39 protein-coding genes (1 of these 39 running past the window's edge) are annotated in these 57671 nt (G+C 48.0%); 3 read left to right on the forward strand and 36 right to left on the reverse strand.

Annotation, left to right across the window (positions count from 1 at the left end; genetic code table 11):
- Positions 1–382: 382 nt before the first annotated feature.
- The 12 genes from VIM72_RS07565 to VIM72_RS07620 form a co-directional block, all read right to left on the reverse strand.
- Complete coding sequence (locus VIM72_RS07565; protein WP_332002230.1) at positions 383–838, reverse strand: hypothetical protein; 456 nt, start codon at positions 836–838, stop codon at positions 383–385.
- Positions 839–957: 119 nt separating this feature from the next.
- Positions 958–2187, reverse strand: a complete 1230-nt coding sequence (locus VIM72_RS07570) for a DUF4998 domain-containing protein (RefSeq protein ID WP_332002231.1) — start codon at positions 2185–2187, stop codon at positions 958–960.
- A gap of 53 nt (positions 2188–2240) precedes the next feature.
- Positions 2241–3494: a DUF4959 domain-containing protein gene (locus tag VIM72_RS07575; protein WP_332002232.1), complete on the reverse strand. Its 1254-nt coding sequence runs from the start codon at positions 3492–3494 to the stop codon at positions 2241–2243.
- 50 nt (positions 3495–3544) lie between these two features.
- On the reverse strand, positions 3545–5455 hold the full coding sequence (locus VIM72_RS07580; protein ID WP_332002233.1) for a RagB/SusD family nutrient uptake outer membrane protein: 1911 nt from the start codon (positions 5453–5455) through the stop codon (positions 3545–3547).
- A 19-nt stretch (positions 5456–5474) separates the two neighbouring features.
- Positions 5475–8699 (reverse strand): TonB-dependent receptor, encoded by a 3225-nt coding sequence (locus VIM72_RS07585; RefSeq protein ID WP_332002234.1) that lies wholly within the window; start codon positions 8697–8699, stop codon positions 5475–5477.
- Positions 8700–9111: 412 nt separating this feature from the next.
- On the reverse strand, positions 9112–10128 hold the full coding sequence (locus VIM72_RS07590; RefSeq protein ID WP_332002235.1) for a GntR family transcriptional regulator: 1017 nt from the start codon (positions 10126–10128) through the stop codon (positions 9112–9114).
- A 167-nt stretch (positions 10129–10295) separates the two neighbouring features.
- The gene (locus VIM72_RS07595) at positions 10296–11873 is read right to left on the reverse strand and encodes a RagB/SusD family nutrient uptake outer membrane protein (protein WP_332002236.1); all 1578 of its coding nucleotides are present in this window, start codon (positions 11871–11873) and stop codon (positions 10296–10298) included.
- 20 nt (positions 11874–11893) lie between these two features.
- Positions 11894–14962 (reverse strand): TonB-dependent receptor, encoded by a 3069-nt coding sequence (locus VIM72_RS07600; protein ID WP_332002237.1) that lies wholly within the window; start codon positions 14960–14962, stop codon positions 11894–11896.
- A 43-nt stretch (positions 14963–15005) separates the two neighbouring features.
- Positions 15006–15944, reverse strand: coding sequence for a glycerophosphodiester phosphodiesterase family protein (locus tag VIM72_RS07605; protein WP_332002238.1), 939 nt, complete (start codon positions 15942–15944; stop codon positions 15006–15008).
- 49 nt (positions 15945–15993) lie between these two features.
- On the reverse strand, positions 15994–16722 hold the full coding sequence (locus VIM72_RS07610) for an MIP/aquaporin family protein (RefSeq protein WP_332002239.1): 729 nt from the start codon (positions 16720–16722) through the stop codon (positions 15994–15996).
- An 11-nt stretch (positions 16723–16733) separates the two neighbouring features.
- A complete protein-coding gene (gene glpK / locus VIM72_RS07615; protein ID WP_332002240.1) occupies positions 16734–18227 on the reverse strand; it encodes a glycerol kinase GlpK in 1494 nt (497 codons plus the stop codon).
- A gap of 51 nt (positions 18228–18278) precedes the next feature.
- Entirely contained in the window at positions 18279–19883 is a 1605-nt protein-coding gene (locus VIM72_RS07620; RefSeq protein ID WP_332002241.1) for a glycerol-3-phosphate dehydrogenase/oxidase, read from the reverse strand.
- Positions 19884–20251: 368 nt separating this feature from the next.
- Between VIM72_RS07620 and VIM72_RS07625 the strand changes: the two genes are divergently transcribed.
- On the forward strand, positions 20252–21022 hold the full coding sequence (locus VIM72_RS07625; protein WP_332002242.1) for a DeoR/GlpR family DNA-binding transcription regulator: 771 nt from the start codon (positions 20252–20254) through the stop codon (positions 21020–21022).
- A 32-nt stretch (positions 21023–21054) separates the two neighbouring features.
- Here the strand turns inward: VIM72_RS07625 and VIM72_RS07630 are convergent, their stop codons facing one another.
- The 21 genes from VIM72_RS07630 to VIM72_RS07730 form a co-directional block, all read right to left on the reverse strand.
- Entirely contained in the window at positions 21055–21318 is a 264-nt protein-coding gene (locus VIM72_RS07630) for a UBP-type zinc finger domain-containing protein (RefSeq protein WP_332002243.1), read from the reverse strand.
- A gap of 11 nt (positions 21319–21329) precedes the next feature.
- On the reverse strand, positions 21330–22988 hold the full coding sequence (locus tag VIM72_RS07635) for an FAD-dependent oxidoreductase (protein WP_332002244.1): 1659 nt from the start codon (positions 22986–22988) through the stop codon (positions 21330–21332).
- A gap of 10 nt (positions 22989–22998) precedes the next feature.
- Positions 22999–24399 carry an ATP-binding protein gene (locus VIM72_RS07640; protein WP_332002245.1) on the reverse strand — a complete coding sequence of 467 codons (1401 nt, stop codon included), beginning with the start codon at positions 24397–24399 and terminating at the stop codon, positions 22999–23001.
- Positions 24400–24529: 130 nt separating this feature from the next.
- Positions 24530–26827, reverse strand: coding sequence for a beta-glucosidase BglX (gene bglX / locus VIM72_RS07645; protein ID WP_332002246.1), 2298 nt, complete (start codon positions 26825–26827; stop codon positions 24530–24532).
- A 10-nt stretch (positions 26828–26837) separates the two neighbouring features.
- Positions 26838–28577 (reverse strand): family 43 glycosylhydrolase, encoded by a 1740-nt coding sequence (locus VIM72_RS07650; protein WP_332002247.1) that lies wholly within the window; start codon positions 28575–28577, stop codon positions 26838–26840.
- 5 nt (positions 28578–28582) lie between these two features.
- Entirely contained in the window at positions 28583–29899 is a 1317-nt protein-coding gene (locus VIM72_RS07655; protein ID WP_332002248.1) for a glucoamylase family protein, read from the reverse strand.
- 14 nt (positions 29900–29913) lie between these two features.
- On the reverse strand, positions 29914–31569 hold the full coding sequence (locus VIM72_RS07660) for a glucoamylase family protein (RefSeq protein ID WP_332002249.1): 1656 nt from the start codon (positions 31567–31569) through the stop codon (positions 29914–29916).
- Between the two features lie 7 nt (positions 31570–31576).
- On the reverse strand, positions 31577–32404 hold the full coding sequence (locus VIM72_RS07665; protein ID WP_332002250.1) for a LamG-like jellyroll fold domain-containing protein: 828 nt from the start codon (positions 32402–32404) through the stop codon (positions 31577–31579).
- A gap of 17 nt (positions 32405–32421) precedes the next feature.
- On the reverse strand, positions 32422–33906 hold the full coding sequence (locus tag VIM72_RS07670) for a RagB/SusD family nutrient uptake outer membrane protein (RefSeq protein ID WP_332002251.1): 1485 nt from the start codon (positions 33904–33906) through the stop codon (positions 32422–32424).
- A 17-nt stretch (positions 33907–33923) separates the two neighbouring features.
- Complete coding sequence (locus VIM72_RS07675) at positions 33924–37187, reverse strand: TonB-dependent receptor (RefSeq protein WP_332002252.1); 3264 nt, start codon at positions 37185–37187, stop codon at positions 33924–33926.
- A 221-nt stretch (positions 37188–37408) separates the two neighbouring features.
- Complete coding sequence (locus VIM72_RS07680) at positions 37409–38494, reverse strand: FecR family protein (protein ID WP_332002253.1); 1086 nt, start codon at positions 38492–38494, stop codon at positions 37409–37411.
- 85 nt (positions 38495–38579) lie between these two features.
- Entirely contained in the window at positions 38580–39149 is a 570-nt protein-coding gene (locus VIM72_RS07685; protein ID WP_332002254.1) for an RNA polymerase sigma-70 factor, read from the reverse strand.
- 95 nt (positions 39150–39244) lie between these two features.
- Positions 39245–39646: a hypothetical protein gene (locus VIM72_RS07690; RefSeq protein WP_332002255.1), complete on the reverse strand. Its 402-nt coding sequence runs from the start codon at positions 39644–39646 to the stop codon at positions 39245–39247.
- The gene (locus VIM72_RS07695) at positions 39630–40376 is read right to left on the reverse strand and encodes a class I SAM-dependent methyltransferase (protein ID WP_332002256.1); all 747 of its coding nucleotides are present in this window, start codon (positions 40374–40376) and stop codon (positions 39630–39632) included. The genes VIM72_RS07690 and VIM72_RS07695 overlap by 17 nt, the downstream gene beginning before the upstream one ends.
- Entirely contained in the window at positions 40364–41104 is a 741-nt protein-coding gene (locus VIM72_RS07700) for a DUF2071 domain-containing protein (protein ID WP_332002257.1), read from the reverse strand. Before VIM72_RS07700 ends, VIM72_RS07695 begins: the two co-directional genes overlap by 13 nt.
- Complete coding sequence (locus VIM72_RS07705) at positions 41088–41465, reverse strand: DoxX-like family protein (RefSeq protein ID WP_332002258.1); 378 nt, start codon at positions 41463–41465, stop codon at positions 41088–41090. The genes VIM72_RS07700 and VIM72_RS07705 overlap by 17 nt, the downstream gene beginning before the upstream one ends.
- A gap of 82 nt (positions 41466–41547) precedes the next feature.
- The gene (locus tag VIM72_RS07710) at positions 41548–43032 is read right to left on the reverse strand and encodes a glycoside hydrolase family 32 protein (protein WP_332002259.1); all 1485 of its coding nucleotides are present in this window, start codon (positions 43030–43032) and stop codon (positions 41548–41550) included.
- 18 nt (positions 43033–43050) lie between these two features.
- Complete coding sequence (locus VIM72_RS07715; RefSeq protein WP_332002260.1) at positions 43051–44769, reverse strand: RagB/SusD family nutrient uptake outer membrane protein; 1719 nt, start codon at positions 44767–44769, stop codon at positions 43051–43053.
- Between the two features lie 18 nt (positions 44770–44787).
- Positions 44788–47862 carry a TonB-dependent receptor gene (locus tag VIM72_RS07720; RefSeq protein WP_332002261.1) on the reverse strand — a complete coding sequence of 1025 codons (3075 nt, stop codon included), beginning with the start codon at positions 47860–47862 and terminating at the stop codon, positions 44788–44790.
- Positions 47863–47905: 43 nt separating this feature from the next.
- Complete coding sequence (locus tag VIM72_RS07725) at positions 47906–48811, reverse strand: carbohydrate kinase (protein ID WP_332002262.1); 906 nt, start codon at positions 48809–48811, stop codon at positions 47906–47908.
- An 11-nt stretch (positions 48812–48822) separates the two neighbouring features.
- Complete coding sequence (locus VIM72_RS07730) at positions 48823–50151, reverse strand: sugar porter family MFS transporter (protein WP_332002263.1); 1329 nt, start codon at positions 50149–50151, stop codon at positions 48823–48825.
- Between the two features lie 208 nt (positions 50152–50359).
- Between VIM72_RS07730 and VIM72_RS07735 the strand changes: the two genes are divergently transcribed.
- Together VIM72_RS07735 and VIM72_RS07740 are read left to right on the forward strand one after the other, a co-directional pair.
- Positions 50360–53119, forward strand: coding sequence for a hybrid sensor histidine kinase/response regulator transcription factor (locus VIM72_RS07735; protein ID WP_332002264.1), 2760 nt, complete (start codon positions 50360–50362; stop codon positions 53117–53119).
- A 185-nt stretch (positions 53120–53304) separates the two neighbouring features.
- On the forward strand, positions 53305–53502 hold the full coding sequence (locus VIM72_RS07740; protein WP_332002265.1) for a KTSC domain-containing protein: 198 nt from the start codon (positions 53305–53307) through the stop codon (positions 53500–53502).
- 118 nt (positions 53503–53620) lie between these two features.
- Here the strand turns inward: VIM72_RS07740 and VIM72_RS07745 are convergent, their stop codons facing one another.
- From VIM72_RS07745 to VIM72_RS07755, 3 genes are all read right to left on the reverse strand, one after another.
- Positions 53621–54757 (reverse strand): TlpA disulfide reductase family protein, encoded by a 1137-nt coding sequence (locus tag VIM72_RS07745; RefSeq protein ID WP_332002266.1) that lies wholly within the window; start codon positions 54755–54757, stop codon positions 53621–53623.
- A 19-nt stretch (positions 54758–54776) separates the two neighbouring features.
- Positions 54777–56291, reverse strand: coding sequence for a RagB/SusD family nutrient uptake outer membrane protein (locus VIM72_RS07750; RefSeq protein WP_332002267.1), 1515 nt, complete (start codon positions 56289–56291; stop codon positions 54777–54779).
- Positions 56292–56308: 17 nt separating this feature from the next.
- The coding region annotated (locus tag VIM72_RS07755) for a hypothetical protein (protein WP_332002268.1) crosses the window boundary (this coding region is incomplete at its 5' end): on the reverse strand, positions 56309–57671 show 1363 of its 2150 nt. Its footprint extends 787 nt past the window's final position.

Raw genomic sequence — 57671 nt, forward strand, 5'->3', positions numbered from 1 at the left:
AAAAAAGAAAGAATATTGTTGTAAACCTGGTACAGGATTTACAACCCACAACGTAAACCTTTGGCAGGACTAAAAATTTTTATTGTAAACTTCAAACAGGATTATCTAATAACTGTGTAAACCTATATCAGGACAAGACCCGGCCATATGACAGAGATAGTGTATGGGGAGTGTATTGAAAGTGTATGGTGAGTGTATGGGAAGTGTATGGGAAGTGTATGGTAACTATATCGGGAGTACTACGCATACACTACTCCTAAGTACCGGAGATGTATACGAAAGGCCACCGTAACATAACTAACCGCCTCCTGGCTGTAACAATATTATCAATCACGGGTACTTATTTTCAACGGTTCAGCCTACCCGGGGCTACTGATTCCTCCTACCTCATCTCCCCTACCATTCTTCTTCTTTTCAATTCTTTTCCACAGGCACGGGCAAGAAAGAAAAAGAAAAACATCAGGCCGGTTAGTGTAATGGGCACTGCTATTGGCAGATCACCCGGTTTGGTAAAGGTAACGACCCATATACCTATTACAAATGGAACCATCAAGCCACCAATAGCGTAACTGAGGAAGCGCGCTACTTTATGCTCCCAGTCCTTTGCATTCCTGAATCCACTGGATTTGCGGGTAGAGGTACTACTGTAGGTATAGGTGGCGGAATAAGTGTTGATAGTGGTATGCACTACAGGCTCCGGGTGATAGAAGGGATTTCTGACATTAAACTGGGATCCGCAGTATTCGCAGTTTATCGTTACCTGCAACAGGTTATTATCGGCTATAGGTTGCGAAAACACGGTGGCTCCGCAATTGGGACATTTGTTATTGGACTGCATACTCAGGCCCGGGACTTTATAGGCCGCTGCTAAATTATAAATTTTTCCCAATTGTAAGAGTGGCCACTTTCTGATGGCAGCAGGGGGAGATCCACTCCCCTGCCGCCTTATCATTATTTTTATTGTTTGCTGAACATGGTTATTTCACTCATATTGATGGAGTTGGAATTATTTACCGTGTGCAAAACCCTGATACGGATATAGCGTACAGGCGGCGCCTTGGGGATGAAGTTAAATTTCATAGGGTCGTTGCCGTTATCTCCCCTGACAGCCGTGGTTAAAAGTGTCCATCCCTTACTGCTCATTTCAGCGGCCCAGCCGGGATCGGTGCTTTTCAGCGAGGTAGCGGCGTTGGTGATGTCTGCAATTCCCCATACTTCAAACTCGGAAGGGTTATTACAGCAATCCCTGCCTGTTTCTTCTATCTGGCCAACGTTGTATGCTTTCCCCATATCGAAAGTAAGGGTGCGAGGCAGCGGGGAATTGGAACCGTTATCATCGCTATGGAAAATGTTGGGATATCCCTGCGGCCCTACACTCCCATCCCACAATTTACTGACACGGGTATCCGATTGATAGATGCCCATATCATTGGGCAGATCATGTTCCTGGAACAGGCTTTTATCGCAGGCTACCAGTTTGTAGATGTCAGGGAAAGTATCGTAACTGTTGGTATAAAAGGTATCCAGGGCGCCTTTGGACGGGATATAGGACGATTGATAAGTTACCGGTTGCCCCGCTTTATAGCCCGGTATGTTAACGGAATCCTGGTTACCTGCAATAGTGGCTATAGCAGCTACGCCTGCGGCATTGGTATACCTGATGGTGGTGCTGATATTAATCGTATCAGGCGTGGTGAAGAACAGCGTTACGGAACCATCGTCACGTATTTTATATGGTGTGGCGGCATCAGGCAAACGGTTGTGCAACGTGCTTTTATAGATATTGCCATACACATGCGCATTATCTATTTCCGTTACAATAGAGCGGTTACCGGCGGCATCATACGAATACAGGAAAAACGTATAGGCGTATTCGTTTAGACCAGTGATGAGACATTTTACAGTGTCTGAAGGATTATGTGAAGTAGCATTGATGGTAACAGAATCCTGGCGGTTGTTCCAGAACAGCACATATTTACTGATACTGGGATCCGGGCTGGGCTTCCAGGCAATTACAAGGCGGCCATTGCCGGGAAATAAGGCAATACCTGATACAGTACCCGGGTACTGCACTTCTGTATTACCCAGGAAGTCGCGGAAATCAGTGGCCTTCCGCGTACAGGCTATGAAGAAAAATAAGCCGCAAATCAGTAAGAGGAGCTTTGCAGTAAAAGGATACTTTCTCATCTCTTTATATTTTTAATAAAATAACTTTAAACAATACCGGTAAAGGAAATACGCTACCTGTTATCGCCCCATATACTGAGCTCCATGATGTGAAAAAATTCATTACTGTGCGCTGCATTGGTTACACATTCAAACCGCATGTATCTCACCTTCGGCAGGTTCAGGGAAAAATTGTAGCCAAAGCCCGCGTTCCAGAAAGCCAGGTCGGCATTGTTATAAGCCGGCGATACCAGTCCGGATGGCTGCGGGGGCAAATGATAAATGCCCATGTTGATCCAGCCGCCCGGTGTTGCCTGTCCTACTGCCGGCAGGTGCATCGTATCAGGTAATATTTCATCCACCGGTTCATCTGCACGGCCCCACATTACCCAGGTATCCGGGTTACCATATCCCCACAGGTAATTGCCATCATCCAGGCCCCGGCCCCAGAGTGTAAACCGGCTTAGCTTTGCGGCCTGGCCCATATCAAACGTTACCCATTTAGGCAGTGGCGCTGTAGTTGGATAGGTGGAATGATACCCCGGCCTGCCCAGGTTGTTATCCCACATGTAACGCAGCTCCCATCCAAAGCTGGATCCATCGTCGGAGTTGAGCTTATACACATTGAACTTCGATTTATCCATGATGGTTTCATAGATCGGTTTTATAGTGGCATAAACGGTGTCAGAAATATTCCCGAACTCATCAGCCAGGTATACGCCAAATTTTCTTGAAATGGTATCATACCCCCTGATACTATAGTTGATGTTCTCCAGGTTGGTATAGTTCTGGTTTTTGATCTCCATTTTTTTTGTGGTGGCATCTTCCGTAATGGTGATCACTCCTATATTATCTTTTGCTGTATTGGTAACACTGATATTAATACCGCCAAAATCTGGGCGCAGCACCACGGTAGGCAATGCCTGCAGGTAAGTGGGCGTGCCGGGATGTACGGTTACCTGCACGGGATCGGACTTCACATCTGCACGTGTAACGGTATACAGTGTTACCGTATAATCCTGGCTTTTGGCAAATCCGCCAACTGCAATAGTGTCTGAATAAAAAGAGGATTTGGTTTGCCTGCTTTTGGTATCGTTGATCATATACTCTGCCTGTACATACAATACATTTTTTGATGAAGGCAATGTATAAGTGATGTATGCGCCGCCATTTTTATTGATCACCCTGATGTTGGTAACCGGTTGTGGTTTTGTTTTATCATCAGAGATGACATCGTTGTATCCATCATTCTTTTTACAGGAGAACTGGATCATCAGTATGGTAACAACCGGTATTAACACGCGGCCTATTTTATATATAGCATCCATATAAAAAATTAAAACTGGTTTGAAATGATTTTGTCCTTACCTGCCGGTTATCACCAATAGGGTGTTTGTACCAGGTTGGGATTAGTCAGCATGTCATAATCCTGGATGGGAAACAGGTAATCCCTCAGCCCGAATACCGGTTGATATACGTTGGTGAGCTGGTAGAATCCCTGTATGGTCCGCTGTTTTGCGCTCCACCCCTGGAAAGGCCCGTTCAGTACTGCCTGTAGTTCCTTCCATCTCCGGAGATCCCATCCTGCCTGTCCTTCAAAAGCCAGTTCTATTCTTCTTTCCTGGTGAATGATGGCTCTTAATCCTTCTTTGGAACTGTATTTGGTGGGATTACGGGAGAAGTTGGACCATGCCTGAACTACTCCCGGTAAACCGGCTCTTTCCCTTACTTTATCGATATAGTTATATACCTCTGTACCGGGACCGCTCACTTCATTCAGGCATTCTGCATACAACAGCCACAGGGCCGGTAAGCGCATGAAAGGCCAGGAGTAATTGGTCTGCACAGTGGTTTGGCCAAAAGCTGTTTGCCAGGGCACCAGTTTCTTTGGCCAATAGCCGGTAACGTTATAACGGGTAGGGGTATACGCAGCGAAACCATTCACGGCGTTTACATAGTTGGCGTTGTTATCGTCGGTGTTGGCAGAGCCAAACCAGATACTGCCATCGAAAGCTACATCTGCATAGTAACGGGCTTCCCGGTAGAAGTTACCACGGGCAGTGATATAACCCTTGCGGATATAGTACCTGTGCGCATCATCACCGGCCTGTGTTTTATAGCGGTTGGCGTAATCCCAGGTCCTGTCTTCATTAATAGGCACGCCGTTTTGTGTATAGAACAGTTCGGATTGCGCCATTGGCACTGAGAAGTTGGAGTACACGGCAAAACCGTTGGAGGCTGCATCCGCAGTTACCCTTGGCGAAGCCATATACTGCCAGCCGAATTGCGGGTTGAGGGTCCATACCTGTTCGGTGTTCCATGGGTCGGTAACAGCGCCCTGCAGTGTTACCAGTTGTTTGGTGCTGTCGGACATATGTACAATCCCCCCGCTGGCCCTGAACTGGTAAACAGCGGCGCCGGAGGCCACGGCGGCATCAATGGCTGCTTTACAGGCGGTAGCGGCACGTTGCCATTTTGAAGCATCGTAGGCTACAGGGAAAAGGCTTTGCCCTTCTTTTCCTTTGATGGCTGCGTAATCGGGGTTACCGTTAAACAGCGGGCTGGCCTGTGTAGCCAGCACTTCTGCTTTCACGGCTTTTGCAATAACGGAGGTAATACGGCCGGCTTCTGCGCCTGCGTTCTGGATTACATCGGGCAGGTCGGGAATGGCCTGGTCCAGCAGGCTTACTACATAGCCAAAGCAGGAATCGACCGGTTGTTGTTTCAACCGGGTTTCTTCTGTGGGCGTATTCACCGGTAATGCCACATCAGAAATAGGAATAGGCCCATACATCCTGATGAGCCAGTAATGATAGTATGCCTTCAGGAACTTTGCTTCCGCCACCCACCTGTTGCGTTGAAACTGTGGCAGATCCAGCGGCTGATCTACGTTGTCGAGAAAGGTATTGCACATGCGGATGGATTGCCACAGGTTTAATCCCATGTTGTAACCATCCCAGAAGTTTAATATAGGATTTGGACTGTTCTGCAGGCCGCGCATCACGTTAAAACCGTTATCGCCTCCTGCGCCGCCAAGTGTGTTCTTATCCAGCAGGTCTATCGGGAAAATCACTTCACCCGAACTGGTGAAACCCGCGTTACGCCTTACATCCGCCAGGCCCTGCATGTTGGAATAACAGCCAAACAGGTAAGCCTGTGTTTCATTTGCATTGGCAAATGAGCTGTTCAGCGTAGCCACATTATCCGGTGTTACATCTAAGTATTTTTTACAGGATACTGATAAGATGACCGGCAATACTACCAACAATGTTCTTTTAAAGAATCTCATTGTTTTATATTTTTTATTCTTAGAAATTAAGATTTACACCCAGGTTGAATACTTTCTGGATAGGATAGGCAAAGCCATTCCCTGCCTGCTCCGGATCCCACAGTTTGAATTTGCTGAAGGTGAGCAGGTTCAGGCCACTGAAGTACACCCGGAAGTTGGTTAGCTTCAGTGGTGCGATCCATCTTTTTGGTAATGAATATCCCATTTCAACAGACTTCAACCGCATAAAGCTGCCATCGCGCAACCACCAGGTGCTGCTTTGTTCGTTGTTGGCAATATGGGTGGTAGACAAGCGTGGCCACAGGGCGTACAGGTTCTGGTTCTCTTCAGACCAGTGATTGTCTGCATACACCTGCAGCAGCTGGGCATTGTCTGCAAATGGGGCTGTAGCCTTAGGATCAATGAAGAAAGATTCCCTTGCCAGTCCCTGGAAAAATGCGCTTACGTCGAAGCTCTTGTACCCGAATGAAAAACCGAAACCATAAATGATCTGCGGCGTGGTAGGCAAACCTATGGGCACCTGGTCGTCCTGGTTAATTACGCCATCGCCGTTAATATCCCTGTACTTGATATCACCACCTTTGGGAAACTCGCTGCCAAAGTTTTGCACAGGGGAATTGGCTGCTTCTTTATCATCTACAAAAAGTCTTTCTGCCACATATCCAAACTGCTGGTTCACCGGGTTACCGGTGGAGAAGCGATAAGCGTATTTATACTCGGGCTCTTCATAATAGCGCACCTTATTATCTGTTACTGTGAGGTTGGCCATTACAGATAACCACATATCTTTTGAAAAATTCTGTTTGTAATCCAGATGAAGATCAAATCCTTTTGAATCCACTTTGCCGAGGTTGGCCTGGAGGTTGTTGGAGGCAGAGCCTTCTATACCTGCAGTAACAGGGATGTAGCCACGCCTGATCAGGATATTGTAACGGTTCTCGTTGTATACTTCTGCTGTTACATTCAGTTTATCGGCAATGGTCATTTCTACCGCAAGGTTGCTTTTCTTAGAAGTTTCCCAGGTTACATCCGGGTTAGGATATGCCTGTATGGTAGTGCCTTTGAGGGTAAAGCTGTTGTTGGTGCCAAAAGTGGCTCCCGGGCCATTGGGATCATCCGGCGTTACGCTGGAGAGATAGAAGAAGCGCTGGTTGCCGATATTGTCGTTGCCCACCAGGCCATAGCTTCCGCGGATCTTCAGACGGGAAATAATTTTAGCGATACCGCCTTCCCAGAATGACTCGTTGGATACCACCCAGGCGCCGCCGATAGTGGGAAAGAAGCCCCATCGGTGCTGTGGTGCAAATCTTTCTGATCCATTATAACCGAAATTAAATTCGAGGAAATATTTTTTATCGAATGAGTAGGTAGCGCGACCGGAAAATCCCAGGTTCCTGTAAGGAAGGGATCCTAACAAACTACCTGCATTACCGTAAAGTGTTTGCTGACGGGTGCCTATCAATGTACCGCTCAGGTTACTTTTTCCGAAGTCGCGGTTATAATCCAATGCGCCCTGCAAATAGATATAGCTATAGATATTCTTGGCGCCTTCGGAATAACCGAGGAACTCCTGGGCCTGGCCCGGTGAGCTGTTCAGCCAGTTGAGCACATAAGTATTGGCATCCGGGTCGTAGCTGCCTACACCATAATAAAATGGTTTATAGGAGCGGCTCAGGTCAAAATAAGAATAACGGTTGGTACTGAAAATCCCCCTGAAAGTAAGGCCTTCTGTGAGGAAGTTAAAGTCCTGGTTAAGTTCAAACTGCGCCGACATCCTGGATTCTGAAAAGTTCTTATACCCGTACATAAGGCTGGCGTAAGGGTTATTCAGCAGGGAACCGTCGTTGCCATAAGCGCTGCCAAACAGGATATGTTTGGTGTTGATATTATTGGCATCCGGTGCATAATAGGCGGGAAATGCTACGGGGCTGGTATGCAGCGCTCTTGAATACAGGTCGGTAGCTAAACCCGAAGCATCACCGGTAATAGGTCCCGTATAGTCGTTGAAGTTACCCCAGAGGCGTACTACTGCTTCTGTTGTTTTGGTGATCTTTACGTTTACGTTGGAGCGCAGCTGGTAGTTTTCGAACTTCATCCCGGAGTTAAAATTATTCACCGGGTTTACCTGTAAGATGCCATTATCGCGGGAATAAGATCCGGCCATATAATATTTGGTAACATCCGATCCGCCCTGTACGCTGAAGTTAGCGCGTTTGGTGGTGGTCTGGTCTTTGAACAATGTTTTCATCCAGTCAACCGCCGGGTATACATACGGATTGCTGCCCGGCGCTTTATCAATAGTGGCCTGGGTAGCAAGTATGGTATTGGGGGTGAAATAAGGTGTTGCCAGTGGATTCCTGGTAGTTACCGCTTCATTGTATTGTTTCATGAAGGTAATAGGATCTGCCAGCTTCAGGTTTTGTGTGGGTGTGGAGATGGCATCTTCCAGGCGGACGCTCACCCGTGCTTTACCCGGTTTACCTTCCTTGGTAGTGACGAGGATCACGCCGTTGGCGCCCCTGGCGCCGTAGAGGGCTGCTGCGCTGGCATCTTTCAGGATAGAAAAACTGGCAATATCATCTACCTGTAAACGGGCCAGGTCGTTAGCGCTCAGTTCCACGTTATCCACCAGGATAAGAGGGCTGGCGCTGTATCCGAGGGTAGTTACCCCGCGTATAAAGAACTGGGAGTTATCGGCTCCCGGCTGGCCACCGCGCTGGAAGGCGATTACGCCCGCCATCTGGCCGGCCAGTGCATTGGTTAGGTTACTGGTAGGGATCTTCAGATCACCGGGATTGATACTGGTAACAGATCCCACCACCGCTTCTTTTCTTTGTTTACGGCCGAATGCGGTGACCACCACTTCATCTACCGAAGCGATCACACTTCTCAGGCGGATGTGATAATCTTTTTGCGTGGCGTTCACCACGAAGCGTTGTTCAATAAAGCCTACGAAAGTTACCTGGATGGTAGCGCCTATTGCTACATCCAGGATAAATTTACCATTCCTGTCGGTAGCCGTTCCGGCGGAACTTCTGCCGTCTACAGCAATGGTGGCGCCTTCCAGCGACCTCCCGGCCGTATCAGACACCGACCCGGTAATAGTTACCCGGGCGGGCGTTTGCGCATGGGCGCTGCCTGCCATTATCATAAACAGCAGGATCAAAAAGTAGCAGGGAGTGGATAATGCCGTTGGCAATGCGGCAGTAAATCTCTTCTTGCAGCAAGTAAATTTCCTGAACATATTAAGAGCAATTATTGGAAGTATAAAAAAACATAACGTGCGTTCATGTGCATGACGGTGTTTTCCGGCGCCTGGCGGGCAAACGGCCATCATGAGTGTACGTGGCATTCAGCAATAAAAGGGAGAAAAAAGTTTTATTTCATAACGTTTACTTCATTCATTCCATCTTAACCTGGAAACTGATTCTAAGTAATTAATGATTGATTCTGGTATCACGTGAAATAGGAATTCTATTCTGTACTATCCTATACTATCCTATAGCAAATATATATTTTTTTCATAACCGCCAAAAGAAATGCGCGATTATTTTTTGCGTATACGTAAAAAATAACCGCGCAGGTTAAACGGCAATCAGGTTAGGCTAAAACAATACCAGAACAGGCGCAGGGGGCCTTTTATACAAGGCAGGGAGTTATAACGACTTCCTCCTGATAAGTACAGTAGGAATGATTTCCTGGATCTTCTCCCGGTTTAATACAAAAGCAGCGGCCTTTTCCGCCATCAGCTTGAAATCGGTAGTATAGGTGGTAATACCGTCGAAGATCAGTTCTTTTACTATATCGTCGTTGTGCGAGAGGATACCGATGTCTTTACCCGGCTTTAGTTTCATTTGTTTGCAGTCTTTGAGCATGGTCCACAGCTCAGCATTGTTAATGGTGAAATATACTTTTCCTTTTTCAAGCGTACCGGGAATATATTCAGGTTTTATCTCGCTTTTAATATTAAAATCTTTTACAAACTTCTTAAATGCCTGGAGGATCTCTATGGGGGTATCCGCCACCGGGCGGTGATAATAGATCATGCCTTTATATTGCTTGATCACTCCTGCCAGTGCAGAAAAGGCTTTATAGGAAGCATGCTTAAACTCCTGCGCCACATAGGAATAATCGCCGGGAATAGGCTCATAACGGTCAATCATCAGGAACTTATCCATCGGGAGCGCGCCCAGGATACCGGCGGTTTTGTTATGCGGGATAGGCGCTATCACGTACATGCCGTATTTACCTTTTACGCTGTTTACAATACTTTGCAGTACTTCTATATTATTGTGATGAAAGAAGATATCTATATGCACATCTTTTCCCAAACCTGCGCGAAAGGTTTTATAGAACATTTCCTGGAAGGCATCGAATGCAAATAATACCAGCGCAATGCGCAGGTGTTGTTTGATATTCACATTGGCCACGAAAAAGCCCACCCGGTTCCTGGGCTCTACAATGCCACGGCTTACCAGTTCCTTATAGGCTTTGGCAATCGTTTCCCGGGCGAACCCGAACTCATTGATCAGCTCATTCACAGAAGGCAGCATATCGCCCTGCGCCAGCCCTTTATTTTGTATGGCGTTTAAAATACCATTTACCAGTTGTTCATGTTTGGATAATCCGCTCACTGCCTCCATCTCGTAAATCTGCTCAAATACGTGGTTCATAAGGGTTAATTAAGTAGTCACTGTTAACGGTGTTTTTCCCCGGAAAGCAAATAGCTGCTGTCCTATGCTATTCCAGCAAAAATAATATTCCCTTTTTATATCTCCGAAATAAAAATGCCGCTATGCAGTTACCGGGTAACTGCATAGCGGCCTGATATATCCATCACTCAATACCCCGGGTTCTGTTCCAGGTTAGGGTTCAGATCTTTTTCCCCCACCGGGATAGGCCACCAGTAATCGCGCAGCTTATCAAACGTACGGGTTTCTATCTTTTTACCAGCGTAATTTTCAATAGGTGCATTCATCACTGTTTCCGCTGTTTTCCAGCGGCGGATATCGTTATAATACAATCCTTCTCCGGCAAACTCCACGCGCCTTTCATGACGGATCTCTGCACGCAGTGCCTCTTTAGATAAAGTATTGGAAATATGCGGCATTTTCACCCTGTCGCGGATCTTGTCGAGCGCCGCAAAGATGGTGGCATCGGGGCCGCTTACTTCGTTCTGCGCCTCTGCATACATCATCAGGATATCGGCGTACCTCAGTACAATAAAGTTGATATCAGACTGGCCGTCTTTCAGGTCCGACTTATCTTTTGGCGGTGCAATGCTGTCGTAGAGGCTATATTTCTTCATACCATAACCGGTAATAGCAAAACGTGTAGCCGGGATAATAGCGCCGCGGTACATATCGCCGGGATAGGTGAAAGTACCATATAAACGCGGGTCACGGCGCAGGTAAGGGCTATCTGCCTTATACCCGGAAGCCGGATCGGTGATAGGCAATCCATTGTTCATGTAATAGGTTTTGGCCAGATCCAGCAAAGGTGCGTTGGTGTTGTACTGTGTGCAGATCAGGTCGAAGGAGCTACCCTGCTGCGGGAAAATGTATTGCACATCAAAAATAACTTCCTTGTTATTTTCATTGGGCTGTAAAAACAATCCGCGGTAGTCTGCAAAAAGCCCGTAGCCGGTGCCTCCCAGGTCCATTACCGCCCTGGCTGCATCCGCCGCGGCTTTCCATTTAGCCACATCGTTGGTGGTATTCAGCAACGGGCTGGCCTCATACAGCAACACTCTTGCTTTCAAGGCCATGGCAGCGCCTTTGGTAGCGCGACCAACATCTGCCCCTGTGAATTTCACCGGCAGCAGCGAAGCAGCCATATCCAGGTCTTTCAACACATTAGCCACTACTTCCGCACGCGGTGTGCGCGGAAGTTTGGCCTGTGCGTTTCTGTCCGGCGGATCCAGGATCAAAGGTACTGCACCATAGTAGTTCTCCAGTATAAAGTAATAAAGTCCGCGCAGGAAATAAGCCTCCCCTTTCATCCTTTTGCGTGTATCTGCATCAATGGCAGTTACCTCATCTACTTTCACAAGAAAGGTATTACAACGACCGATACCGCTGTAGCAATCAGAGTAACGGGAGGTAACAATGCCACCGGTGCTTGACATCTGTGTACCACGGGCAATAGAGTTAAAGCTCATGGCATCCGTTTGATTATAGGCATTCGGAGAAATGGTTTCTTCCCAAAGGGCTGTGGCATTGTTGGATGTTTTGCCACCAAATATGCCCTGGTTGCGCAATACAGAGTAACAGCCTACCAGGCCGGCGTTAGCGGCTTCCGGGGTTTGCCAGAAAGTGGATTCCGGGTAACGGTCGTGCGGGGAAGTGTTCAGCAAATCTTTATTGCAACCTGCCGCCAGGAGACCTGTACAGGTTAGTAAGAGATATATCTTTTTCATACTATTCATGATTTGGATGTTTAGAAGGTAACGTTAATACCACCGTTAAAGGTTTTCAGCATAGGATAAGTATACAACGTTGTTTGATCCAATATGGATTCCGGATCGAAATCTTTATAACGGGAGAAGGTAAGCAGGTTTTCCGCGTTGATAAACACGTTTACTTTCTGGATCCTGGCTTTTGATAGCCATTGCTGTGGCAGCGCATATCCCAGTTGAATATTCTTCATTCTGAGGTAAGAGTTATCCCTTAACCAGAAAGTAGAGCGCTGGAAGTTATCGATACCGCCGGTGCTGGTGGTTACGATAGGCAAACGGGCATTGGGTTTTTCCGGCGTCCAGGCATCCCTTGTCCATTCCCAGGTAGCATTGGCGCCATTATTAAACGGATACGCCAGGTTGGCGGTAGGCAACACCTTTACACCACCGATTCCCTGGAAGGAGGCGCTGAGGGTAATTCCTTTATAACCTACATTAAATCCAAAGCCATAAGTGTACTTCGGTACAGAAGCAGAACTGTTCACCACTACACGATCATCGCCATTAATAATACCATCGTTATTAACATCCCTGAATTTGATGTAACCTGGTTTGGTATTGGCAGATTGTTTGGCGCTGGCAGCTACTTCTGCCTGCGTCTGGAAAATGCCTTCGGCCTGTAATACATAAAACGACTCTATAGGCGCTCCTGCCTGTGTGATGGTACCTGAACCATAAATAATTTCACCATGCAGGTCTACGACCTCATTTTTATTATACGCAACACTTCCATAAACATTTACATCTACTTCTCCTATATGATCGCGGTACTGGGCCGTTACTTCCAAACCGGTGTTATCCACTACGCCCACATTCTGCTTTGCCCCGGCCAGGTTTCCAACCTGCGAAGGCATACCCACTTCGCGCAGGATACCATCAGTACGTTTCTTATACGCATCAACCGTAAGCCCTATGCGGTTATTCCAGAAGTTAAGATCCACGCCAACATTGTATGCCGTAGTGATTTCCCATTTAAGCGTGGAATCTGCATCCGCTGTTTTAGCTGCACCGGAATTCAATACGCCGCCAAAACTATAGTCTTCACCAAGGTTTACCATTGGCTCTGTAGTATACAATGCAATGGCCTGGTTACCTAACTGGCCAACGGAAGCCCGCAATTTCAATACGTTTATGAAATCAGAATGAAAAAAGGCTTCCTTATCAATACGCCAGCCGGCGGATACAGAAGGAAAAAATGCCCAACGGCTGTGTTTTCCGAGGCGACTGGAACCATCATAACGGAAAGTAGCCTCCAGCAGGTATTTGCCATCGTAATCGTAATTGAAGCGGCCAAAATAAGACTCCAGTACATCACGGGTAAGATTTCCTGAAGTAGCATTCCAGGTGGTACCTACACTTAACGCATCCAGTCGTCCATCCAGGTAACCATACATACTGGCAGCCCAGGAATCGGTATCGAAGTTATCATAACTGGCGCCCAGCATAGCAGCAACATTGTGCTTTTCTTTGAACTGGTGCTTCCAGTCGAGCGTATTATAGAAGTGGATATTCATATCGTTATAATCCGTTTTGGCCGACCGTGGCGCAGTAGCGGGACTGTTCCAGTTGATGGCGTCGCCTGTTTTCGGATTAAAAGTTTGCATACGTGGGGTAAAGCCGCTCAGCATACCATCGTATTTATCCACACCAAACTTGATATTGTAATTGATATCAAAAGGCAGTTTGTATTCTGCAAAAACAGTGGTCAGAAAGCGTTGGATCTGTTTGGTCTGTAATCCGTTGTATGCCAGCATACGTGGATTTTCCCAGTTGTTACGGCCGGCGGTTCTGAGCCAGGAGTTACCATAGCGGCCATCCGGCAGCGTATCTGTAAGGATAGGCAGGGTACGGGCAAGATAATTCCAGGTGTCGGTATAAAACGGTGTGGTGTAGGTCCTGTAATACCCGTCCATGGTGATACCGGCGCGCAAACGTTTGGTTACATCCATAGAAGCATTCAGTCCTACGGAATATTTCTTCTCATGGTTACCCGGCCCGAAAAGGATACCGTTCCTGTCGAGATAACCGAGGGATAAGCGGTAGTTATATTTTTCGCCGCTACCGGAAATGCTCAGGTCATGTTTTTGAATAACGCCGTTCTTCAGCGCAATATCGTACCAGTTGTTGGCGGGGTAAGTGAAAGGATCTGTAGCCATTCCTTTCTGGTATTCCTCGATATCGGCTTCTTTATACTCAATAGCTTTTCCTTCGTTGATCAGCGCCTGGTTTTTAAGTTTCATGTAAACGATGGGATCACTGATCACATCCGGCAGGTAAGTAGCTTTCTGCTGACCGTAGTAATAGCTATAGTTAACACGCGAAGTACCTCTACCCTTCTTAGTGGTAACAAGGATTACGCCGTTGGAACCGCGGGAACCATAAATAGCGGCAGCAGCATCTTTCAGTACAGTAACAGTTTCAATATCATTTGGATTGAGCTCATCCATAGAATATTCGATACCATCTACCAGCACCAGCGGATCATTGGCCCTGGGATCGGTGCTGCCAAAGGTATTCACGCCTCTTATACGGATGGTACTGCGATCCACACCGGGCTGGCTGTTGCTCAGGTTGGCGAATACGCCGGGCACACCATGCAGGGCGTTACTCACGTTGGTAAGGGGCTGCCCTTCCTTGTCCACCATATTCATAGTGGTGATAGCGCCGGTGAGCGTAGCCTTCTTTTGTGTGCCATAACCTACCACCACCACATCGTTTAGTTTCTGGATATCTTCCTGTAATACTACCTGTATGGTGGAAGATTTTACTTTTACTTCTTTGGGCAGGTAGCCAATGAAGGTAAATTTCAGGGTAGCTTCTTTTGGTGCATTGAGTTTAAAAGCGCCGTTTACATCAGTAGCGGCGCCGCGGCTGGTACCTGCCACCTGTACATTCACTCCTATCAGTGGCGTACCATTGGCGGCAGTTACCTTACCGGTAACGGGAATGTCCTGTGCCTGCAGGGAAAGGCCGCCAATGCCTGTGATCCCGATACACAGCAACAGAAAAGTCGCCGGTTTTAACCGGCGGAGTCGTGAAAACAATTTCATAAGTGCGTGTTTTTTTAAAGTGTTTTGGTAGATAAAATAATGGTCAGAGCCCTGCTTCGCGTAACCTGTTTGGGTAATCGGTAATAATACCATCAACGCCCAGTCCTTTTAGTTTCTTCATTTCGTTCACATCGTCTACTGTCCATGGAACAATCCGGATATGCTTAGCGTGGCATTTGCTCACCAGTTCGGGTGTTACCAGCTTATAGTTAGGATTGTAGAAAAACGGGGTAAAGCCCAGTTGTTCGATATGCTGATCGAACCCATTCTTTTTATCATCTGTCAGAAATCCAAGTACCATATCCGGGTAACGGCGGTGCAGTACCTGTAAAGGGCGCATATCGAACGACTGCACCAGCAGGCGTTTTCCCAATGGTTGCAATTGTTTTACCGCCATCAGTTTATCCATATATTCTTCCGGCGCGGGTTGTTCTTTACCATCTGTTTTTTCGGAAGATTTTATCTCCAGCAGGTAATAAGGCGCCGGCAGGTGATGCGCTTTCGTATAGGCTTCCACGGAGTCTATCAATTCAGACAGCAACGGTGCATAGGAACGCATACGCTGTTGTTCCGGGTAAGCTGGATATGGTTTTTCGCCGATAATAAACGGGCGGATATCCGCGTAATTCATCTGGTAAAAAATATAGTCCTTACGTTTCTCTGCCGGGATATCTTTTCCATCAGGCGTGGTGGTGTAGGAAGGCGTAAACGACGCATCATGGTATACCATTACCTGTCCGTCTTTCGTGATATGCACATCAAACTCGATGGTATTGGCGCCTTCTTCCAGTCCGCGGTACATAGCGGGAATAGTATTTTCCGGCATCAGTCCTCTTGTACCGCGATGCCCTACTTTATAAAATGAAGGATAACCGTTTTTGGCCGAAGCCGTTGTTTTGGATGTTTTGCAGGCATTAAAGCTGCACATGGCTGCTACTGCCATTGCACAGCTGAGCAGGCTGGTATTGAGCTTTTTTTTCATTGTTGTTGTTTCTAACGTGTTGTTAATTGCGTGTATTGGTGAACGTTATCTACTTCAGTAACAGGTATAATGAAGCTGCGATCACAGCGCCGGTGATGGGGCCCAGAACGGGCACCCATGAATAACTCCAGTCGCTGTGGCCTTTTCCTTTTATAGGCAGCAGTGCATACATGATACGTGGGCCCAGATCCCTTGCCGGGTTGATGGCGTAGCCGGTAGTACCACCCAGCGACAACCCGATAGACCATACCACGAATGCTACCGGTAACGCACCTAGAGAACCCAGTCCTACCGGTGTTTTTTCCGGTCCTATTTCTGCACCTGTAAAATAGAAGATGGTGAAAAGCAGTACGAAGGTGCCTGTGGCTTCACAGATAAAGTTGCGCCAGGTATTTCGTATAGCCGGCTCCGTGCAGAATACGGCGCGCTGTAATCCCACTTCGGGCGTATTGTTCAGGTGGTCTTTGTAATTGAGCCATACCAGCGTGATGCCCAGCATAGCGCCGAGCATCTGCATGGCAATGTATAAAGGCACATCCGCCCAGTTGAACTTACCGGCGGTGGCCAGTGCAATGGTAACAGCAGGATTGAGATGTGCGCCGCTATATGGACCGGCAAACACTACTCCCACAAATACGGCCAGCGCCCAACCGGTGGTGATCACGATCCAGCCGCTGTTGTTGCCTTTTGTGTTGCGCAGTACTACGTTGGCTACTACGCCGTTGCCCAGCAGGAGCAATAAAGCGGTACCTATTAATTCAGCTAAATAAGGATACATAGTTTATGATTTTATTGGTGAGCCCATGCTTTTGCAGCGTTTACGGCACGGTTCCATCCGTTGATCCATTCCTGTCTTTGTTCCTGTTCCAGTTTTGGAGAGAAGCTCTTTTCCATTTTCCACTGGCTGGCAATTTCTTCCAGGTTCTGCCAGTAACCGGTGGCCAGTCCGGCGAGATAAGCAGCGCCAAGAGCGGTTGTTTCTGTAATACCGGGGCGCACTACTTTCGCCTGCAGGATATCTGCCTGGAACTGCATGAGGAGGTTATTACCGGTGGCCCCGCCATCTACCCTTAATTCCTTAATGCTGATACCGGCATCTGCCTCCATGGCATTCAGTACTTCCATGGTCTGATAAGCGATGCTTTCCAAAGCGGCGCGTGCAATATGGGCTGCGTTGGTGCCTCGTGTCATACCTACCAATGTGCCGCGTGCGTGCTGGTCCCAGTGCGGGGCGCCCAGTCCTGCAAATGCGGGCACCAGGTATACCCCATCGTTTTGCTCCACGCTGGCGGCCAACGCTTCCACTTCAGAAGAGGCCCTGATAATACCCAGCCCGTCGCGGAGCCACTGCACAATAGCTCCTGCAATGAAGATGCTGCCTTCCAGCGCATATTGTACCTGCCCGTTTACTTTCCAGGCCACGGTAGTAAGGAGATTATTTTTGCTGATGATGGGTGTTTCACCAATATTCATGAGCATAAAACAGCCGGTGCCATAGGTGTTTTTCACCATGCCGGGAGCGGTGCACATCTGCCCGAAGAGAGCGGCATGCTGATCGCCGGCGATGCCTGCAATGGGGATCTGCACAGCAAAGATACCGGGAGCGGTTTCACCGCATACTTCGCTCGACTGCTTTACTTGCGGCAGCATGGATGCAGGTATATCGAGCAATGCCAGCAGTTCATGGTCCCATGCCTGGGTGTGGATATTAAACAGCATGGTACGGGAAGCATTAGTGATATCGGTTGCATGTACGGCGCCGTGGGTAAGGTTCCAGATCAGCCAGGCATCCACTGTTCCGAAGGCCAGTTTGCCTTCGTTGGCGCGTTCCCGTGCCCCGGGCACATTATCGAGGATCCACCTGATTTTTGTTCCGGAGAAATAAGCGTCTATTACCAGTCCTGTTTTTTCGCGTACCAGGGTTTCTTTGCCGGCTGCTTTCAGCTCATCGCAGAAAGTGGCCGTGCGCCTGTCCTGCCAAACGATGGCATTATACACCGGCTTACCGGTTTCACGGTCCCATACCAGGGTAGTTTCCCTTTGGTTGGTAATCCCTATGGCCGCGATGTTACCGCCTTCCAGGCCTACTTTTGCCATAGCTTCCGTAGCTACGCCGATCTGGCTGCTCCATATTTCAGCCGGATCATGCTCCACCCATCCGGGTTGTGGAAACAGTTGTGTGAATTCTTTCTGCGCCGTGGAAATAACCGCGCCTGCTTTGTCGAAGATAATGGCCCGCGAGCTGGTTGTGCCCTGATCCATTGCCATAATGTATCTGATCATGTTTTTCTTTTTCTACGTGGATGTTTACGTGGATGTTTCTTTTCGTTTAGTCTATACCGTAACCTTCAGTTGTTTATAAGTAGTTCCATTCTTCAGGAGGTAATGTTGTGCTACCTGCAGAAAATCCTTTACCTGTTTTTGTTGCCATGCCATGTCTTTGTTCATTTCAACGGCCATCATTGCGGCTACAGCAGGCGCCAGGTCAATAGCGGCCTGCGCATCCAGGAAGAGTGCGCGTAAGCGCCGGGCCAGTATATCTTCCACGGTTTGGGCCATTTCATTTCTCACTGCCCAGATCACCTGTGCTTTGAGGTATGGCAGGCGTGGATGCAGTTGTTCTTTCATTTCCGGGTTCAGGGAAATGTAAGCCTGGATCCTGGCCGCATCGCTGCCGTATATATCCAGTGGTGCAGCTGCAGAAGGTTGTTGCTGATAGCCGTGGATATGCAGCGATTTTGTTTTGCAACCCACAGGTACCAGTCCCCCTGTTTTAATGGCCTGGTCTACGGTATCTTCTGCCATCCTGCGGAAGGTGGTCCATTTACCGCCGGTGATGGTAATAAGCCCAGATGGTGCTACGAGGATTTTATGGCTGCGGGAAATTTCCTTTGTGCTGCCTGTTTCCTTTTGTGGCGCTGCCAGCGGGCGTAACCCGGCAAACACGCTGAGCACATCTTCGCGTGCAGGCGGACGGTCAAGATATTTACCGGCGGTATTTAAGATGAAGCTGATCTCTTCTTCCAGGGCGATGGGCTCCATGCTGTGCTCATCCAGTGGCGTATCGGTAGTGCCCAGCAACACTTTGTTATTCCAGGGCACTGCAAATAATACGCGGCCATCATCCGTTTTGGGGATCATGATAGCGCTTTTGCTGTTGAGGAAAGAAGGATCCAGCACCAGGTGCACACCCTGGCTGGGTTTCACCATATTTGGCGCAGCCGGGTTGTCGAGTTGCAATACTTCATCTACAAATACGCCGGTCGCATTGATCACTGTTCTGGCGTGCAACGTAAACGTTTCAGCTGTTTCCAGGTCCTGTGCGCGTACGCCGCTTATTTTGCCTGCATTATTTTTAAGAAGACCGTTTACCTTGAAATAGTTAAGCAGTACGGCGCCGTTTTCAGCGGCAGTTTGTGCAATGTCTACCGCAAGGCGTGCATCATCAAACTGGCCATCGTGATAAACAATACCTCCTTTCAGTCCTTCCCTGCGGATGGTAGGCAGCCGGTTAATGACTTCTTTCCTGCTGATATGCCTGGAGCGCCCGAGGCTCAGTTTTCCCGACAGGAGGTCGTAGATCTTCAGGCCGATAGTATAAAAGGGGCCTTGCCACCAGTTATACTGAGGGATAATGAATTGCTGGTTGTGGGCCAGGTGCGGGGCATTGTTCAGCAGCAGCCCTCTTTCGTACAGGGCTTCCCGTACCAGGGCAATATCGCCCTGCGCCAGGTACCTTACTCCTCCGTGCACCAGTTTGGTACTGCGACTGGAAGTACCTTTGGCAAAGTCGGCCTGCTCAAGTAACAATGTGCGGTAATTCCTGGTGGCGGCATCCATGGCTATACCAAGACCGGTAGCGCCGCCGCCTATAATGATAAGATCCCATGGTTGTTCACCTGCTTCCCTTAATTGCCTGATTGATTCAATTCTTTTCATTTTATTGCTGCATGACTTTTAATTAGTTTCATTTAATTTCCCCACAATACTAATAAAAACAAAAAGAAATAATTTGAAACCAAAGTATAAAATAAAATGAAAAAGCAGAAAAAGTTATTGATGAACGGAAAAGAAATAAAATGAAAAATACAATCATCTCATTTACAATTAATATACATATATTTATTATATATCTATAACTTTCTTTTTATTTCATATTTAATTTTCCGGGATAAAAACGAAGGATATTATGCTATAAATATGTAACGATATTTAATAAATTGAAACAAAAATCGAGGATATTTGTAAGCAGGATTTTTTCAGATGATCCCGCGCCAAAACATTTTAATACGTTACTTTTATCTGATATGTCTATGATCAATATTGCAGAACGTCATAAGTTTATTCTCGGCAAATTGCACGAGAAAGGATACGTTAATGTACTGGAGCTATGTAAGGAGCTGGATGTATCGGGAGTGACTATACGAAAAGATCTGAAGCTGCTGGAGGATAAGTCGCTGTTGTTCCGCTCACACGGAGGCGCTACGATTCATAATCCATATACGATGGATAAACCGGTGAATGAAAAAGAGAATATACGCCGGGAAGAAAAACAATTGATAGGGCATGCCGCCGCCGGGCTGATAGTACCAAACGATGCCATCATCATTGCATCCGGCACATCTGTACAGGCGCTGGCAAAAAACATCCAGCCCAAAGGGCACCTTACCGTTATTACGGGAGCGCTGAACGTGGCGCTGGAACTGCTTCGCCGGCCCGACATCGAAGTGATCCAGCTTGGCGGGCATCTGCGCAACAGCTCTACTTCTGTAACAGGATCTTATGCGGAGAAGATACTGGAAGATTTTTCCTGCAGTAAGTTATTTCTCGGTGTAGATGGTATTGACCTGGAGTTTGGTCTTACTACCACTAATATTATGGAAGCGCATCTCAACCAGAAAATGATGGCCACTGCCCAGAAAACCATTGTACTGGCCGATTCCAGTAAGTTTGGCAAAAGAGGTTTCGGGCGCATTTGCTCCCTGGAAGAAATAGACGAGGTAATTACTGATAGCGGTATATCAGAACATGTTGTTAAAAAGATGGAAGATATGGGCGTGAAAGTAACGGTAGTGTAGGAGGAAGACCATTGCCTTCCTCCTGGTTATTTTTAATACTCCGCCACCTCCCCATCCTTATAACACCATAACCACCGCTCTCCCGGTTCTGCCGAAGCCACTACCGGATGATCCGTTTCATGAAAATGCTGCGTCATGTGCTTTGAAGGCGAATCATCGCAACAAAGTGTAACGCCGCAGGTCTGACAGGTACGCAGGTGCAGCCATTTGCCATGATGCTTTATACATTCTTCGCAAACATGATCACTGCTTACTTTTACTTCAGTAATTGCTTCAAGGTGTGAACATAAAGCCATAAAAAAATATTTTAAACTTCCGCCAGGTACTTATGCACCAGGCTAATACTCATAGAACCCTCCCCCACAGCGGAGGCCACGCGACTCATAGCGCCGGACCTTACATCGCCGGCCGCAAAAATGCCGGGACAACTGGTTTCCAGTAAATATGGATCACGCGCCAGCTTCCAGAGTTTACCAAAATAATCAAACGATTTCATTTCCCGCCCGGTTTGCACATAGCCTTTTTCATCTTTGATAATAAGATCTCCCAGCCATTCGGTATAAGGTTTTGCACCTATAAAAATATATAACGCATCTGCAGGTACTTCTTTTACTTCATGGGTTTGCAGGTTTTCTATTTTCAGTTTCTCCAGCCGGTCGGTGCCCGATGCTTCCACTATTTCACTATTGTTCAGGATCGTGATATTGGCGATCGCACTGATCTGGTCTATCAGGTAAGACGACATAGTAGCGTTCAGGTTTTCCTTCCTGATCAAAATAAATACTTCCTTTGCAAACTTCGACAGGTACACGGCTGCCTGGCCGGCAGAATTGCCGCCACCCAATATATACACGCTACGGTCGCGGCAGGAAGCAGCTTCCGTAGTAGCTGCACCATAGTAAATACCTGCACCGGTGAACTGTGCAATTCCCGCAGTGTCCAGTTTACGGTAATCCACTCCCGTAGTGATCACTACTGCCCTTGCATTTATTTCTGTACCGTTTTCCAGGCAAACGATTTTATAATCTGCTTTCAGCTTGATTTCCTTCACCGACTGCGGCGATAAAAATTCTGTACCAAATCTTGTAGCCTGTGTAATAGCACGGCGGGTAAGCTCCGCACCGCTCAGCCCTGACGGAAAGCCCAGGTAGTTCTCAATACGGGAACTGGTACCTGCCTGTCCGCCCGGCGCATGCCGTTCTATCAGCAATGTTTTCAATCCTTCAGACGCGCCATATACAGAAGCGGCCAATCCCGCAGGTCCTGCACCGATGATCACCACATCATAGATCTCGTTTTTAAGCGTGGGATTCAATCCTATTTTCGCGGCGAGATCAATGATGGCCGGGGAAGGCATTACTTCTCCCTGTTCCAGTATCACTACCGGTAATGCGGATAGCTCAAGGTTATTCAGCTGCAACAGCAACTTCCCTTCATCGCTGCCTGCATCAATAGAATGGTAGGGGATCAGGTTGCTCGCCAGGAACTCCTTAATGCGGTAAGCATCAGACGAAAAAGGAAAACCTATTACTTTGATCCCCTGGAATTCAGGCCGGTAATTGGTTTGCCAGTCTTCCAGCAGATCATTGATAACAGGATACAACTTCTCTTCCGGCGGATCCCAGGGCTTTTGCAGGTAATAATCCAGCCGTAATTCATTAATGGCTTTTATAGCTGCATTGGTATCAGAGTAAGCAGTAAGCAACACCCGTTTGGCGGCCGGAAATATTTCCATGGCCTGTTGCAGGAAATCAACGCCTTCCATTTCCGGCATCCGCTGATCGGAAATAAATATAGCTACAGTATCGTTCCTGTTTTTCAGTTCTACCAGGCTTTGTAACGCTTCGTTGGCAGAAAGCGTGCTTAAGATCCGGTACGATTTGCGGTAATAGGATTTCAGGTCCTGCGTGATGGCATTCAGTACCTGTCTGTCATCATCTATCACAAATATTATTGGCAAGCTCATATCTTCTTCGTTAATTATTCTCTATGGGAAATGAAATGGTAAAAATTGTTTTACCTGGTACAGAAGTTTGTTTCACAGATCCGCGATGACGCTGTACAATCTGTGCTACCACATCAAGCCCCAGCCCTGTCCCTTTTCCCAGGTCTTTTGTTGTAAAGAATGGTTCAAATATACGCGATTGTATTTCTTCCGGGATACCGGGCCCGTTGTCGGTAATAGTAACATGCACACATTGCCGGTCCTTTGTGGTGGCTATTTCCAGCCGTCCTTGTTTGTTGGGTTCCATGGCGTCCAGCGCATTATCCACCAGGTTGGTCCATACCTGGTTCAGTTCTCCCGGCAGGGCTTTTATTTTTGGCAGCGAGGCGTCAAAGTTTTCCACTATTTCCACGTTGCCTTTCCTGAACCGGTAGTCCAGCATGGTGAGCGTGTTGCGGATACCGGTATGAATATCGATAAACTGTTTGTCCGGTTCCTGGTCCATATAAGTATATCTTTTTACGGCGCTCACCAGGTCGGAAATTCTTTTTGAAGAGATCTGCAGGTCGCCCACCATCCTGTTTGCTTCCAGTGCGCCGTCTATCCAGCTGAAGATCACATCCAGGTGCGCGGGGTCGAACAAACGGCTGAAATCCTCCAATGCAGCGGGTTCTACACCGTATTCCGCCAGTATTTCCGCTATTTCTACCCGGGAGATGTTTTTGGTGTCGAGCCAGTCTTCGATAGCAGCCGTTTTATCGGAAAGTTCCAGTACGGACAATGCCTTCGTTGGTTTGTTGGCCCACCACTGCTGCAGGTTATCCACAATGGCTGTAGCCTGTTCCTGCGACAGGCACAATGCTGCCATTTCTTTAAATATGGCGGGGATATGGCTGATATTCTCAAACAATTTATCAGAACTTCTGCAGATGGCGGCTACCGGGTTGTTCAGTTCATGGGCCAGTCCGGCCGACAGCTTTCCGAGCGCCATCATTTTTTCATTCTGCTGCTGGGAAGAAGTGGTTTCCCTTACGCGGGTGGTCATGATATGCACCAACGCTTCCGTTAGCTCATAATGTTGTTCAATATGCGCTTTAATCTTTTCAGCCGGGCAAATCAGCACCCGGGTATCTTTCAGGCAAAGACCGTTTCCCATGGCGTTCTTCACGCGGGAAAAAGGAAGCCACCCGGTGATGTTGTCGTCGTTCAGCTCCACAATTTCCCGGTAATGGCCATTGACGGTGGCGGAGATACGCACCTTTCCGGAAATCAGGATGATGGTAGCTATTACCGGGTCGCCGGCTTTAAACAGCAGCTCCCCTTCCGGCACCAGTTTTTCTTCGGATTGGGAAATCAGCCACTGCAGCTGTTCCAGCGGCACCTCCTTCAGGGAAGGAATATTTTTCAGTTGAATTGCAGTGATGGGTTCCATATAAAAATCGCTTAAAGTCTGTTCTCAAATATAAGCTTTCAGCCGCGGTTTTTGCAGGTACCTGAAAAAGCGAAGGCCGCCCTTGCGGGCGACCCTGCTTTTGTTTAACCAGTAATAAAAATAAAGGCAGTTATTGCAGCTCAAATGTGTCTTTCAACCTGATATCGGCAGAGGAGGCGCCAATCATAAGATCGAATGTACCTGGCTCGGCCACCCATTGCAGCTGGCTGTTAAAAAACGACAGTTTTTCTTTGCCGATCGTAAAATGAATGGTTTTACTTTCTCCCGGCTGCAGTTTTATCTTCTGAAAATCCTTCAGTTCTTTTACCGGCCTGGTAACGGAAGCTTCCCTGTCTCTCAGGTACAGCTGCACAATTTCTTCGCCGGCATAGGCGCCGGTGTTAGTGAGCTTAAATGCCACATCTATGGTTTTGCCACCGCTTATTTTGCTGGCGCTGAGCGTAAGCCCCTCGTATTTAAATGTAGTGTAGCTCAACCCGTATCCAAAAGGGAACAGCGGATCATTGGGCACATCCAGGTAGTTGGAGCGGAATTTCTGTGTAGGGCCTTCCGGTTGAGGGCGGCCTGTATTTTTATAATTATAGTAGATGGGGATCTGTCCTACATTACGGGGAAAACTCATGGTGAGTTTTCCGGAAGGATTATAATTTCCGAAGAGCACATCGGCAATAGCGTTACCGGCTTCGTGGCCCTGGAACCATACTTCCAGCAAAGCGGTAGCCTGCTCATTTTCAGTAGCGAGCGTTAATGGTCTTCCGCTCATCACCACTACCACCAATGGTTTGCCGGTTTGCGCCAGTGCGGCGAGCAGTGTACGCTGACTTTCCGGGATACCAATATCCGACCTGCTGGCGGCTTCCCCGCTCATTTCGGAGGCCTCACCCACCACTGCTACCACCACATCTGCCTTAGCAGCGGTAGTAACCGCTTCTGTAAGCAGCTGTTCCGGTGTACGGGCATCAATATCAATCCTCTCCCCGAATACATTTACTTTCTTTGCAAAGCCCGTATCATTGCTGATGTTGGCGCCTTTGGCGTAAAGGATATTCACACCGCTGCCAGCCACCTGCTTCATGCCATCGAGCACAGGTACCGATGTGGTTGCATCGCCGCTCACTGCCCAGGTACCCAGCATATTGCTTTTGTTATTGGCCAGCGGTCCTATCAATGCAATAGTGCCCGATTTTTTCAGGGGTAATGTTTGCCGGTCATTTTTCAGCAGCACGCAGGAACGTGCGCCCAGTTCCCTTGCGGCCTGTCTTTTATCGGCGCTCAGCACCTCTCTGTCAGCGGTAGCAGTATTGCAGTAGCGGTAAGGATCATCAAACAGGCCCAGCTTATATTTTGCTTCCAGCACACGGCGACAGGCATCGTTAATTTCAGCCAGTGTAACCTTGTTTTCTTTAAGCGATTGCTGTAGCGTGCCAATAAAGCCCTCGCCTACCATGTCCATATCCACTCCTGCTTTTAGTGCGAGCGCTGATACGGTTTGCAGGTTACCAAGACCATGATCCATCATTTCATTGATAGCGGTGTAGTCGGTTACCACAAAACCTTTAAAGCCCCATTGCTTCCTGAGCAGGTCTGTAAGCAGCCATTTATTGGCTGTGGCCGGGATACCGTCTATTTCGTTGAATGAAGTCATTACACTACCGGCGCCGGCATCTATAGCAGCCTTATAAGGAGGCAGATAATATTCGTACATTTTAATACGGCTCATGTCGGTGGTATTGTAATCCCGGCCTGCTTCCGCGGCGCCGTATAAGGCGAAGTGTTTTACACAGGCCATTACGCTGTTTTTATCGCCCAGCTGTTTTCCCTGGTAGCCATGCACCATGGCGGCGGCTATTTTTGAGCCGAGGTAAGTATCTTCCCCGGAGCCTTCTGCTACGCGGCCCCATCGCGGATCGCGGGCGATATCCACCATAGGGGAATATACCCAGCAAAGGCCATCGGCACTGGCTTCTGTTGCTGCCAGTCTTGCGCTGCGCTCAATCAGCGGCAGGTCCCAGCTGCACGATAATCCCAGCGGAATAGGAAATGTGGTTTTGTATCCGTGGATCACATCTGATCCAAAGATCAGCGGAATTTTAAGCCTGCTTTTGGTAACCGCCAGCTCCTGCGCCTGCCGGATCTTTTCTACGCCAATCACTCCAAACAAACCGCCCACATTGCCTTTGCTGATCTTTGTCTCCACATCGCTGCTTACCACAGCGCCGGTTGCCACGCCACCGCCTGGCGTAAGCAGGTTAAGCTGGCCGATCTTTTCTTCCAGCGTCATCTTTCCCATCAGCGTATTAATGAAGGCATTCATTTTTGCCGCCGGAGTTTGCGCCTGTACCTGGCCTGCAGCCAGCAATACCGCTGCCGCAAGCGCGCTTTTTAAACGGGTACGTGTATGTTTCATGCTGTTTGTTTTATTCTGATTTTATCACTTTTGTCCTGGCTGATACGCCGTTTTCATTAATGGCCTCTATACAGAAATAATAGGGGCGGTCTTTATCCATTCCTTTGAAGTAATAGTCGTTGTTGTTATGCACCATGATGCAGCTGTACAATTTATCCGGAGAAGTACCGGTATAGATGTTATACGCATATGCATTATCTACCGGTGACCATTTGATCCATGCGCTTCGTTTATCCTTCTCCGTGCGAAGCACCAGCAGATCTTTCACCGTATCCGGTACCGCTCCGTTGCCATTACCAAATACCCTTAACCCGCTGATTGCAAATTTTCCACCGGGCATATGGATGTTTTCCATTTTGATATAACGTGCCTGTACCGGCTTTGCCAGCTCAACATAATCGTGGGGCACATCTTTCCGTTGTTTGCTTTTATCTGCCAGCATCTTCCAGTGTTTTCCATCTTCCGAAAACCAAAGTATATACTGGTGATAAATATCCGTTTGTTTACCCAAAAAAGGTGCGTCCTGGTCCGCATAATTCACCTGCACTGCATTTACCCGGCTTATTTTACCGAGGTCTGTCTGTATCCACTCACCTTTATTACCGGTAGCGGCGCTCCAGTACGTTTTTATGCTTTCATCCACTGCATTGTTGGGAAGGTACCCGCCGTATACGGAAGATACAGTAACCGGCTTGTTGTAATTCAGCAGCATCCAGCCGGTGAATCCTGCGTTGTCAAAAGCGCTGGTATCTGCACCCCGGGAAATATAGTGCGGGTAATCTCCGAAGGAGGTATTGCAAAACATCACATCTTCCTTATCAAAGCCGGCAGGCCAGTAACCGATACGGCGCTCGAAGCTGTTTTTCACGGAAATAACCATGGTAGATACATGCCACCAGAAACCTTTATTATCCTGGAACGTGGCGCCATGGCCGGCTCCGCGGGCATAACCCCCAGGCTTATACGAAACAGGATCCGCCTGTGGGGTAAATGGCCCCAGCGGATGATCACCCACCACTACCCCATCGGCATAGCCGCTGAACTCTGTTCCCGGCGCGCCGTATTGCAGGTAATATTTACCGTGGTGTTTTGTCATCCAGGCGCCTTCAATAAACGGATCCAGGAAAGTATTATCCAGGTTTTCCCCAAACCGCTGCCAGCCATAGCGATCCGGTTCCAGCAGGTACATTTCCTTACGCGTGCCTTTTGGCTGCAGGGTTTTACGATCCATTTCCACTCCATATAACGGGTAGCGGTTACTGCTGCCATTGTACATATACAGGCGTCCATCATCATCTGCAAAAAAGGCCGGGTCCCAGCCGCCTATCTGCAATGAGTCTATCGCTTCCTTCCATTGATTGCCTTTGGGATCAGTGCTCATCCAGATGGGAAAATCGCTGGTGTAGGTGGAGCCGAACACCAATAATGTATCGCCCATTACCCAGGCCGCGGGAGCGCATAATTCATCGTATACATGATGATATGGCTTCAGGAATTTCCGTTCCACAAAATGCCAGTCAAGCAGATCGGGGCTCCACCAGTATCCCCATTGGTTGGTAGAAAACAGGTAGTAGTCGCCTTTATAGTTTACGATCACCGGATCGGCGGTAGCGCGGTGTTTTCCCCAGGTAGTAAAGTTGGGAATAGGACAATAACCGTAATCGATATTCACGGGATTGCAATAGGTAGTTTGTGCATTTGCATCCATGCATATTAACATCACCATCAGCGCATATATCCATCTTTTCATCACCACTATTTTTCTGTAATTTGAAAATCAAGTTTCTTCAATCCCTGCTTCACTTCCGGGCAACTCATAAACAGCTTCCATAACAACCCTGACCGATAATTTTCTATCATCACAATAATGGGGCCCTGGTCTATCGCCAGGTGTGAATCCGCATACCATTGTTTGCTTTCATTGAAGGCATCTGAAAAACCATATTCCGTCCAGATCTTATCTCCCAGGTCATAATAAAAATGCTTCAGCGCCTGCATGGAATATTCCGGCGTATATGGGAAAGCCGACAGGGCTGCTGTGGGCGTAATAGTGCCCCAGTCGTTCTCCGGCGAATGTGCATTGTAACCATCATAGGTATCGCTGGCGGTGAGGCCCCAGCAGTTGGCGCCATATCCTTTAAAACCTTTCGGGTTGCGTATGCAGTGCTCGCGGTTGATCAACGTATGATGCAGGTTCTGTTCCCAGTAATCGGCGTAACGGTCTTTCAATCCATGGGGATTCAGCCCCAGGAAAGAGTAATGGGAGAAGAACAGCGGTCCGCCATAATCAAATCCCAGCGGCAGTTTGATGCCATAAAAAGTGCGGTCGTTCCTGAAAAAAATATTATTCACCCAACCCTGGTGATACACTTCCGGGTTAATGGAATAACGTGGAGAAGAAGCGGCCAGTACGTAGGTGATCAGGCATTCATTCCAGCCTTTTATTTCATGGTTCATGCTCCAGCCATTGTTGGGGCTCCAGTGCCAGTATAACACGTTGCGGCCACCTTGTGTGTACCAGTTCCATTCTGTTTCATTCCAGGTCCAGTTGATCTTATTACGTAGGTCCGTTTCCGTTGGAGAGTCGTTATTGAAATACTGGCGGGCGCAGAGCAGCCCCTGGAACAGGAAGGATGTTTCTACCAGGTCGCCTCCATCGTCTTTACGGCTGAAGGGGATCGTTTTGCCGGTAGCGCCATTCAGCCAGTGCGGGAAAACGCCATGATAGGCATCCGCCTTACGGAGGAAGTTCACTATTTTCAGCAGCCGTTCAGCAGCTGCTTCACGGGTGATCCATTTACGTTCTGCCGCTACAATAATAGCCATTACGCCAAAGCCTGTACCGCCGGTGGTAACTACTTCATCGCCATAATCAAATGTTTTGTTGCTGCGTTCCCGCGCCATACCAGATACCGGGTGACCAAAATCCCAGAAGTAACGGAAGGTTTCTTTTTGTACCAGTTCCAACAACTGGTCGTCCGATAATTGCTGGCGGGCAACAGGTTTTTTCTTTTGCGCCATAACGGGCTGCAACAGGAAAAACAAACAGCTGATATACAGTATATACTTCATTTCTTTTCTTTCTTTTAAAGATGAGGGCTGGTAAAGCCCAGATTACGCATACCGGTTTTTATTTCCGGGCAGCTCATTAACAGGTTCCATAACAACCCGCTGCGATGGTTTTCTATCATCACTATCACCGGGCCCTGGTCGATAGCCAGGAAGGAGCCCGCAAACCAAAGATGCTGCAACGAGAAAGCATCTGTAAAACCGTATTCCTTCCATATCTTATCACCCAGTTTGTAATAAAAGAATTTCAGCGCCCGCATGGATTCCTGCGGCGTATACGGAAAGGACGACAATGCGGCAGTGGGTGCAATCACGCCTGCATCATTGGTGGGCGAACTGGCCGTATAGCCGTTGGGGATATCACTGGCAGTGAGCCCCCAGCAATCCGCGCCATAGCCATAGTTATTTCCCGGGTTGGCTACACAGTAAGCATAGTTGATGCGGGTATGATTCACCACCTGTTCTTCATAATCTGCATAGGCATCCTTTAATCCTCTGGGATTGATACCCAGGAAGGAATAATGGGAAAAAAACAGCGGTCCACCCAAAGCAGGGCCCAGCGGCAACCTGATGCCATAGTAGGAATTATTATTACGCATAGCGCCGTTGTTTGCCCAGCCGCTGTCGTAAGTAGCTTTTGGTACAGGCGTTTGCGCAGATGCAGCGAGAATGTAGGTGATCAGACATTCGTTCCATCCTCTTACCGGCATGTTCATGTCCCACTTATACTCGTTGCTCCAGTGCCAGTACAGCACATTGGCATTATCTTTCCTGAACCAGTTCCATTCTACTGCATTACAAATGGCGTTGATATCATTTCGTAGCTGCGTTTCCGTTATATCGGCATTTTTAAAGTACTGGCGTGCGGTCAACAGGCCCTGGATGAGGTAGGAAGTTTCTACCAGGTCGGCCCCGTTATCCTTTTCACTGAAGGGAATAGCTGTGCCGGTGCTGCCATTGAGCCAATGTGGGAAAGCGCCGTGAAAGCGCGCTGCCTTTGTACCAAGGAAAGCGGTTATTTGCCGTATGCGCGCCAGCCCTTCGCTGCGGGTAATAAAGTGGCGCTCAATACCGGTAATAATGGCCATAATACCAAAGCCTGAGCCACCGGAGGTAACAGTTTCCCCGCTGGTATTCCTTTCCCTGGCCAGGCCGCTCACCGGGTGACCGAAATCCCAGAAGTATTTAAAAGTTTGTTGCTGTACCAGTGTAAGCAACGCATCATCTGAGATACGGGGAAACTTATCCGTAGTATCAATAGCTGTCACCAGCGAAAGGGATACGGCTGTCTGAAGTTTTTTATTCTTTACAGAAAGCAGGCCAACACCTGCATTTACCGTATAGGCGGTAAGGTTAGACAGCGGCGCTACGGGTTTTAACACGATGGTACTATCGCCATGTTCCCATGTAACATTGTATGGCACGTTGCCATTACTGCCGGTAAAGGAACAGGCTGTGGCAACAGAGCTACGCAGCACGGCGTCGGAAAAGGCAATCCTGATAGCGGGCTGCGTGGTGGTGCCATAATAGGAAAACCCCGCAGATACACTATCCACGCTCAGCGACTGAAAACTGAACGAGGGCGGCGTAACGGGCGGAGGCGACGTATTGTCGCCCCCGCCCTTACTACAGCCTGCTGTTATTATCATTAATAAACAAGCTATCCATCTCATATAAAAATTATTTTCCCCGGCCTTCCAGTTTTACGAGGGCGCCTACTTCTGCTTCTTCCAATGCTTTATTATAGATCCTCACTTCATCGAGACCGCCGGTGAGGTAGCTGGCCCAGTCCTGTGCAGTAGCTTCGGAAGTAAGACTGGGAACGGTCTGGAACTGCGAGGTGCCAAACACCATTTTACCTGGGTTAAGAAACTGCAATGGTCCACCGCCTGTTACCACCTGTGTGGCAATTCTCAAGCCGTTTACATACACTTTAAAGGAATCCACCCCGTTATAAGACAGGCCGAAGTTGGTCCATTTTCCCCATACGTTCTGTACCTCATAATTGCCCAGCCATGTTTCGCCATGCGAGCTGGCCACGTGCATTTTCAACACTGCTTTGGTATCTGTGCTACCGTTTTCGAAGAAGATATCGATGTTGCCCCAGAAGCTTTTCGTATTGCTGAGGCTTAGCAGTTGTACAATGCCGGCGGTGTTCTGTGGGTTATTTACCCACAGCGTTATGGTAAACGCTTTAAGGCCCGTGATAGATGTTCCCGGTGTGAATAAGGCGTATGCTTTATCCGCTCCTTTGAGCGCAGTACCTTTAATACCGGTGGTAAAGGAGGTACCGTGGTTGTCGCAGCTGGTTTTGGAAACGCTGTCGGTGAGGCTGCCATTAAATCCCCAGTAAGCCACCAGGTTGCCAGGCGCTACTTCCGAAGCGGAGGTATAGCCACCGATCGACAATGCCGGCTTATAACTGTCCGCATCAAACTTTTTATAGCAGGATGATGCAAACAACGTGATAGCTGCCAGCAGTAGGTATGATTGATATCTGAAGTTCATAGTAGTTGTATTAGAGATTAATAACCCGGATTTTGTGTAAGTATGCCTGCGCTGATATCAATTTCATCCTGGGGAACAGGCCATACTTCGTTTTTCCCTGCCGTAAAGCCTTTAGCCCCAAATACGGCGGCGCCTCTTCCCTGGCGGATCACATCAAAGTAGCGATCGTTTTCCATGGCCAGCTCCACTCTTCTTTCATGCCATATAGCATTGCGTAATGCATCTTTATTGGTAGTAGTTACATCCGGCAGGATAGCAGCGTTTCCACCGCGTGCGCGGGCTCTTACCGCATTCAGCGAGGTAAGCGCCTGGGCTGTATTGCCTTGTTCGTTAGCCGCTTCTGCATTCATCAACAGCACTTCCGCATAACGGATCACGCGGACGTTCTGATCTGCTCCTTCGGTATAGCCCGTTACAAACAAACGGAAAGGCACATACGATTTCTGGTTGAACATTGGGTTATCGCCGGTGGGTGGGATCAGATCCCCTTCCGGTGTGGTTTCTCCCCTGAAAATGATGGTGGCATCTTTACGGGGATCACCGGCTTCATACTCATTTACCAGGCTTTGTGTAGGCACATTAAAACCCCATCCGCCGCCTACAACACCTTTCACTCCCTGGATCTGCGAGTATTGGGAATTAGATGCATCTTTACTGTTCAGGATCAGCTGGCACTGGATCTCAAAAACGGATTCCTTTGAATTTTCATTGGGGATACGGAACAGCTGTTCGTAGTTGGGAAACAGCGTATATCCCAATCCCATTACCTGGTTGGTATAATTGAGCACATCCGGCCACTTTTTGAGGTACATGGCTACTTTTGCGTGAAGCGCCAGGGCAGCGCCTTTGGTAGCCCGTCCTGCATCTGAAGCGGGATAAGCCGGCGGCAGTACCGCTGCGGCTTCCGTCAGGTCTTTTTCTATTGCGGCCCATACCTCAGCCTGCGGCGTTCTTGGCAGGTTATACTCACTGGCATTTACCGGTACCTTCAAACGCAGCGGCACATCACCAAAAGCGCGCACCAGGCGGAAATACGCATACGCACGTACGAATTTAGCTTCTGCGAGGTAGCGGTTCTTCAGCGCTTCATCCATATTGATGGCAGGAATATTATCCAGCACCTGGTTACAGAAATTGATTTCCTGGTATTGCGATTTCCAGAAATCAAGGATCTGGCCTTCCGTAGCTGTCACTGAGAAATCGTCGTATTTATTGAGGAAGCTGGCATCTGCTGCGTTACTTCCTTTTTCCGCATCGTCGGAGCCCAGGCTTTCTATTGCGATAGCGGCAAAACCTACCTGTTTCCATTCGCGTAAGTTTGCGTAAATAGCATTTACCGCTTTGGTGGCATCTCCTTCATTTTTCCAGAACTGCTCGCTGGGCTGCTGCCCCTGTGGCGGCACATCAAGAAATGATTTCCCGCAACCGGCGATAGCGAGTAACACCGGAACTATAACGCCACCGGCTAAACGTTGTATATTAAGTTGAGTATTTCGTTTCATAACAAGTCTGCTTTTAATCAGAAAGTAACATTTACACCAAAGTTGTAGGTTGCGTAGAGCGGGTATACATTGTTGTCTATACCAGCTTCTTTGGGCTTACCGCCAATTTCCGGTGTGAATCCCCGGTAATTGAAGAAGTTGAACGCATTCTGTGCATTTGCAAATACGCGCAGGTTCTTCATGCCCCATCTTTCTGTCATAGCAGCCGGGAAATTATATCCCAGCTGGATATTCCTGATCCTGAAGTAGCTGCCGTTTTCCACGAAGAAAGAATTGGGCAGGTAGTTATCGCGGCCGCCGATGAAAGCAGAAGGATAGGTATTGGAAGTACCTTGTCCATGCCAGCGCTTATCATAAAAATCCTTTGTAAAATTTTCATTTCCAAAGCGTGCGCCGAGGTTTACATTGTATACATCTACCCCTGCAACGCCCTGGAAATCGAGGGTCAGATCAAATTGTTTCCATGAAAAGAAAGTATTGATACCATAGCTGTAACGGGGATTGGGGTTGCCCAGCGGTACACGGTCGTTCGCATCAATTACGCCATCGGGCACGCCTTTGGGGCCGCTTACATCCCTGTATTTAAAATCGCCCGCCCTGGCTTTAGGTTGGGCGGAGTTTAATGCTTCTGCATCTGTCTGGAAAATTCCGTCTACCAGGTAGCCTACAAATTCACCAATGGGCCGGTCTACCATGGTACGTGTGCTGCGCGCGCCGCTGGTAAGTCCGCCGCCGCCTGCATAAATGGGATTCTTACCGGAAACAACGCTCAATACTTTGTTCTCATTATAGCCTACGTTACCGCCAATAGAGTAGGTAAAGTCTTCCTTTATTTTGCTTTTCCAGCTTAATGCGATTTCCGCTCCGCGGTTCTGCAGATCCGCCTGGTTGGCGATGATAGTACCGGAATTGGTACCTACAGAGCCGGGGATGTTCACATCAAAAATAGCCTGCACTGTTTTGCGGTTGTAGAAACCTGCTTCCAGGTATAAGCGGTTATTGAGCATACTGGCTTCTACGCCCACATCAGTACCTACGCCTTTTTCCCAATAAGTGGTGGGTGGCACTACAGAGTTGATGCTGGCGCCGGTATTCACATTACCACCGAAGATAGCCGTGAGGTAAGGATCCTGGGCCACTCTCAATACAGAGATATTGGAAATGATGGAAGCGTTTCCTATTTGCCCCCAGCTACCGCGTAATTTCAGGTTATCAAAGAAGTGCTGTTGCTTCATAAAGCTTTCTTCACTGATGATCCAGCCTATACCTACAGAAGGGAAATAGCCCCAGCGTTGATTGCCATAGAAGCGGGAGGCGCCGTCGGCACGCAGCGAGGCATTCAGCAGGTACCTGTTTTTAAACGAATAATTGATCCGTCCGAAATAGGAAGATACCGTATAAACATCTCCTTCATCTGTTATTTCCCTTCCCGCTGTACTACCCAGTTTCAGGTACATATCGCCTTCACTGTTGTTAGGCACATTAGGCGCGGTGGCAGTGAGCTTATAGGTTTGATAGCGTTGTGCGCCCTGGCCCAGTAATACTCTCAGGTCGTGATCCTTGAATTTATTCTGATAGGTTAATGTATTTTCCACGATCCAGTTGCGGGTATCTGTATTTTCCCGGGTGAGTTTACTGTTGGTGGCGCGTTGTGCAATAGTAGCTGCATATACAGGTACATAGTTACGCATCAGGTTCTCACCATACTCGCCGCCGGCGCTGGTGTGGAAGGTAAAGTGTTTGGCAAACCGCAGATCGGCGTATACACTACCGGTAACAGTTTGCTTTTTGGTGATCTGGTTGAAAAAATCGAGTGTGGCCTGTGGATTAAAATTAGCGCCTTCACCCAGGTTATAATCGTTCGGATCGCCATAAGTACCATCCGCGTAATGCACGGGCACTACAGGGCCTGCAGCATACAACTGGCGCCAGATATAATCAGGAACATCATTTGATTTATTGGCAGATGCAGTAACGGTGTAACCGATCTTCAGGGGCTCAAACACCTGGAAATCGTTTTGTAACCGGGCGGTGTAACGCGTAAAATCATTGGTGTTTACCAGGCCCTGCTGATGAAGATATCCTACGGAGAAATTATAGGTAGATTTATCTGATCCACCGCTTACAGATAACTGGTGATTGGTGACCAATGCGTTCCTCAGCGTTTGGTGATACCAATCAGTGCCCCTTCCAAACTGGGAAGGATCATCGAACAGGGGGGCTTTATCGTTGCGCTCCTGCAGTTCATTTACCAGCGTAGCATACTGGCTGGCATCGGCCATTTTTACTTCATTGGTTACTTTCTGGTAGCCTACATAGCCATTGTAGTTCACCACCGGTTTACCTGATTTTCCTTTCTTTGTGGTAATGAGCACTACACCGTTTGCTGCGCGTATCCCGTAAATGGCTTCACTGGAAGCATCTTTCAGGATACTCATATTTTCGATATCAGCAGGGTTGAGGAAATTGATATCATCATACCACACTCCATCCACTACATATAACGGGTTGGTGCTGCCATATACGGTACCCATACCCCGTATCTTGATTTCCGGTGCTGCTCCCGGCTTACCGATATTGGTGATGGTTACTCCCGGCACTTTTCCCTGGAGCGCGCTTACAGGATTATTGATGGGTTGTTTATTGATCTCTTCTCCTTTGATCTGGCTGATAGCGCCCGTAACATCCACCTTGCGCTGCACGCCATAACCTACTACCACTACCTGTTCCACCATGCTTACAGATTCCACCAGGGTTACATTGATCACGGAGCGGCTGTTCACCGGTATTTCCTGGCTGGTAAAACCGATAAAAGATACCAGCAGGGTAGCGTTTTCAGGCATTGTGAGCGTATAGGTACCATCCGGGCCGGTAACCGTTCCGCGGGAAGTGCCTTTAACACTGATAGTGGCGCCCGGCACCGGTGTATTTCCATCTTTACTGGTTACCTTACCGGTGATCTTAATATCCTGCAGTTCACCGGTGTTAGCCATGATCACCACAAGATTGTTGTCGATCACTTTGTATTTAAGGCCGGTATTGGTCAGTATTTCGCTCATGAGGTCAGCCAGACGTGTGTTGGTCACATCCACATCCACTTTCTTCCTGATATCTTTCAATGCGTTATTATACAGGAAACGATATTCGCCTTGTTTTTCAATGCTACTAAGCACTTTGGCGATCTCCGTTTCTTTGAGCCGGAGGGTTATTGTTCCCTGCCCTTTCGCATTGGCAGATACCTGGAGCACACCTGCCAGCAGCAGTACGGCGGTCCAATTCATAATTAATAAGACTTTTTTGAAGGCATGGGAGGGTCGCTTCGCAGTTGTTAGCGATTTTTTCATACTTTTAGATTCAGAGGTAATAAAATGGAAGCCAGCTGTTTTCAAGGATCGGCGAAGCTTCCTGTTATGCTTCAGGGGAAATGTTGGCGCATTTCCCTTTTTTGTTACCAGCAGCTCAGGACGAATTAAAGTTGTTACCTTTTTTCATAACGGAAATATTACTGGTTAATAATAATTTCAGTACCGTGGAGGGTGTAATTAAATGCAGCAGTCATTTGTAATGCCTGCAATGCCTGTTGAATATTTTCCTGTGCAAACACCCCTGTGAAGCGCAGTTCTTCTTTTTGTTTATCTGCAAACCGGATCGTTACCCCGTACCAGCGTTCCATGCGTGCTGCCAGCGATGCGAACGACTCATCGCGGAATACGAGTTTATTTTCCATCCAGGAAGTTTCCACAATAGCATCTTCCTGTTCTGCATAGTAAGTAAGATGTTTTACGGCCATTACCGGTTCACTGGCTTTCACCGTATGTAAAGCGCTGGAATCGTCTGATACCAGGATCTTCTCGGTAGGTTTCAGGATGATCCGCTCACCCGGGCGCCCTTTAAGCGAAGCTTCAATACTGCCCTGCAACAGCGTGGCTTCCGTCATTTTATCGTCCGGATAAGCCTTTAAATTGAACCGGGTGCCCAATACTTTTACATCCATCCGGGCGGTATGGATAATAAAGGGGTAATCTGCATTTTTAGCGATATCAAAAAAGGCTTCACCGCTGAGGTTCACTTCGCGGTTGTTATTACCAAAATCTTTACTGTAGGTAAGTTTACTGCCGGCGTTGAGCCATACATGCGAGCCATCGGGCAGCTGAACAGAAGTACGGGAACCATTGCGGGTAGCAACTTCGCTGATCGCAGGTGAGTGGGCGGTTTTTCCTGAAGGTTGCCACCACCAGGCGGCAGCAGCTATAAGCACTCCTGCAACTGCAGCGGCAGCCACATAGCGCAGCCAAGGTCTTCTTTTACCTTCTTCCAGCTGAAATACAGCGGCCTGCTGTTCTTCAGCAGGTAAACCAATGCTAATGCCCCGATCCTGCATACGGTTAATGAGGCGGGTATGCGCCTCCTCTCCTTCCGCCCTTTCGGCCGGATCAGGGGTTGTTTTCCAGATATTTGCAATGGCTTCCACCGGGAAGTGAAGATCAGGATGTTCGCGCAATAACCCCTCCAGCTCCTGCAGTTCTTCTACAGATGCCTCCCCGGCCAGTTTCCGGCCCATCAGTTCCCATATGCGCTTATTATTCATAACGTTTCGATAGCTACTCTGTATATAGGTACCTTTTGGGATCAATATCTACTAAAAGAAACAAAAAAAAATTTCAGAAGGGGTATCAGCGGGACGATTTCTTCAGCTGTACATTCAATACCCTGGCTATTTTAGCGAGGGCAACGGCCAGCTGGTTGTCGATGGTTTTAACAGACACATTCAGGATTTCCGCTATCTCTTTATACTTCAGGCCATCTTCACGGATCAGCTTAAAAATGATCTTACAGCGGGGTGGCAGTCCTTCTATAGCCGCTTCAATGCGGGTCAGCATCTCTGCCGTAAGCAGCATCTGCTCCGGGTCCTGGTGCGGGCTTGCCAGTTCTACAGACAATTCGTCGATAGTAATGGCCGATTGCTTCTTTTGCCTGAGCAGGTATTTAAGCGCCGTATTTTTTACGCTTACATACATATATACCTGCAGGTTATTCACATTTTCCAGGTGCTGGCGGCGCTCCCACAGGCTGATGAATACATCCGATACTATTTCCTCCGCCGTTTCGGCAGACTTAACAAAAGAAACCGCAAACTTCAGCAGGGGCTTATAAAAGTGCAGGAACAGTTCCCTGTACGCCACTTCATCGTCGTATAAACTAATACGGCGCTGCCACTCCTTTATATCGTTTGCGTGGAACATGAATCAGCTGCTTTGGTAAACAAAGTAAACGAAAAAAACAATGCGGCGTGGGATGAGGTGGTTTATAATTAGCGGAACTGCTACCGTTCCACACCTTACACATCCACCCGGGATACCAGCAGGAAAACAACACTAAAATACCCCCAGAGAAAACAAAACACAATATGCACAATCGTCTCAAAACGTTTCCCCTTCCATAACACAGGGGAATAAACAAAAAACTGGAACACCAGGCGGCATAACCAGAAAATAAAAAACCCAAGCGCAAGCAGGTGTCCCAACCGCGTATGCACAATATCTTCTGCGGCATACACACAGGCCATTCCCATCAGCAGCACCATCAGCCCTATAAAAAAAGTATGCACATACATGATCTGCCTGCTCAGCAGACTGATCGAGGCAAACTCCTTCTTCCAGTTAAAATAACGGGGAAAGAAAACATGTACCAGGGATAATAACACCAGTATATAACCAGCAATTTTAAGATGCAGTTCCATTTTTCTGTAATGTGTAAGCCGACAAAAAAGGGGTGATCTTCTTTTCTTTTTCCAGCTGCAGCTCTGCGCTGTTAAATGCTTTCTTCCAGGTTGCTCCCGGAAAAAAATGCAGGAACCCGATCGTATAGGCGATAAAGTTAGGTATGTCTCTCAGATGCTCCAACACCACAATTTTTCCATCCGGGGCCAGGCAACGATGCAGCTCTTTAAAAAAAACCGTTCTTTCCGAAGGATCCCTGATCTCATGCGCCGCCAGTAAAAGAAACACCACATCCACCGATGCAGGCTCCAGCGGTACAGCGGCAGTGCTGATCACTTTCGTGCCAGCATAAGGCGCATACCTTTTGCGGGCACGTTCAACAGATACCTCGGTATGCATCTCCGGATTATAAAAATCAAACACCTGTAAATCCGCTTCCGGGTATTTATGCGCCAGCAAGTGGCTGGTTTCATCAAACCCTGCATGAATGTTCACTATATGCCGGGGCCGGAGACCCATATCATCCAGCCACTGTAAGGTATACAGATCCGAACGGTCGTAAATATACCAGGAAACCAGTAACGACAATAAAGTGGCGATAGCAGCGCCGCATAACATCAGCCGGGTTAATGTATATTGGGTGAACAACAAACCCACCACAAGCAACAGCAAAAACAGCACATAAAAATGCCAGTTGAACCGGATAATATTTCCAATACCCTGAAACGGTGCTCTGCTTATCTTCTCCATATATCTGTTTTTCCTTTTTTCCAGTAATAAGGAATCTGCCGGATGATAAATGCGTTCGCTAACCTGCCTCCTTGTAATGCAGGATGATGCAGGAATCCAATCTCGCTATGCAATACCGAAACCGGCGCCGGCGTCCAGTTTTCTCTCACGCCTTCAATGATCAGCACTTCGTCCGACTGTTCATTACAGGTAAACGTAAAAGGCAATGGCCCTGCAAACCGCCTTGCCTCCTTCCAGTTATTAAACGGGGAACCTTGCGGTAAAGTAGCGTCAGCATCTCCCGCATCAACCCTGATATCCAGTCCGGAAGCTACGGATCTAACGGAAATAATATCCTTTTCCCCGTTAACAGTAATATCTGTAGTGGTATAACGGTAATGGGTAAACAGGTTTCCAAGAAATTGCATCTTCTTCCGGTCTGTTTCGGATTTCAAAATATATAAACCTCTTAACCGCTTACCTTTGCTATTAGTATAGCGCACAAATACCCGGTAACCCGTCAGCACAAAATCATTGCCCATAAAAGCGGGGAATCCCTTTGGCCGCAGGCTTTTTGTTTTAACGATCGCAATGGCTATAAAAGCCCACTGGTCCTGGAATACATCAGGCTCCAGCTGGGGAGGCAGCAACGGTTCCAGCACCGCTACAGGAAACGCATAGGTGAGCACCAGCGAACTTTCAAAGAACGCTTCCACTGCAAAAGGATGATTTTTAAGAAAGGCTAACATGGGTTTTAAATTCATTCAGGTAAATGATCAGGATAAAAACAGCAGCTATGACAATATTTATTCGCCCGAACAACAAGAGGTCCGGTACCACAATAAATTCTATAATATTCATAGCGGCTACCAGCAGGATCTGTGCAATGGCGCACCAGCGCGATTTTATACGGGAAAGTATCCAGATGGCCATCCCTGCCTCCAGGATACCGATAGTGCGTGTAAGCACCGCTGCGTGATCTTCTCCCAGTATCCGGGCTACAATCAACTGGTGCCGGGGAACATAATTCAATACCTTACAGTATATCCCGTTTATGATCCATACAAGGGCGATGGCAATATTAATAACGTTCTTCTTAGTAAAGGGCATGGAACAAACTTAATATACTACAAGTTAACACAAAAAACGCCGGACTCAAAAGAGCCGGCGCTTTTATATTTACTGAACTTATCTATTTACCTAAATCCCATGCTTTTAACCCGTTCAATTTTACTTCCCCGTTCTCCGCGAACACCGAAAAACCAGTAGCGGCTTTATCCGGGAATATCAAGGTGGTAAGCACTTTTTCCCCATCGTTTACAAATACTTCTACCGACGACCTATCCAGTAACACCTGTAGCCTGATCCTGTTATTAACAGGCTGTATGTTCAGGTGCTGCGTATCTTTTCCATCGCGGATGTACAGTTCATTCCGTTGTACATTATAGCCTACTACTACACTCTCTGCTATTTTAAAGCCAAAATCAGTAGCGGTGGCCAATGTAAACTCAGCATCTGCCCAGTAGGCGTTTGTGCTAAAACCCTTATTATTACTTAACTGCAGCTCTTTGCTATTAATACGCTGGGGCTTAAGCTGTAATTTCTTTGCAGCTGGCAATTTCTGAAGATAGGTACTGATCCCTGCAGAAGGTTGCTGAAATAAACGTATACCCGTTGGCGTAGTTTTCAGTTGAAGATCACGGGGAATAGACATTTGTCCGCGCCATGGCGAAGTGGGCGTTTCAAATGGCATCAGCCATCCTATCATCATACGCCTGTTATCCGGCAGGTTGTTGTAGGGAATAGCGGCATAGAAAGTTCTGCCATAATCTACAAACAACTGGTCTTCCGGCTTATTATCGTTGGTGAATGTTTTACCATCGAAGTTGCCCACGAAATACTGCATGCCTGTAGCGGCGTCCTGGTTACCGGAAGAGATCATCAGCAACCATTTCTTTTTTGCCGGGTTGCCATCAACGTTCATGGGCGTAAGCGAAGGGCATTCCCATATTTTACGGGTATCGCCCTGGTTGCCGAATTCACTTAACAGCTGCCAGTTCTTCAGGTTTTCAGATGCATAGAACTGTACTTTATGTTCAGCAGGCACGGCTACTGTCATCAGCCATTTATGCTGCTCTTCCAGCCATATCACACTTGGGTCACGAAAATCTTTTTTATTGATATCCACTACCGGGTTGCCTGCATAATTGGTGTAGGTTAAGCCGCCATCGTTGCTGTATGCAATAAACTGCGATTCCTTTTGCTGCTTTGGCTGATCGGCGGTATAAATGGCCACCACAGGAGCTTTCCCATCCTTACCAAAACCGCTGCTGTTGTGTTTATCCAATACAGCTGAGCCAGAAAATATCCAGGTGGTGGTATCTTTTGTTTCTATCTCCGGGATAGCCACCGGCAAGTGGTTCCAATGCAGCAGATCTTTACTGGTGGCATGGCCCCAGCTCATATGTCCCCATTTATTTTCAAATGGGTTATGCTGGTAATACAAATGATATACGCCGTCCAGGTAAATTAACCCATTGGGATCATTCAGCCAGTTCTTAGCCGCAGTAAAGTGATACACCGGCCTCCACTGCGGGGTGGGCGTGGCATTGTCCTGTGCGTATAGCCATGCGGGTAATAATCCTGCCAGCAATATGGAAAAAAGTTGCTTCTTCATAACAATGATATTTTGTTTTTACCAGCCGGCGTTTTGTTTATATAACCCTTTGCTGTAATTAATCTGGTTTAATGGTATGGGCAGGTATTCGTCCCTGCCTTTTTTAAAGGACGCGTCATTCAGGTGAGCCCGGCGTGTTTTTTCCACGGCAAAATAAGCATTGAGATATTCAGCTGCAATACCCCAGCGCACCAGGTCGAAGAAGCGGGAACCCTCCATGGCAAATTCCAGGCGGCGTTCCCAGCGCAGGGCCTGGCGGGCAAAGTCGGTGGTCCAGGTGCAGTTTACGCCCGGTTGATAAGTGTTCATTTTATAACTGGATGTGGATGTACCATTTGCCAGCTTTAATAAACCCGTGCTGGCCGCGGCTCTCGTTCTCACCTGGTTAATGAGCGGCAATGCTTCCGCAGCGCGGTCCAGTTCTATCAATGCTTCTGCCTTAAATAACAGCACATCTGCATAACGGATAATTTCCCAGTTCTTGGAGCTCGACATAAAAGGCGGCACCTTCTGAAACGTAGCATCGCCAGGTAATACCGCTTCTTTCAAACTAAGATAGCTGCCATATACTTCAGGAGCGCGGGCCCAGGCCCGCTGGTAAATAAACGCAGGATCATACTTATACGGATGCCCGGGAATAGCCACGGTATGATCTAACCGCGGATCAAAAGTGTGGGTATGAAAATCCGCTTCCGTGGAGATGTTTGCATTGTTGAACGTTTCAAACAGTGGCAGCCCGTTAGTACCTGTCTGAAAAGCATTCACCAGGTTGCTGCTGGGTGAATGGAACCCGCAACAGCCATAGTCCTGGTTCATAGGATAATCCAGCGCATGGCCGTAGTCGAGGCGACCTTTGGGCGTTCCATCATCTTTTGAATACTGGATAGCAAAAACGGATTCCGGGCCGTTTTCACTTTTCGACAGGAAGTTGTTGGCGTAATCAATTGCCAGCTGGTATTTACCGGAGCTGATCACTTCATCGCACAATGAATTTACCTGTTGCAGCAATGTGGCATCGATAGCTGTTACATTATTATTTTCATCCTGCTTATAGGCTTCGTATAACAGTGTTTTAGCCAGGTAAGCCTTTGCTGCAAATTTATTGGCTCTTCCTACCTGCGGTTGTACATCGGGGAGATGGGAAGCGGCAAAAGTGAAATCATCTGCGATCTTTGTCCATAGCTCCAGGTTGGAATAAGTACGGTTGGAAATGGTATCGTAGGATTCCTTTGGCGCATTTTCATCGATGTAAGGAACGTATTTGAACAATGTTTTCAACAGGAAATAATAATGCCCTCTCAGGAACCTCATTTCCGCCTGCCGCACTGCCTTTTCCGGGAAACTATTTTCAGTGGCCTTGTTCAAACGGCCCAGGGCATCATTTACACGGCCTATGCATACATACAGGCGGAACCACAGCAAATCGGAAGAGCCATTGTCGATCCTGTTCAGGGAAAAGGTTTCATAAAAGTGAAAGTCGCTGATGTCACCGGCGCCATCGCCGCCTTTGTAAGCGTCGCCGCTGCGGATATTGCCATAGGGCCACATGCTGGAGTATGGAGCCGTATAGTGATCATTGCCCAGCGATGCATAGGCGGCGGTCACCATTTTTTCCAGGTTGGCCGGCGAATTCAGGTCATCACCGGAAATAACGCCCTGCGGCTCCTGGTCCAGGAATTTGCTGCATGCGCCGAGCAACAGGCAGCTGAGTAAAAGTATATATTTTATGTGCTTCATGATGGCAGTGTTAAGTATTTAAAAAGACAGGTTGAAGCCAATAGTGCCTATCACCGGAATGGGATACGCATTATTGGGATTCTCGGGATCGGTGGCGGTAAAGCTTTTGTTCTTAAAGGTGAGCAGGTTACTGCCCTGCAGGTATACCCTTGCTGTTTGTAAACGCTTGCTGAACAGGTGCTGGAAGCTGTATCCCAACTGCAGGTTCCTCAGTTTGAGATAAGAACCTGATTCCAGGAAATAAGTAGAGGTACGGTTCTCGTTATTACGGTCTACCAGTGTGAGCGCAGGAATGGAAGCGTTTGGATTTTGCGGCGTCCATGCGTCCAGCGTGCGTGCGCCCCAATTAGTTCCCGGCCATATGGAAGCAAAATCAGTGTACGTTTTGTAAGTATTATATACCTGTATGCCTTGTATTCCCTGGAGGAAGAAGGTAAGATCAAAGTGCTTATACTCCAGTGTTACGTTCAGTCCGTAGGTAAAATCCGGATCCCCTTTCCCGATGTAGTCGCGGTCTTTATCATCAATCACTTTATCGCCGTTCAGGTCTTTATAACGGATACGGCCCACGCCTTTCCCTATCTGGGCTGCATACTCATCCACCTCTTTCTGTGAGCGGAACAAGCCATCTGCCACGTATCCGAAAGTGGAATTAATAGAACGCCCCAGGATGGTTTTATCCTGCCCGTTGCCGGGATAGGAAGTGAGCACTTCTTCCGGCAGTTTAGTGATCTTATTGCGGTAGGTGGCTATGTTACCGGTAACGGTGAGGGCCAGTCCGGGTGCGATGTTGCCGTTGTACGACAATAATACTTCCAGTCCTTTGTTCTGCATGGAGGCGCCATTCACGAATTTAGTACCGCCTTCACCGATTACAGCGAGATAAGCCGGGCTGATAAGGATATCGGATGTTTTCTTAACAAAATAATCTATGGAACCGGTAAAGTGATTATTGAACAGGCCAAAGTCTATACCCGCGTTGGATTCCATTGTGCTTTCCCATTTCAATGCAGGGTTGCCCTGCTGGATGAGGGTATAGCCGGACGGTAACTGTCCCGAGCCAGCCCCGCCCAGGTCGTATGCGCTGCCGCTGTCGAAGTCCCAGGTCGGATCTATGCCGTAAATAGCAGAATATAACGTATACGTAGCGTTGTTCGCAATTTCCTGGTTACCTGATTTACCCCAGCCATAGCGGAGTTTCAGATCCGACAGGAAAGGCAGGTTCTCTTTCAGGAAGTTCTCTTCGCTTACGCGCCATCCCAGCGATACTGCGGGGAACATCCCGAAACGGTTCTCCTTTCCAAAGCGGGAAGAACCATCACGCCGAAGGGTTACCGATGCGAGGTATTTGTTATCATAAGAATAGTTGGCTTTCCCGAAATAAGATAATAACGTATAGCCGCTACCGGTACCACCGTTATCTTTATTGGAAGATCCTGCATTCAGGTAGGCGTAATCAATATTTTCCAGGGCGTATCCCTGGCGGCTGGCGTAAAAATTCTGCGCCATATATTTAATCTGTTCTTCTCCCAGAAGAAAATCGAACCTGTGCTTCTGCAGTGCTACGTTATAAGTAAGCGTATTTTGCCATACCCAGTTACCATTATAGTCCTGCGATGTTTGGGAGAAATTGGAAGGATCAGACAAGAACCCGGAAGTATAGGATTTACGCAGCGTACGCTGGTAGGTGCCATTATAATCTACTCCATAGCTGCTTTTGAAGTGGAGGTTAGGAATGATTTCCACATCCGCATATACGTTACCGAATAAACGAAGAAAATTGCTTTTGTTCTGCCGGTTATCTTCAATGAGCCTAACGGGATTCTGCCTGTCGGTCATACCGGGAGCAGGGCCGCCCCAACCGCCGTCAACAGTATGTACCGGCACCACAGGTTGTTGCACCAATGCAGCGAAAAGTATATCGCCGGCCGGCACCAATGCGTCCCTGATGTAAGTGGCAGAAAGGTTTTCGCCGATCTTCAGCCGGCCTTTAAAAAAGGAATAGTCCGTATTAAAGCGGGCGGTTATTTTCCTTTGCTGTGTTTCTTTTACAATGCCTTTGTTGTTATACATGCCCACGGAGAAATAGGAATTACCTCTTTCGTTGCCATTGGCAATAGATACGTTATAGGTTTGCAGCAGGGAAGTTTGTGCAATCTGGTCGTACCAGTAAGTATCCGCCGGCTTCATGGTTTTGGCCGCGTCGATAAATTCCGGCAGTATAATTTTATTCAGCACCGGGTTGTTGTAATCGCCGTTCCAGTCGTACTGGTAGATCTGGTTATTATTCGGGTTGGCATGATCATTTACGGCAGCCTGCCAATAGGCGCGGCCTCGCCCATCTGTATTCAGCGTTTTCAACTTGGTACTGTAATCCTGCAGGGAAGCGGATACATCTGCGGTGATGCGGCTGTAGCCTTTCTTCGCTCTTTTGGTGGTAACAATGATAACGCCGTTAGCCGCACGGGAGCCGTAGATCGTAGCGGCAGAGGCATCTTTCAATACCTGGATGGATTCAATATCGTTCTGGTTCAGTTCCTGCAATCCTCTTTTGGTAGGGATACCATCAATTACATAAAGCGGGTCGTTATTGCCCAGGGTACCAATACCGCGGATACGTACAGTGGCATTGCTGTTGGGATCGCCGTTGGTAGTGATGAACACGCCGGGAACGCGACCCTGCAGGGCTTTCACCGGGTTGCCAAGCGGGATGTCTTTTATTTCACTTACGTTCACTACGGATACGGCGCCGGTAAGGTCTGCCTTTTTCTGTGTCTGGTAACCGGTTACAATCACCTGGTTCAGATCCGTGGCGTTTTCTTCCATTTCTACCGACATATTGCCTTCCGTTGCTTTCAGCGACATTGGCTTCATACCGATGTAGGAGAAGTTAAGTATTTCCCCAACAGCAGCCGGCAAGGTGAATTGCCCGCTGCCATTGGTAATGGTGTTCCTGTTGCCCGCCTGTATGGTAACCCCGGGCAATGGCGTTCTGCTTTGTTTACTGATAACGGTACCGGTAATGTTACGTTGCTGTGCCATGGCGAAGAGGCCGAACAGCAACATCGGTAATAAGTAAAACAATTTTTTCATAAATGGAATTTGTGAAATGGTGGTGTGGAAATGTAATAATTGGCTAAGTATGCTGTGGTACTTTCATCATGCTGTATATATCGGCCGGATCATATGCCGGGCAGCCGCCGTGGCGGGATGCTACCAGTGCGCCGAGCGCATTGGCATAGGCCAGGCTCCAGGCGGGAGAGCGCTGCTGCAGCCTGCTTACAAGAAAGCCTGCCAGGAACGCATCTCCGCTGCCAATGGTATCTGCTACTTTCACCGGCTGCCCTTCCTGGTAATAAAAAGCCCCGTCTATATATCCCATGCAGCCTTTGCTGCCCAGGGTAACTACTATTGTTGGAATGTTAAAGCGGGAGGATAATGCCTGTATTTGTTCTTCATGGGTAGACCAGCTGCCGTACCAGGCGCTGATCAGCTCCAGTTCGGCAATGTTCAGTTTCAGCAGCTGGCAGCTGCTCATAAGCCACTCCAGCGTTTCCTGCGAATACCAGGGTGCGCGCAGGTTAATGTCCAGCACTTTTATGGCGGGCGACTGCAACGCTTTCCGGAGTGTATTGCGGGATACTTCGTGCCGGGCCATCAAACTGCCAAAAACAATATACTGCAGGTCATCTCCTGATAACAGGTTTTCCAGGGAATCATTCCAGGCAATATGATCCCAGGCTACCGGGTACAGGATATCATACTGCATATCGTTGTGCGTATCCATCCAGGCATTTACTTTACCGGTGGCATAGGTGGTATTCGTTTGTACGTAAGCGTTAGAAAGCTGCATATTATGCATGAGCTGCAATAACCGCCGGCCATGATCATCTGTTCCCGTAGCCGATACCATGGCCACTTGCTGCGACAGTTTCTGCAGATGGTACGCTACATTCATAGGAGCGCCGCCCGGCAGTTCCCGGTCTGGTAAAATGTCCCACAGTATTTCCCCGAGGCAGGCAATGTTATACTTGTTTATCATAAGCTGTATTTTTAATGCACTACCATTGTCATTTCAATTTCTTCCAGTGTTTGCCCTTTTGTTTCCGGCATCAGGCGCCATACAAAAAGCAGTTGCAATACCATCATGCCGCAGAAAAAGGCGAAAATGTGGCCGCCGCCGATGTGGCTGGCCAGCCAGGGAAAGGTAAAAGCAATGATGGCCGCCATGATCCAGTGGGTGAAACTGCCCAACGTCTGACCTTTGGCCCGTACCGCGTTTGGAAATATCTCTGAGATAAAGACCCATATCACGGCGCCCTGCGAGAAAGCGAAGAAGGCAATGTAGATAAGCAGGTAAGAGATCACCGCTATACCGCCGGTATGCGTGTAAAAGGAGATGGCGGTGAGCCCCAGCGTGGCAATCAGCCCTATGGTACCTATCAGCATCAGCTGCCGGCGGCCGATACGGTCAATAAACCGTATAGCCGTTAACGTAAAAATGAAATTCACGATGCCGAGCCCCACGGTAGAAAGCAGGGACGAAGCGGTACCTAAACCTGACATCTCAAAAATGCGGGGGGCATAATAAATAATGGCGTTAATACCCGATACCTGGTTAAAAACCGCGAACAATACCGCCAGCAACACCGGTGTGCGGTATTTGCGGGCGAACAGCCGTTCCTTTGGCGCACCAATACTTTGGTGCCGCGACTGGCGGATGGTATTGATATCTTCTTCATAACCGGCAGGATTGATGATCTGCAGGGTTTTGATGGCAGCCGCCTCTTTTTTCCCGCGCAGCAGTAACCAGCGCGGGCTTTCAGGCACCCAGCGGAGCAATACCAGGAACAAGGCCGCAGGAATAGCCTGGATGCCCAGCATGAGGCGCCAGGAGTTTTCACCCCCATATCCGCCAATAAAGTAGTTCGACAAATAGGAGATCAGAATACCAAAAACCACGTTAAACTGGAATAAAGCGACCATTCGGCCACGATAAGATGCGGGAGAAACTTCTGAAATATATACCGGGGCCGTTACTGAAGAAGCGCCAACACCCAGTCCGCCAATGAAACGGCATACCAGGAAAAAATACCAGTTAGTGGCCATGGCCGTACCAATTGCTGATACCAGGTATATTAAAGCCACCAGTAATAAAGTGGCGCGGCGGCCCAGTTTATCTGATGGGGTACTGCCTCCCAGCGCGCCAAACACTGTTCCTATTAAGGCGATGGACACCGTAAAACCATGCTGCACTTCCGTTAAATGCCAGTATTGCTGAATATGCTGTTCCGCACCGGAGATCACAGCCGTATCAAAACCGAAAAGAAAACCGCCAAGCGCTACTACAAAGGCCCAGAAGAAAACAATGTTGTTGTTCATAACGTAGAAATAGTTTGATCGATATGTCAAACCTACTTCTTTGAAAAAGGCTGCCGTTATTGTATCACACCAGTTTATTTCAAAATTATAACAACCTGTATAACTTGATTTATAATATTGATAAATAACAATTTATATATCATCATAGATATATTACTACCAGATCTCTTTCAATTTTGTATCATTGTTTTTAGAAATAAAACCAAAATTGCCAGTTCGATATCTCTATTTAATATGTCTTCCCCTGTTAGTATATATTGCAGGATGCCGTCCGGAAACAGGGCCAAAGTACCGGATCGGGTTTTCCCAGTGTACCGGTAACGACGACTGGCGCCGGAACATGCTTACGGAAATGAAGCGGGAACTTTTTTATCATCCGGAGATGCAGTTATTGTATCGCGATGCAGAAAGTGACAGTAAGCGGCAGGTGCAGCAGATCCGGGAACTGCTGGCAGGGAAAATTGATATCCTGGTAGTGTCGCCCAATGAGGCAGCTCCGTTGGCCCCGGTAATTGCCACCGCCTATGGACAGGGCATCCCGGTGATCATCCTGGACCGTAAGGCCGCCACCGATTCCTTTACGGCTTACATCGGGGGCGATAATTACAACATCGGTAAACTGGCCGCAGAATATATAGCGGCACAATTGAATGGCCACGGCCGGATCATAGAAGTAACAGGATTAAGGGGCTCGTCCCCCACGGTGGAACGGCACCAGGGCTTTCATGACGCGCTGCTGCGTTACCCTGGCCTGAAAGTGATAGCCACACTGGAAGGCAGCTGGGTGGCCGACAAAACCCGGGAAGCTGCTGCATATAACGATTCTGCGGTACAACAGGCCGATATCATTTTTGCGCAGAACGACGTAATGGCGTATAGCATGTACCGTTATTGCCGGGAAAAAGGCAACCTGCGTACCCGCTTCATCGGCGTAGACGCTTCACCTTACCCCGATGCCGGCATAGACCTTGTATCCCGCGATATCCTCAGCGCCTCGCTGCTGTATCCCAGTGGCGGCAAAGAGGCCATCAGCATGGCCGCCGATATCCTCTCCGGCAAAAAGGTGCCGCGTAATACCCTGTTGCAAACCGTACTGATAGACAGCAGCAATGTAAAGCTGATGCGGTTGCAGATAGATAAGATACAGGCCCAGCACCAGGAAATAGAACAGCAGCAATCGTTGCTGCAGGAACAACGCTCCCTGTACCAGGATCAGCAACACCTGTTGCGCATAGTGGTAACCACATTGGGCATTGCTTTCCTGCTGGGTATTGTGCTGTTCTTTATTTTACGTACCAACAGGCGCATCAACCGGCAACTGAAACAACAACGGGATGAGATCCTGCAGCAACGGGACCAACTGGTGGAAATGACCGCCAGGGCCCAGGAAGCCACAGAGGCCAAGTTTACTTTCTTCACCAATCTTTCCCACGAGTTCCGTACACCGCTTACACTGATACAGGCGCCCCTGGAAAACCTGATGGGGAGCAGACAGCTTTCCTCCATTCAGAAACAACAGCTGGAACTGATGCGCAGGAATGTGACGCACCTGATGCGGCTGGTGAACCAGCTGCTGGAGTTCCGGCGGATTGAGAGCGGGAAGCTGCAACTGAAAGTGGCTGAAAACGACCTGCCGGCCTTTATGCTGGAGATCATGGAAGCCTATAAAGGCATAGCCGTAAAAAAACATATCGACTTCCGGCTCATCACCCGGCAACCGGGGATTAAGGCATGGTTCGACCAGCACCTGTTTGACCGGGTGTTGTATAACCTGCTGTCCAATGCATTTAAATTTACCAGCGATTATGGAAAGGTGCATATCTATCTTGAACAGCCGGGCGCCGGGCAGGAAGCGGTGATCCGTATTGAAGACGATGGCAGCGGCATGGATGAAAATACGCTGGCGCATGCCTTTGAACTATTTTACCAGAGCCGGAACAATGAGCATAAAGGTACCGGTATAGGGCTGGCACTGACCCGGGAAATTATTTCCCTTCATCATGGCAGCATCAGCGTAAAAAGCAGCAAGGGCGCCGGCACTACTTTCAGTATTACCTTACCCGGTACTGCTGCCCCTTTTGCGCCGGAAGAAATACAACAGGAAGATGAGCATATGAGCGTGATCAATCATTCCCTGCATAATTATACAGACGAAGAACCGGACGATATACCTGCAGAAGAATTATCTACAGCCACACAGTCGCACCCGCATTCGGTACTGCTGATTGAAGATCATCCTGACCTGAATCATTTCCTCGCTGATTTCCTCAGCGGCCAATATGAAGTGTTTCATGCAAGCAACGGAGAAGAAGGGCTGCGGCTGGCCTTTGAACATATACCCGACCTTATCCTGTGTGATATTATGATGCCGGGTATAGATGGTATCCAGGTACTGCAAACATTAAAAAAGGATATCCGTACCTCGCATATCCCTGTGATCCTGCTCAGCGCCAACAGCAGCGAGGAACAACGGATAAAGGGTATGCAGCATAACGCAGACGCCTATATCAGTAAACCTTTCCACCTGAAATACCTGGCAGAAAGTATCAGCAGCATGCTTAATAACCGGGCTTTATTGAAAGACCACTACATCGCAGAGCCGGAAACCAGGGTATACAGCGCACAATCCAGCAAGCCTGACCGCAGGTTTGTAAATGATTTCACGGCCATTGTGGAAAAGAACCTGGGCAACGATCATTTCGGTGTAGAAGACATCTGCCAGGAACTGGCCATTTCAAAGATGCAGCTATATCGTAAAGTGAAGTTGCTGCTGAACTGTAACGTAAACGACTATATCCTGGAAGCGCGGGTGAAAAAAGGCAGGTACCTGCTGGTGAACTCCAAACTATCAATTGCCGAAATAGCCTATGAATGCGGCTTTTCTTCCCCTGCTTATTTTTCTACGGTATTTAAGGCCCGCACACAGCAAACACCCAAGGCGTTCAGGGATAAGAAAAACGAAGGATGATCATAAAGAAGAAGGGGCCTGCCAGTTATGATTCCGGCAGGCCCCTTTTTACAAGTGAACAGCAAACTATTGCCAGAGTTAAACGGGGGTACATTACAAATTCCACACCACAAATAAGTATGGAAACATTTCCCCGAAACAGTCAATATAACCTCGCACGGTATGATAATTGATCCGGCGCAGGTATGCCCTCTTCTGTGGTTGCCCATATGATTTATGACGCTGATAAGCGTACGCTCCGGATCATATTTGTATCAGGAATGGTATATGATTATAAAGATGTGCCTGAAACCGTTTACCTGGCCATGAAGTCGTCCGGCTCAAAGGGCATCTATCTCAACAAATATATCAAAGGACATTACGACTTCGAAAAAATCAAATAAGGGGCTAAAGTGAAAGCTTTGGAATTGCGTAAACCATGACCATCATCGGTGTATCTAAATAAAAAGAGAGTGTATCATATCCGATACACCCTCTTAACAAGCAGCAGATGAAGGCAAATTAATGTGTCAATATTTCCGCCAGCTTTTTGTCCAGCTCTTCCCCACGTAAATTCTTCGCTATAATTTTCCCATTGGGATCCAGCAGGAAATTCTGTGGTACCGCACGCACGCTATACAATTTCGCCACTTCATTTTCCCAGTATTTCAGGTCTGATACATGCGTCCAGGTGAGCTGATCAGTATGGATCGCTTTCAGCCAGGCATCATGCCCGTTCGCCTGATCGAGTGATACGCCCAGGATGGTGAAAGACCGGTCTTTATACTTGTTAAAGGCGGCCACCACATGCGGGTTTTCCGCACGGCAGGGACCACACCAGCTTGCCCAGAAATCCACCAGTACATACTTGCCCCTGAAATCAGTAAGGTTCACGGGCTTGCCAAGTGTATCATTTTGTGTGAACACAGGAGCAGTGGCGCCAACAGCTGTTTGCTTCCAGCCATTGATCAGTGCCGCCAGCTCCTTCCCTTTTTTGCTTTCCTTTACAGATGCCGAGAGTGTATTAAATACTGTTTCCAGCTCTGCAGGGTTATCAGGAATAGAGCCCGCACTGCTTTGCAGGGCATCAATACTTACCAGGGATTTGGGATTTTCTCTGATGAATGCCTGGTAAATCTTTTTCTCTTCTTCACGGATGGCCTTACTTTTTTCCTCGTAGGATTTTTTAAATTCAGGCGACTTACGGGTTTCATTGCTGGCGGCAATGTAATCTTCCATCAGCTGGTCCCGCTGCGCGGTGGCCGGTTGCAGCTTCGCCTGCAGGCGCTGCTGATCATCGTTGAGCCGGGAGCCTTTTATAGTAGCATTATACACGGAGTCTTTACCACTGAGCACAATGGTGCCCTTTTCAAGATATACAGCCAGCATATCCGACTTATACGACATTATATTGGTGGGCGGCCCGTGGCGCAATATCAGCGTAGCTTTTACAGGATCGCCCACTTTGCCCTTAAATTCAAATACGCCCTGTTTCAATTCAGCGGAATCCCTTACGGTGGTTCCGTCGGCCCGGTAAGTCAGGAACAGTTTGGCGGGTGCATCCAGCGCCCCTATTTTTCCTTTCAGTACATAGGCTCCGTCCTGGGCCATGAGAGCGGCAGGGAATAAAGTCAGCATTGATACTAAGATGTGTTTCATATTGATGTTGATTTATGATTTAAAATGGTCTTCCATCCAGCGGTATATTCCATTGCGGGTTAAACTTCAATATCACGTTGGAGATGGTTAAAATAAAATCTTTTGAGTCTACCGTTCCTTCGTGTATTTCCGCTCCTATTTTATGCTGTATCTTCTGCTTGCTCCAGGGCTTGCCGGTTTCAAGACAAAGTCTTTTCAGATCCAGGAAACGCTTGAACGATCCGAGCGGCAGCTCCCTTCTTCTCTCTTCCAGCACCTGCCTGATCACTTCATCCTGGGAACCTACCGGCAACGCGGGCGTACCTGTTTTATAACGGTAACGGCGCAACGTATTCAGGTCGTCGATGGCGGCAGACAGCTGGTTGGTGCGGGCATATCCTTCTGCGCGCATCAGCAGCAGTTCGGGGTAAGTAAAGCCTGCAGTCATGTTTGTTTTGGCGCCGCGATAATACTGGATCCGGTTACCGTCGTCATAAACAACGTTATTATAAGTAGTCTTATAACCGGGTGCTGTTAAAAAGAAATATTTGAACCGCAGGTCATTGGCCTGGTCATACAACGCAATCACCTCATCGGAAGGATAACTGGAAGAAGACCTGCCTGCGCCGGCATCAAGGTTCCGGTAAAACAGGTTCTCACGACTGTTGGCCGCACTCAGGAAATTATCCGGCCCTTTAATGGTGCTGTTGATAAGGTTGGTGGGATCCGTCCATGAAAAAGTGTTATAGTCGTAGATCAGTTTGTCGGTTCCTCCTTTACTGGCAGCGGTCCAGGCAAGATTGGCGTAATACACTACGCTGTCGTATTTCTGTGTAAACAGGTGATAGTAGGCCAGCAAAGCCTGCGCTGCCGCTTTATTGGGACGGGATGGCCAGTTGGTTACTTCCGGTATATCCGGCAAAGCGGTGAGCACGTCGTTGGCCACCAGTGCAAAAGCCTGCTGCTGGGTAGACAGGTCAGGCAACGGGGCGCCTATATCAGCGCTGGTGACATAGGGAATCGTTTTGGTATCGTTGGGTGTACCGGGCTTATACACCGGCCCATATACCAGTGTGGTGATAAAATACGACCATGCCCTGTTTACCAGCGCCTGCGCCACTACTGCCTTTGCGTATTGCTGGTTTTCTGCACTGAGATTGGGAATGGCACGCACCCCATCTATCACGTTGTTAAAATAAGCCATAGACCGGTAAGTGCCCCAATCCCAGAAATAGTCCGATGTGGCCGGATTTTTATAAGGTTGTCTGAAAACATAGGCCCAGTAACGGTCGATGTTAGGATGGTTATTGGCCTTGTAATTGATATTTCCTATTCCCTCGGAAAGCGACAGGTTATCTGTTAAATAACCAAGATTACAACCAGTGTTGTTATCGATAAACACCCACTGCGCAATGTTGCTGTTATCCAGCAGGTGGTCAAAATCCGCTACCTCCGAAGGGATTAGTTTTCCTTTGGGCTTTACATCCAGGAATTTCTGGCAGGAACTGATACTTCCTGCTATGATGATAACGAGTATGAGTATACGCTGTTTCATGATCGCCGTGTTAATTGTTAAAGACTGAATGATAACCCTACATAAAATTCCGGTCGCAGCGACAGGGAAGAGAAGCCCTGTTCTGTAAATGCCCCGGTACCGCCGGACAGGTTCAGCTCTGATGTTTCAGGATCGCGATGATCGCTGTTGGCGGTGATCAGGAACAGGTTCCTTGTCTGGAAATAAATGCGGGTACTGGTGAAGCCGATACGTTTCAGCAGGTGGGGATTGATATCGTAGGTTAAGGTTACATCGCGCAGCTTCAGGTAATTGGCGCTTTCTATGAGTATATCCGAATAAGGGAAATAAAACATATCCATATTCCAGCTGCTGAGTTTCGGGTAGATAGTATGCGCCTCATCTCCCGGTTGTTTCCATCTTTCTGATACATGTTTATTCAGGATATTGGATCCGCTGAAAGCGTCTCTCCTTAACACATTCCCCATCTTCGCAATAAACATAAATGATAAATCGAAGTGCTGTACACGGAAAGAGTTGGTTAAACTGATCGCATATTTAGGGCGCAGGGTACCGCTGTAAACCAGGTCGCCCACATCTACGTTACCGCCACCGCTTTTTTCTCCTTTAGTGGTATAGAACTGCGACACACCGTTATTATCCAGTCCGGCAAACCTGTAGCTATACAGGGCATCCAGGGGATCGCCTGCTTTTTTTATAGCGCCGTTGGTGATACTGGAAGGATACTGGTAGTTCACATTGTAAGTAACAACGGTGTTGTTATTGTAGCTGAAATTGAGGAAGGTATTCCATATAAAATTGCGCTTGCGCAATACATCCGCATTCACTGAAATTTCATACCCTTTGTTTTGCACCTGCCCTATATTCTTCACCAGTGAACTAAAGCCCCGTGTAGGATCAATTGCATCAGATGCCAACAGATCACTGCTGTTACGCAGGTAATAATCTGCAGTAACATTGATCCGCCTGTTCAGCAGGGAAATATCCACGCCAAAGTTGGTACTTTTTGTTTTTTCCCAACGCAGCGAGTTGTTGGGAGGAGATGAGATACTGTAAGATACATCTCCTGTATAATTAGAATAACTGCCAGGGGTAATGATCAGGAAAGGTCCCGAGTTCAGGGAAATATTTCCGTTGATACCATAAGAAGCGCGCAGATCGAGACGGTCGATGACCGGTACATTAAAGAATTTTTCCTGTGCCAGTTTGTAGGTGCCACCGGCAGACCACAGCGGCTTATAGCGGTAACGGGGATCGGTACCAAAGAAGTTGGTTTGATCCAGCCGGATACTTCCGCTGAGAATAAAGCGGTTGTCGTATTCATAGGAGCCGTTGGCATACCAGGAAACAAAACGGTTATCCTGGTACGCATAGCTGCCTATACTGGCGGTGGGCCTATTG

Origin of the sequence: Chitinophaga sp. (genome assembly GCF_036569185.1) — a bacterium.
GTDB lineage: Bacteria > Bacteroidota > Bacteroidia > Chitinophagales > Chitinophagaceae > Chitinophaga.

Bases quoted from the DNA above. Each gene is read 5' to 3' on its own strand.
- VIM72_RS07705 (WP_332002258.1), bottom strand. From the start codon at position 41,465: ATGCCCTTTACTAAGAAGAACGTTATTAATATTGCCATCGCCCTTGTA.
- VIM72_RS07635 (WP_332002244.1), bottom strand. From the start codon at position 22,988: ATGAGCTTGCCAATAATATTTGTGATAGATGATGACAGACAGGTACTG.
- VIM72_RS07675 (WP_332002252.1), bottom strand. From the start codon at position 37,187: ATGAATTGGACCGCCGTACTGCTGCTGGCAGGTGTGCTCCAGGTATCT.
- VIM72_RS07665 (WP_332002250.1), bottom strand. From the start codon at position 32,404: ATGAACTTCAGATATCAATCATACCTACTGCTGGCAGCTATCACGTTG.
- VIM72_RS07620 (WP_332002241.1), bottom strand. From the start codon at position 19,883: ATGAAAAGAATTGAATCAATCAGGCAATTAAGGGAAGCAGGTGAACAA.
- VIM72_RS07715 (WP_332002260.1), bottom strand. From the start codon at position 44,769: ATGAAGCACATAAAATATATACTTTTACTCAGCTGCCTGTTGCTCGGC.
- VIM72_RS07605 (WP_332002238.1), bottom strand. From the start codon at position 15,944: ATGAAAAAAAAGCTCAATACCAGCCTGCTCAGCTGTGCAATGGCAGTA.
- VIM72_RS07730 (WP_332002263.1), bottom strand. From the start codon at position 50,151: ATGAACAACAACATTGTTTTCTTCTGGGCCTTTGTAGTAGCGCTTGGC.
- VIM72_RS07570 (WP_332002231.1), bottom strand. From the start codon at position 2,187: ATGAGAAAGTATCCTTTTACTGCAAAGCTCCTCTTACTGATTTGCGGC.
- VIM72_RS07725 (WP_332002262.1), bottom strand. From the start codon at position 48,811: ATGATAAACAAGTATAACATTGCCTGCCTCGGGGAAATACTGTGGGAC.
- VIM72_RS07700 (WP_332002257.1), bottom strand. From the start codon at position 41,104: ATGTTAGCCTTTCTTAAAAATCATCCTTTTGCAGTGGAAGCGTTCTTT.
- VIM72_RS07610 (WP_332002239.1), bottom strand. From the start codon at position 16,722: ATGTATCCTTATTTAGCTGAATTAATAGGTACCGCTTTATTGCTCCTG.
- VIM72_RS07575 (WP_332002232.1), bottom strand. From the start codon at position 3,494: ATGGATGCTATATATAAAATAGGCCGCGTGTTAATACCGGTTGTTACC.
- VIM72_RS07710 (WP_332002259.1), bottom strand. From the start codon at position 43,032: ATGAAGAAGCAACTTTTTTCCATATTGCTGGCAGGATTATTACCCGCA.
- VIM72_RS07640 (WP_332002245.1), bottom strand. From the start codon at position 24,399: ATGGAACCCATCACTGCAATTCAACTGAAAAATATTCCTTCCCTGAAG.
- VIM72_RS07585 (WP_332002234.1), bottom strand. From the start codon at position 8,699: ATGTTCAGGAAATTTACTTGCTGCAAGAAGAGATTTACTGCCGCATTG.
- VIM72_RS07680 (WP_332002253.1), bottom strand. From the start codon at position 38,494: ATGAATAATAAGCGCATATGGGAACTGATGGGCCGGAAACTGGCCGGG.
- VIM72_RS07590 (WP_332002235.1), bottom strand. From the start codon at position 10,128: ATGAACCACGTATTTGAGCAGATTTACGAGATGGAGGCAGTGAGCGGA.
- VIM72_RS07685 (WP_332002254.1), bottom strand. From the start codon at position 39,149: ATGTTCCACGCAAACGATATAAAGGAGTGGCAGCGCCGTATTAGTTTA.
- VIM72_RS07740 (WP_332002265.1), top strand. From the start codon at position 53,305: ATGCCCTCTTCTGTGGTTGCCCATATGATTTATGACGCTGATAAGCGT.
- VIM72_RS07565 (WP_332002230.1), bottom strand. From the start codon at position 838: ATGCAGTCCAATAACAAATGTCCCAATTGCGGAGCCACCGTGTTTTCG.
- VIM72_RS07595 (WP_332002236.1), bottom strand. From the start codon at position 11,873: ATGAAAAAGATATATCTCTTACTAACCTGTACAGGTCTCCTGGCGGCA.
- VIM72_RS07690 (WP_332002255.1), bottom strand. From the start codon at position 39,646: ATGGAACTGCATCTTAAAATTGCTGGTTATATACTGGTGTTATTATCC.
- VIM72_RS07630 (WP_332002243.1), bottom strand. From the start codon at position 21,318: ATGGCTTTATGTTCACACCTTGAAGCAATTACTGAAGTAAAAGTAAGC.
- VIM72_RS07600 (WP_332002237.1), bottom strand. From the start codon at position 14,962: ATGAAATTGTTTTCACGACTCCGCCGGTTAAAACCGGCGACTTTTCTG.
- VIM72_RS07750 (WP_332002267.1), bottom strand. From the start codon at position 56,291: ATGAAACAGCGTATACTCATACTCGTTATCATCATAGCAGGAAGTATC.
- VIM72_RS07695 (WP_332002256.1), bottom strand. From the start codon at position 40,376: ATGGAGAAGATAAGCAGAGCACCGTTTCAGGGTATTGGAAATATTATC.
- VIM72_RS07670 (WP_332002251.1), bottom strand. From the start codon at position 33,906: ATGAAACGAAATACTCAACTTAATATACAACGTTTAGCCGGTGGCGTT.
- bglX (WP_332002246.1), bottom strand. From the start codon at position 26,827: ATGAAACATACACGTACCCGTTTAAAAAGCGCGCTTGCGGCAGCGGTA.
- VIM72_RS07655 (WP_332002248.1), bottom strand. From the start codon at position 29,899: ATGAAGTATATACTGTATATCAGCTGTTTGTTTTTCCTGTTGCAGCCC.
- VIM72_RS07580 (WP_332002233.1), bottom strand. From the start codon at position 5,455: ATGAGATTCTTTAAAAGAACATTGTTGGTAGTATTGCCGGTCATCTTA.
- VIM72_RS07650 (WP_332002247.1), bottom strand. From the start codon at position 28,577: ATGAAAAGATGGATATATGCGCTGATGGTGATGTTAATATGCATGGAT.
- glpK (WP_332002240.1), bottom strand. From the start codon at position 18,227: ATGATCAGATACATTATGGCAATGGATCAGGGCACAACCAGCTCGCGG.
- VIM72_RS07625 (WP_332002242.1), top strand. From the start codon at position 20,252: ATGTCTATGATCAATATTGCAGAACGTCATAAGTTTATTCTCGGCAAA.
- VIM72_RS07720 (WP_332002261.1), bottom strand. From the start codon at position 47,862: ATGAAAAAATTGTTTTACTTATTACCGATGTTGCTGTTCGGCCTCTTC.
- VIM72_RS07745 (WP_332002266.1), bottom strand. From the start codon at position 54,757: ATGAAACACATCTTAGTATCAATGCTGACTTTATTCCCTGCCGCTCTC.
- VIM72_RS07660 (WP_332002249.1), bottom strand. From the start codon at position 31,569: ATGAGATGGATAGCTTGTTTATTAATGATAATAACAGCAGGCTGTAGT.